Source organism: Pedobacter psychrodurus, assembly GCF_004331735.1.
GTDB lineage: Bacteria > Bacteroidota > Bacteroidia > Sphingobacteriales > Sphingobacteriaceae > Pedobacter > Pedobacter psychrodurus.
This window is the reverse complement of the sequence record NZ_SJSO01000020.1, coordinates 57,672-112,681: the sequence shown is the minus strand read 5'-3', so window position 1 is coordinate 112,681 and position 55,010 is coordinate 57,672. Positions and strand designations below refer to the sequence as shown.

General features: G+C 37.9%; 35 protein-coding genes (1 of these 35 only partly in view). 8 read left to right on the top strand and 27 right to left on the bottom strand.

Going from position 1 to position 55,010, the window contains the following annotated elements:
* Window positions 1-552 precede the first annotated feature (552 nt).
* The 7 genes from EZ456_RS19930 to EZ456_RS19900 form a co-directional block, all read right to left on the bottom strand.
* Window positions 553-1,803 carry a sulfate adenylyltransferase subunit 1 gene (locus EZ456_RS19930; RefSeq protein WP_131533192.1) on the bottom strand — a complete coding sequence of 417 codons (1,251 nt, stop codon included), beginning with the start codon at window positions 1,801-1,803 and terminating at the stop codon, window positions 553-555.
* 180 nt (window positions 1,804-1,983) lie between these two features.
* Complete coding sequence (gene cysD, locus EZ456_RS19925; RefSeq protein WP_131533190.1) at window positions 1,984-2,928, bottom strand: sulfate adenylyltransferase subunit CysD; 945 nt, start codon at window positions 2,926-2,928, stop codon at window positions 1,984-1,986.
* Between the two features lie 175 nt (window positions 2,929-3,103).
* Window positions 3,104-3,805 (bottom strand): phosphoadenylyl-sulfate reductase, encoded by a 702-nt coding sequence (locus EZ456_RS19920; RefSeq protein WP_131533188.1) that lies wholly within the window; start codon window positions 3,803-3,805, stop codon window positions 3,104-3,106.
* A 2-nt stretch (window positions 3,806-3,807) separates the two neighbouring features.
* Window positions 3,808-5,319: a TSUP family transporter gene (locus tag EZ456_RS19915; RefSeq protein ID WP_131533186.1), complete on the bottom strand. Its 1,512-nt coding sequence runs from the start codon at window positions 5,317-5,319 to the stop codon at window positions 3,808-3,810.
* Window positions 5,303-6,073, bottom strand: a complete 771-nt coding sequence (cobA, locus tag EZ456_RS19910) for a uroporphyrinogen-III C-methyltransferase (RefSeq protein WP_131533184.1) — start codon at window positions 6,071-6,073, stop codon at window positions 5,303-5,305. Before cobA ends, EZ456_RS19915 begins: the two co-directional genes overlap by 17 nt.
* Before the next feature lie 104 nt (window positions 6,074-6,177).
* The gene (locus EZ456_RS19905) at window positions 6,178-8,268 is read right to left on the bottom strand and encodes a HEPN domain-containing protein (RefSeq protein ID WP_131533182.1); all 2,091 of its coding nucleotides are present in this window, start codon (window positions 8,266-8,268) and stop codon (window positions 6,178-6,180) included.
* Between the two features lie 809 nt (window positions 8,269-9,077).
* On the bottom strand, window positions 9,078-9,524 hold the full coding sequence (locus EZ456_RS19900; protein ID WP_029275042.1) for an RrF2 family transcriptional regulator: 447 nt from the start codon (window positions 9,522-9,524) through the stop codon (window positions 9,078-9,080).
* 215 nt (window positions 9,525-9,739) lie between these two features.
* Here EZ456_RS19900 and EZ456_RS19895 point away from each other — a divergent pair, with 215 nt between their 5' ends.
* Window positions 9,740-10,960, top strand: coding sequence for a metallophosphoesterase (locus EZ456_RS19895; protein WP_131533180.1), 1,221 nt, complete (start codon window positions 9,740-9,742; stop codon window positions 10,958-10,960).
* Window positions 10,961-11,103: 143 nt separating this feature from the next.
* Here the strand turns inward: EZ456_RS19895 and EZ456_RS19890 are convergent, their stop codons facing one another.
* On the bottom strand, window positions 11,104-13,524 hold the full coding sequence (locus EZ456_RS19890; RefSeq protein WP_131533178.1) for a TonB-dependent receptor: 2,421 nt from the start codon (window positions 13,522-13,524) through the stop codon (window positions 11,104-11,106).
* Window positions 13,525-13,842: 318 nt separating this feature from the next.
* Here EZ456_RS19890 and EZ456_RS19885 point away from each other — a divergent pair, with 318 nt between their 5' ends.
* The 5 genes from EZ456_RS19885 (at window position 13,843) to EZ456_RS19865 (ending at window position 21,923) form a co-directional block, all read left to right on the top strand.
* Complete coding sequence (locus EZ456_RS19885) at window positions 13,843-15,384, top strand: pyridoxal phosphate-dependent decarboxylase family protein (RefSeq protein WP_131533176.1); 1,542 nt, start codon at window positions 13,843-13,845, stop codon at window positions 15,382-15,384.
* Window positions 15,329-17,788 (top strand): GNAT family N-acetyltransferase, encoded by a 2,460-nt coding sequence (locus EZ456_RS19880; RefSeq protein WP_131533174.1) that lies wholly within the window; start codon window positions 15,329-15,331, stop codon window positions 17,786-17,788. The genes EZ456_RS19885 and EZ456_RS19880 overlap by 56 nt, the downstream gene beginning before the upstream one ends.
* Window positions 17,789-19,129, top strand: coding sequence for a lysine N(6)-hydroxylase/L-ornithine N(5)-oxygenase family protein (locus tag EZ456_RS19875; protein ID WP_131533172.1), 1,341 nt, complete (start codon window positions 17,789-17,791; stop codon window positions 19,127-19,129).
* A gap of 130 nt (window positions 19,130-19,259) precedes the next feature.
* Window positions 19,260-21,071, top strand: coding sequence for an IucA/IucC family protein (locus EZ456_RS19870; RefSeq protein ID WP_131533170.1), 1,812 nt, complete (start codon window positions 19,260-19,262; stop codon window positions 21,069-21,071).
* 225 nt (window positions 21,072-21,296) lie between these two features.
* A complete protein-coding gene (locus EZ456_RS19865; RefSeq protein ID WP_131533168.1) occupies window positions 21,297-21,923 on the top strand; it encodes a M23 family metallopeptidase in 627 nt (208 codons plus the stop codon).
* 302 nt (window positions 21,924-22,225) lie between these two features.
* Here EZ456_RS19865 and EZ456_RS19860 read toward each other — a convergent pair whose 3' ends face one another.
* The 5 genes from EZ456_RS19860 to EZ456_RS19840 form a co-directional block, all read right to left on the bottom strand.
* Complete coding sequence (locus tag EZ456_RS19860; RefSeq protein WP_131533166.1) at window positions 22,226-22,618, bottom strand: hypothetical protein; 393 nt, start codon at window positions 22,616-22,618, stop codon at window positions 22,226-22,228.
* A 179-nt stretch (window positions 22,619-22,797) separates the two neighbouring features.
* Window positions 22,798-23,115 carry a hypothetical protein gene (locus EZ456_RS19855; RefSeq protein WP_131533164.1) on the bottom strand — a complete coding sequence of 106 codons (318 nt, stop codon included), beginning with the start codon at window positions 23,113-23,115 and terminating at the stop codon, window positions 22,798-22,800.
* A 34-nt stretch (window positions 23,116-23,149) separates the two neighbouring features.
* Window positions 23,150-24,658, bottom strand: coding sequence for a M60 family metallopeptidase (locus EZ456_RS19850; protein ID WP_131533162.1), 1,509 nt, complete (start codon window positions 24,656-24,658; stop codon window positions 23,150-23,152).
* A 29-nt stretch (window positions 24,659-24,687) separates the two neighbouring features.
* On the bottom strand, window positions 24,688-25,890 hold the full coding sequence (locus EZ456_RS19845; RefSeq protein ID WP_205945140.1) for a glycoside hydrolase family 27 protein: 1,203 nt from the start codon (window positions 25,888-25,890) through the stop codon (window positions 24,688-24,690).
* A 181-nt stretch (window positions 25,891-26,071) separates the two neighbouring features.
* Window positions 26,072-29,236, bottom strand: a complete 3,165-nt coding sequence (locus tag EZ456_RS19840) for a glycoside hydrolase family 2 TIM barrel-domain containing protein (protein ID WP_131533160.1) — start codon at window positions 29,234-29,236, stop codon at window positions 26,072-26,074.
* 455 nt (window positions 29,237-29,691) lie between these two features.
* On the opposite strand from EZ456_RS19840, the gene EZ456_RS19835 reads away from it, so the two are divergent.
* Together EZ456_RS19835 and EZ456_RS19830 are read left to right on the top strand one after the other, a co-directional pair.
* Window positions 29,692-31,935, top strand: a complete 2,244-nt coding sequence (locus tag EZ456_RS19835) for a peptidase domain-containing ABC transporter (protein ID WP_131533158.1) — start codon at window positions 29,692-29,694, stop codon at window positions 31,933-31,935.
* A gap of 20 nt (window positions 31,936-31,955) precedes the next feature.
* The gene (locus tag EZ456_RS19830; RefSeq protein WP_131533156.1) at window positions 31,956-33,275 is read left to right on the top strand and encodes an HlyD family secretion protein; all 1,320 of its coding nucleotides are present in this window, start codon (window positions 31,956-31,958) and stop codon (window positions 33,273-33,275) included.
* A 3-nt stretch (window positions 33,276-33,278) separates the two neighbouring features.
* On the opposite strand, the gene EZ456_RS19825 is transcribed toward EZ456_RS19830, so the two are convergent.
* The 14 genes from EZ456_RS19825 to EZ456_RS19760 form a co-directional block, all read right to left on the bottom strand.
* Entirely contained in the window at window positions 33,279-34,514 is a 1,236-nt protein-coding gene (locus EZ456_RS19825; protein WP_131533154.1) for a glycosyltransferase, read from the bottom strand.
* 5 nt (window positions 34,515-34,519) lie between these two features.
* Window positions 34,520-35,461, bottom strand: coding sequence for a hypothetical protein (locus tag EZ456_RS19820; RefSeq protein ID WP_131533153.1), 942 nt, complete (start codon window positions 35,459-35,461; stop codon window positions 34,520-34,522).
* Window positions 35,458-36,393, bottom strand: a complete 936-nt coding sequence (locus EZ456_RS19815; protein WP_131533152.1) for a hypothetical protein — start codon at window positions 36,391-36,393, stop codon at window positions 35,458-35,460. The genes EZ456_RS19820 and EZ456_RS19815 overlap by 4 nt, the downstream gene beginning before the upstream one ends.
* Before the next feature lie 171 nt (window positions 36,394-36,564).
* The gene (locus tag EZ456_RS19810; RefSeq protein ID WP_165501383.1) at window positions 36,565-38,244 is read right to left on the bottom strand and encodes an alkaline phosphatase family protein; all 1,680 of its coding nucleotides are present in this window, start codon (window positions 38,242-38,244) and stop codon (window positions 36,565-36,567) included.
* An 11-nt stretch (window positions 38,245-38,255) separates the two neighbouring features.
* Entirely contained in the window at window positions 38,256-40,214 is a 1,959-nt protein-coding gene (locus EZ456_RS19805) for a M60 family metallopeptidase (protein WP_131533149.1), read from the bottom strand.
* Window positions 40,215-40,231: 17 nt separating this feature from the next.
* The gene (locus EZ456_RS19800) at window positions 40,232-41,974 is read right to left on the bottom strand and encodes a DUF4983 domain-containing protein (protein ID WP_165501382.1); all 1,743 of its coding nucleotides are present in this window, start codon (window positions 41,972-41,974) and stop codon (window positions 40,232-40,234) included.
* Between the two features lie 26 nt (window positions 41,975-42,000).
* Window positions 42,001-43,674 carry a DUF5008 domain-containing protein gene (locus tag EZ456_RS19795; protein ID WP_131533145.1) on the bottom strand — a complete coding sequence of 558 codons (1,674 nt, stop codon included), beginning with the start codon at window positions 43,672-43,674 and terminating at the stop codon, window positions 42,001-42,003.
* Between the two features lie 30 nt (window positions 43,675-43,704).
* Window positions 43,705-44,448 carry a hypothetical protein gene (locus EZ456_RS19790; protein ID WP_131533143.1) on the bottom strand — a complete coding sequence of 248 codons (744 nt, stop codon included), beginning with the start codon at window positions 44,446-44,448 and terminating at the stop codon, window positions 43,705-43,707.
* Between the two features lie 73 nt (window positions 44,449-44,521).
* Window positions 44,522-46,063: a RagB/SusD family nutrient uptake outer membrane protein gene (locus tag EZ456_RS19785; protein ID WP_131533141.1), complete on the bottom strand. Its 1,542-nt coding sequence runs from the start codon at window positions 46,061-46,063 to the stop codon at window positions 44,522-44,524.
* Between the two features lie 12 nt (window positions 46,064-46,075).
* On the bottom strand, window positions 46,076-49,249 hold the full coding sequence (locus EZ456_RS19780) for a SusC/RagA family TonB-linked outer membrane protein (RefSeq protein ID WP_165501381.1): 3,174 nt from the start codon (window positions 49,247-49,249) through the stop codon (window positions 46,076-46,078).
* Window positions 49,250-49,284: 35 nt separating this feature from the next.
* Window positions 49,285-50,325 carry a DUF5007 domain-containing protein gene (locus EZ456_RS19775; RefSeq protein WP_225876578.1) on the bottom strand — a complete coding sequence of 347 codons (1,041 nt, stop codon included), beginning with the start codon at window positions 50,323-50,325 and terminating at the stop codon, window positions 49,285-49,287.
* 10 nt (window positions 50,326-50,335) lie between these two features.
* Window positions 50,336-51,010, bottom strand: a complete 675-nt coding sequence (locus EZ456_RS19770; protein ID WP_131533135.1) for a hypothetical protein — start codon at window positions 51,008-51,010, stop codon at window positions 50,336-50,338.
* A 13-nt stretch (window positions 51,011-51,023) separates the two neighbouring features.
* Complete coding sequence (locus EZ456_RS19765; RefSeq protein ID WP_131533133.1) at window positions 51,024-52,643, bottom strand: RagB/SusD family nutrient uptake outer membrane protein; 1,620 nt, start codon at window positions 52,641-52,643, stop codon at window positions 51,024-51,026.
* Window positions 52,644-52,646: 3 nt separating this feature from the next.
* Window positions 52,647-55,010 carry the 3' portion of a TonB-dependent receptor plug domain-containing protein gene (locus tag EZ456_RS19760; protein WP_131533131.1) on the bottom strand. 630 nt of this gene lie beyond the right edge of the window, so the window shows 2,364 of its 2,994 coding nt (coding positions 631-2,994); its start codon lies beyond the right edge, outside the window; the stop codon is at window positions 52,647-52,649.

The window sequence follows — 55,010 nt, the reverse complement described above, 5'->3', positions numbered from 1 at the left end:
AACTGAAATCTCATCTGCCTTTAGAGGCTCTGGTAAAGCCGACGACACAAACAAGTTCAGCCCACGCTTTTGACGTAGGCATTAAAACTCTATTCGTGTGCCGTCGATTTGAAATTTACCAGATTTCTAAAGGCAAGAATAAGCTAACGCTTCTATAATTTTTTAGCCAAAAATTTTGGCCAGCACAAATCTATAAAATTCTATTGATTATAAATTATTAAGGATTTCATTGTCAAAAAAAATGCACCCTATTAGGATGCATATAATTATTTTTAAAAATTAATTCCGCCAACAGGTTAAGATATAAAAATTTAAAGCGCCTATATTTAAAAAATTCATTAACGAAAAACGGGGCTACCATATCTGGTGCCCCGCTGAAATTGCTTTCCCTTTAGATTAAAAACCTAAAGTCTTCATTATTATATTTGGTTGTGGTTCTCTTGATTATATCCTCCATCACACATTAAGATTTTCAGGATCGTAGGATTTTAATATCAGTGAGTTGAAATGCAGCGTTCATCATTTTCCATCTCACATCTTATATCATCCTTTCTACTCTACTGCTGCCCTAAACATTAAAGCACCAACGGTTAAGTTTGTACGCGTATCAACCAAAATGGCTGAACCATTTGCCCGGTTATCATCGTATAAATCGAAGGCCAAAGCATCAGCGGTTTTAATAATCACACGGCCAATATCGTTCAATTTAAATTCTTCGGCAGCATGTTTTTCAAGTGTATTAATATCAACCTTGTGCAGAATTTCACTGATTTTACAGCGGGTGATTTTACTGTTGTGCTGAATATTGTACATAATAGAAGTATCTAATACGCGGCCATCCATCCAACAAAGGTCTGCTTCAATCAGCTTCGATTCTTGTGGCAATGCCGAAGCATTTACAATGGTATCACCACGGCTAATATCAACATCATCTTTTAAGTGGATAATAACCGACTGGCCAGCGTGCGCTGCATCAAGCGTTTGATCAAAAAATTCAATTTTCTCCACCGTAGAACTCGCGCCACTAGGCAATACTGTAACTTTATCATTTAAATTAAAAGTACCACTTAGTACCCTACCGGCATAACCGCGGTAATCATGCAACTCTGCTGTTTGTGGACGCACAACCCACTGCACAGGCATGCGGGCCAATTGCGATTTATCCAGGTTATCGGTATCAACTTTCTCTAAGAAATGTAACAAACTCTCTCCTTCGTACCAATCCATATGTTCAGAAGTCTGCACAATATTATCGCCTTTTAAAGCACTTACCGGAATATAAGTAACGTCTGCGAGTTTAAGCTGTTGGGCCAAAGTCTTATATTTCTCTATGATTGCGCTATAAACCGTTTCGCTATAATCAACCATATCCATTTTGTTGATACAAACCACTACATGTTTAATACCCAATAAAGAAACGATATACGAGTGACGGATGGTTTGTTCTACCACGCCGTTACGGGCATCGATTAAGATAATGGCCAGGTTGGCTGTAGAAGCACCTGTAACCATATTTCTTGTATATTGAATATGACCAGGGGTATCGGCAATAATAAATTTGCGTTTTTTGGTCTGAAAGTATTTATAAGCTACATCAATGGTGATGCCTTGCTCACGCTCTGCCCTTAAACCATCGGTTAGGATAGCTAAATCTATTGATCCGTCATCATTTTTGCGGTTGGAGCTTTGTAAAGCTTCTAATTGATCGGCTAAAATAGAATCTGTATCGTATAACAAACGCCCGATTAAGGTACTCTTACCATCATCTACACTGCCTGCTGTGAAAAATTTTAATATGTTCATTTTTTTTGATATGAGATAATAGATATGAGATATTAGACAGATGCAAGGTTCTCAAATCTTACATCCCAATGCTCAAATCGCTCTTAAAATTTTAATATGTTTATTTTTTTTGACTCGAGATAATAGATTTGAGATGTTAGACGGTTGCAAAGTTCTCACATCTCAATACTCAAATCTCTCTTAAAAATATCCTCCTTTTTTTCTGTCTTCCATTGCGGCTTCAGAAACTTTATCATCCAAACGGGCACCACGTTCTGAAATTTTAGAAGCGCTGATTTCAGAAATAATATCATCAATCAAAGTTGCATCAGATTCTACAGCAGCAGTACAAGACATATCGCCTACCGTACGGAAACGCACCTGTTTGCGCTCTACCACATCTTCATTATCCATATTTAAAAATGGAGAAGCTGCCATAAGTTGTCCGTTTCTGGTGATACAATCGCGTTCGTGCGAGAAATAAATACTTGGTAAATCTATTTTCTCTCTGCGGATATAATTCCAAACATCAAGTTCCGTCCAGTTACTGATCGGGAATACGCGGATATTTTCACCTTTGTGGATCTTACCGTTATAGATGTTCCAAAGTTCAGGGCGCTGACGTTTTGGATCCCACTGACCAAATTCATCACGAACAGAGAAAATACGTTCTTTTGCCCTTGCTTTTTCCTCATCTCTACGCGCACCGCCAATACAGGCATCAAACTGGTATTTTGCAATGGTATCGAGCAGGGTTACCGTCTGTAAAGCATTTCTACTGGCATTTTTACCAGTTTGCTCCACTACTTTACCCTGATCAATAGATTCTTGCACAGAACCTATGATTAATTTTTCACCAATTCTTTCTACCATTTGATCACGGTAAGTGATGGTTTCTTCAAAATTATGGCCTGTATCAATATGTACTAAAGGAAAAGGGAATTTCCCCGGACGGAAAGCTTTTTCTGCCAAACGAACTAAAGTAATCGAATCCTTTCCACCCGAAAACAACAAGGCTGGTTTTTCAAACTGACCTGCTACTTCACGTAAAATGTGAATGGCCTCGGCCTCTAGTTCATCTAAATAATCAAAATTATATGTACTCATTATAAAATGTTGTCTTTGTTGTTGTTGTTGTATTTCCATTATCGTCATTGCGAGGAGGCTTTTCAGCCGACGCGGCAATCTATTTTGCTTCTTGTAATGACATTTATTTTTAATCTATTTCTCAAAAAGATTGCTTTACCGATAAATCGGCATAGGCTGGCTCACACTTATCCGGCCTCGCATCCGATAGCTATCGGATGATGATTTGTACGCATCAAGAAGCTGTGTGCAATCCGCATTCTTTTTTGCTCTGGTCTTCCCACCACCATCTTCCGGCCCTAAAATCTTCGCCTGGCTGTACTGCTCTTGTACACGGGGCGCAACCAATGCTTGGGAAACCTTTATCGTGCAGTGTATTGTAAACAATGTTGTTTTCTTTAATGTATGCTTTCACATCATCTAAAGTCCATTCGAAAATAGGATGGAATTTAACCAATTGGTTTCCTTCGTCCCATTCTAAATCGTGCATATCTTCACGGTTGGCACTTTGATCAGCCCTGATTCCTGTTACCCAGATTTCATTACCCTTTAATGCTCTTTTTAAAGGTTCGATTTTACGGATGTAACAACATTCTTTTCTATTCTCTACCGATTCGTAAAAGCTGCTCGGGCCTTTGGTATTCACCATATCCTGCAACAATTCATTTTGAGGATAATAGGCGTGAATGGGTTTGTTATAAATTTCTAAGGTGCGGTTCCAAACGTAATAGGTTTCTGGAAACAAGCGTCCAGTTTCTAATGTAAAAACCTTGATCGGAATATTGTTGGAAAAAATTAAATGCGTAATCGCTTGATCCTCCCAACCAAAGCTGGTCGAGAATATAATGCGGTCGGCGTATTTATCTGCCAAAAATTTCAGTTTATCAATTGTACTTAAACCTGCCAGTTCTGCTTTTATCTCCTCTAGGTTCTTCATCACTAAATTAATTTTAAAATAAACATAATTACACTGCGCAAACTAACAATCATCACAATAATCCCCACGGCAACCATAATGGTTTTTGCCGAAATTTTGTTCGATACTTTTGCTGCGATTGGTGATGCGATTGCACTACCAATAATCAAGCCTAAAACAGCTTCCCAGTGTTTGCCACCTAACATGGTAAAAAATGTTAGTGAACTTAATGTGGCAATAAAAAAACGGCTGATTTTTACTGTTCCTAACGAAAACAATGGGTGCCTGCCGCCTGCAATTAAGCTCGATAATACAATCGAACCCCAGCCACCACCAAATGCAGCATCGATAAAACCGCCAACAAAGCCCAATAAGCCAATTTTTTTAATTTTTTGATCGGCTTTTTTCCTTTTAACGTTAAAGGCTTTCATTAAAATAATTCCACCTAAAAACAAGGTATAGACCGCCACGATAGGCTTAACATAAGCACTATAATGTTCTAATGAAGAAAGAATATAGGCGCCTAAAACTGCACCGATTATTGCTGGAAGAATTAAAATTTTGAATAACTTCCAGTTTACGTTACCCATACGGTAATGCATCCACCCCGCAATTCCATTACTCATTACCTCAGAAATGTGGATCGCCATACTTGCTGATGCCGGAGGCAAACCCATGGCTAGCGAGAATGATGCGGTGGTAACACCATACGACATTCCGATTGCACCATCAATTAGTGCGAATAAAAACCCTGCACCTAAAAACCAATAGAATAATGGATCAATATTGATCAAAAACGCTTGAAATTCTGGCTCGGTATTCCACAAAGAAAAACCAATCGCACCGATCAGTAAAACCGACGCTACCCAGATTAGCCACTTAATATTCCGCTCAGCAAAGCTTTTTTTAGGGTTAATTAAACTTTGTGTAACCTTATTTAGTTTTTTAACCTTTGCAGAAAAATCGCCGTTTAAAGTTTGACGCAAGGCACTCATATTCTGCAAAGTTTCATCCAACTCGGCTGGCAAACCTTCGTTTAAAATCTGCTTTAAACGTTTGGCTATGGTTGGCGATTTTCCATTTGTAGAAATCGCAATTTTTAAATCACCTTTTTGAACGATTGACCCCAGATAGAAATCGCACAGTTCTGGCTTATCAGCCACATTAATCAACAAGCCATGCTCGTGCGTAACCTTCCTGATCTCTTCATTTAAAATATTGTTATTGGTTGCGGCAAAAACGATATCAATATCGTTCAGATCATCTACATCAAAACTTTTTTGCTTAACTTTTATGAGCGGATAATTTGCGATAAGCGTATAAATTTCTGGCGATACGATCTCTGCAACTATGGTAATGGTAGCGCTATGGCTATTATTTACAATTGCTGTTAACTTCTCGAGCCCAATATTTCCTGCACCAATTAATAATGTACGCAGCTTGTTCAGCTTTACAAAAACCGGAAAAAGCTGGTTACCTTTTTCTTCTTCCGAAAAAGAATCTGCATTATTAGGTTGGTTAGGCAATACTTGCATATTGTTTAATTAATTTCTTAAATGATGGATGTAATGATACAACTTCTCCAAAAATTAATAAAGCAGGCGCTTTAATATTTTCTTGTTGCACCAAACCTTCTATGGTTTCAACCACACCTACTACTAATCTTTCATCTTCTGCCGATCCGTTCTGAACCACTGCAGTTGGTAAATGATGTTTGCCTGCGGCTTTAAAAATTTCAACAATTTTCGGTAATTTTTTAAGTCCCATGAGTACCACAACAGTTGCATTAGATTGTGCTGCCTGGTAAATATCTGCCGAAACTTCTCCAGAAGTTGTTGTTCCGGTGATTACCCAAAAACTTTCGCTCATGCCACGGTGTGTAACCGGAATCTGTTGTAAACCCGGAACCCCGATAGAACTCGAAATACCCGGGATAACACTTACCGGAATGCTGTAAGATGCCGCATAATCCAATTCTTCGTAACCTCTGCCAAAAACAAACGGATCGCCACCTTTTAAACGCACTACGTGTCCGTAATTTAAAGCATAATCAATCATTAATTTATTGATGGTATCCTGAGGGTAAGAATGCTCACCTGAACGTTTTCCTACATAAACTTTAATAGCTTCTGCTGGGGCATGCTCCAATAAAGCTTCATTGGTTAAGGCATCGTACAAAACCACATCAGCAGTTTGCAATGCTTTTACACCTTTTAGCGTTAATAAATCAGGATCTCCAGGACCAGCGCCTAAAAGTGTAATTCTTGATTCTATATTTTGATTAACCATGTTTCTTTTTAATTATTGAATTTTGAATGACTGGATGAAGAGTTGTTTGGCGCATGGCGTTTAGCGTCTGCAGTTCTCAAATCTCATATCTATAGTCTCAAATCTCATTTCGCTAATACAGCCCTTTTTTCCTTAATCTGATTTAAAAATTGATTTGCTTCTTCAAAATATTTCTGAGCAAACTCGGCTGTTGGTTCGTTTTTGTTAATCTGTAAAACCAGGTCAGAGAAATTGGTAGATAAATTAAATTCTCCTGTTTCTACATAGTGGTTATCAAATTCGCGGATCACACCTACCTGTGTGCTGCTGTTTACGCCTTTATCTAACAATAAAGATTTTGCAGCACTTACAAAAGTGCTGTAAGTATGATAAATGGCATCGGCATAAGCACCTTTATCTAGGTTTTGCTTTGCCCAACCAAATTTTTCATCAGCTTCTAACAATAAAGTAGCAACTAAATCGATCACTACACCAGCACACTCGCCTACACCAATTGCAGTCACAAACTCTTCTACGTGTCCCCAATCTACAAATTCTTCTGTTTTAAGATTGGTTAAATCAGCCAATGGTTTTAATAATTGATAAAAATGGTCTTTACCTTTTCTATCATAATATTGGTGAAAGTTCTCATCCTCCAGGTTATTGGCTTTAAAATCATTTAAAATAAAATGTAAAACACTTGTTGCCCTTTTAGAAGGTACTTTAATTACACGTTCTGCTACTCTACCTACACCGTTACCTACGGTACCACCGCCCAACATCACCTGAACGGCCGGGACAACTTTTCCTTCAGCTTTTACCGAACTTCCATGGAAACCAATCTCAGCCAAGCCGTGCTGACCGCAAGAGTTCATACATCCACTGATTTTGATCTTGATGTTTTTCTCGTAAATAAACTCAGGGAAATCGGTATAAATCACCTCTTCCAAAACTTCGGCCAGGGTCATTGAGTTGGAAATACCCAAATTACAGGTATCGGTACCAGGACAAGTGGTAATATCAGCCAAACTATCAAAGCCAGCTGTGGTAAAACCAATTTTATTTAAAGCCGAATATAATGAAGGCAATGCTTCCTTACGTACAAACTTTAACAGCAATCCCTGGTTTTGGGTAATCCTGATTTCATCGGCCACATATAACCTGATGGCATCAACAAATGCCCTTGCTTTATCTGTTTTTATATCCCCTACCTGAACTTTTACATAAACACCGTAAAACCCAGCTTGTTTCTGCTCAATTACGTTAGTGGCTAACCAGTGTTTGTAATGGGCTTCGTTTAATATTTCTACCGCAGGATATTCTTGTTCTAAAGGCAAAGTCGGCTGAGGTACTGTATTGATATCTATTTTAAAGGTTTTTACCTTGTTGGCAATACGCTCTTCGGCAACCAAACGCAAAACTTCTTCTAAGCCTAATTTCTGAACTAAATATTTTAAACGCGCTTTATTTCGGTTGGTGCGTTCGCCATAACGGTCGAATACGCGAAGAACAGATTCTGTAAACGGAATTAACTGATCTTCAGGTAAAAATTCGTGAACGGCATTGGCCAGAAAAGGCTGTGCACCTAAACCGCCTGCAAATAAAACTTTAAATCCACGTTCGCCATTTTCATTAATTTTAGGAATAAAACCTAAATCGTGAATGTAGCTAAAGGCCGTATCTCTATCGCTGGAAGAAAAGGAAATTTTAATCTTTCTTCCCATTTCCTGACAGATTGGGTTACGCAAAAAGTACGCAAATACTGCCTGTGCATAAGGCGAAACATCAAATGGCTCTTCAGCGTCGATTCCAGAGTTTGGAGAAGCCGTTACGTTACGCACGGTATTTCCACAAGCTTCGCGAAGCGTAATATCGTCCTGCTCCAATTTAGCCCAAAGCTCGGGAGTACGGTCTAAACTCACATAGTGAATCTGAATATCCTGACGGGTGGTTAAGTGTAAATTTCCACTTCCGTACTCGTCAGCAATATCGGCTATACGCAATAACTGCTTAAAAGTTACCTTACCAAAAGGCAATTTAATGCGCACCATTTGTACACCGGGCTGTCTTTGTCCGTAAACGCCGCGGGCTAAGCGGAGGCTCCTAAACTTTTCGTCGTGGATGGTTCCATCTCTAAAAGCTTTAATCTTATTCTCTAAATCGATGATGTCCTGCTCGACGATCGGATTTTCGAGTTCTGTTCTGAAACTTTGCATATGTGTTGTTAGCTTTATTCAAAAAATGCTTCCCTGTTACCGAGAAGCATTCAATATTTTATACATAAAATTATCTGTAGGCTCCTATTACTGCGTTTTACAACAACACATTATTAGCTTAGCGATTAACTTGTTAGGTATAAAATTGAAGTTCATACGCCAAATATATAAAGTATATAGGAATAGTCGTAATTTATTTTGAAAAATTTTACGATATTTTGTTAAACCTCACTGGTTTTCGAAACCTGTGAGGTTTGTAATAGAAATAAGTATAGTTGAAAACTGCCAACCGAAAACTGAAAAATTGCAAACTGAAAATTGCCAACTGATTTGGGCGTTCCCCTAATCCCGATGAATCGGGAAAGGGTCATACTTCGCAGGGCTGCGCTGCGCTCCGGTACCGATGAAGACCTGTGAAACAAGCAAGCATACCATAATTAAATAAAAACAGATGCTTAATCGGCACTGAACCCTTACAATCCCTAACGCGGAATTGCAAAAAGTAACCAGACTTCCGAAGTTGCCTACACTCTGCTCCTTTGAAACTTCGGAAGTCTTTGCCGATTAAACCTGATATAGCGGAAAGCCCACAGTGAAGCATGAGCGAGGACTTGCAGCGGTAGCAGGACTATTGTAACCGAAATGCACTGGACCCTGCTTTTCAAAAATAATATCTACCATCTAACTCAATTGAGCGCATCTAATTATTACCGTTAACTTAGTGCTACTGGTTTAGATAACTGGTTTTTATGCATAAAGGATGCTGAAACAAGTTCAGCATTACGGATTGAGCCTCGCGAAAATGAATATTATAAATTAACGATACCGATTTTCAGGTTATCCTCTCGCCCGATTACGTCAGCAATGCTGGTTTCGGTTAAAACCTTAAGCGTAGCATCTCTAACATCGATAAAGGCACTTCTTATTCCGCAGGTTTTCTCATCTACACACTCATCACATTTGTGGTAGAAATTTAAACTGGCACAGGGAACCATAGCAATGGGACCATCGGTTACACGCATTACATGTACCAATAAAATCTCTTCAGGTTTTTTGTTCAAGCTATAGCCACCACCAGCACCCTTTTTACTGTATAAAAAGCCGGCATTACGCAGATCGAGCAGAATTTGTTCTAAGAATTTTTTCGGGATATGCTCCTCCTCTGCAATCTTCGAAATTTGCATTGGTGGTTTATCTAAATTTTTACCAAGCGCAACAAGCGCTTTAATGGCATATTTTGTTTTTTTGGACAGCATATTCGCACAAAGCTAATAAAAGAAAGTAAATTATAAAATATGCAACAGGAAGTTGATTTTAATTCAACATACTATCATATTCATAAATATAACGCATAATAACGATAATCGCTTTAATCAAACGAGCGTAAAAATAATCAGTAACCGTAACAGTAAGTATTTATCAGCGTTTAAATTCTATTTTTACCACACATTCTGATCACAGATTTTTAACAATGAAAAGAAAACTCAATCTATTGCCGCTCATCATCGTTGCAATCATATTTTTTGCCCTCAATGCCTATGTTTTATCTGGCCTGGGCACCATCAATCAATCTACCTGGCTTAGTCCTATTTTCTGGGTCTTTATTGTAGGGCTAACTTTCTCTCTGCTATATGCTATTCAGCAAATGCGCATCCAGGGCATGAACCGGTTTTTCCAGATTATCAGCCATGCCTTTTTGATCATCTTTGTTGCAGAAATAGTCTTCGCATTTTTTCTACTTCTTGGCGATGTTTATAGGCTACTATTAGCTTTGGCGACTAATTTTCAGCCAGAAGGTTTTCACATTTTAGGCCGCAGCAATTACTGGGTAGATTTTGCCTTTGTAATGTTCTGTTTAACCATTGCCCTATTTGCGTACGGCATTACCCAAGGAAAATATGCTTACCGCGTAATTAAACATACTTTGTATTTTGATGATCTGCCTGTCAGTTTTGACGGTTTTACCTTAACCCAGATTTCTGATGTGCATGCCGGAAGTTTTACCAACCCTAAAGCGGTACAAAAAGGTATTGATATGATCAATGCGCAAAAAAGCGACCTATTTGTTTTTACCGGCGACCTAGTAAATAATGCTTCATCGGAAATTGCGCCCTACATTGGGCATTTTTCGCAGATTAAAGCCCCTTTCGGCCAATTTTCGGTTCTGGGCAATCACGATTACGGCGATTACATCAAATGGCCTACTGAAGTCGATAAAATCCAGAATTTAAACCAGTTAAAAGCCTACCATAAAGATCTTGGTTTTAAACTTTTGTTGGATGAACATCTAGAGTTGCATAAAAACGGAGAGAAAATTATATTGGCCGGAATAGAAAACTGGGGTGTTGGTTTTGGAGAGCGTGGCGATTTGAACAAAGCACTTCAAAATACATCGGTTAACGATTTCAAGATCCTTTTATCGCACGATCCCTCACATTGGGATGCACAGGTAAAAAATTATCCTTCAAAAATCCAACTTTCATTGGCTGGACATACACACGGCATGCAGTTTGGCATCGAAGCTTTTGGCATTAAATGGAGTCCGGTAAAATACCGTTATAAACATTGGGCGGGTATTAAAACCGAAAACGGGAGATATTTGAATGTAAACAGAGGCTTCGGTTTCCTGGGTTTTTCAGGCCGGATTGGTATCTGGCCGGAGATTACGGTAATTGAGTTGAAACGGAAATAAACAACAAATGCCTCCAATGAGGCATTTGTTGTTTATGCGATCGTCATCCCCGCGCAGGCGGGAATCTTAATGCAATCAACAAGTCTGGCTATAGCATTACGATTCCCAACCCGATAGCTATCGGGTTGGGAATGACGAGCCGTTTAGTAATTAAGTGTATAAGTCAAGTTATACGTACGGCCACGGCCTGCATAATAAAATGTTTCTGGCTTGGCCAAAGCCTGATACAACAATACCGAACGTTGGCTCCAGATGGTTTGGTAATTTTTGTTCAACAGGTTTTGTACCCCGAATGATAGGCTTCCAGTAAATACTTTTACTGAACCCAAGAGGTCAACAGTCGTATATCCTTTTAATTCTCTGCCAGTTCCAATATCATCTTTCGAATCGAATGAATGGAAAACCTGTGCTTTTAATCCGAATACTTTACCATTATAACCAAGATAGCCTGCAATTTTTGATGGACTGGCCACAGTTAAATCCTGTAAAGCCCAAGTACCATCGGTATTCTGTTTCTGTGTTTTGATATACAAACCGTTTGCTCCTGCCTCGAAACCATTTTTCAGGTTTAAAGATAATGAACCTTCAACACCGATATTTCTTACTTTTTCATCAAAAACTTCAATATTGAAAGTGCTATTGGTTTTCACGTTTTTATCAGATAAAGCGTAAAAACCCGCTACCTGTGCATTAAATACACCTGTGCGGTAGCGGTAACCCGCTTCGTACTGTTCTGTTTTAATACCTGTTAGAGGCGAACTGCCAACATTAATCGAATTACCCAAGTTCCAGTTGGTACCAGCTAAAGTGTAAGTTCCCTGTCCGTAATATTTAGCCGGATCGGCTAAGTTAAATCCCTGAGAGAAATTAAACCAAGCTTGCTGAGGTGCACTGATTTTAAATACCAAACCAGCATTTAATAAATTTACATCATAGTGGTTTTCGCCACCAGCAATGGCTGTAGCTGTTCTGCCAACACCATAAGCCAAAGGAACAGCTGCAGCAGTACCCACAAAATCGCCAACTTTAACAAACATGCGTTGTTGACGCACACCTCCAGATAAAGTTAAAAAATCGGCTACCTTAACCTGTGCCTGTAAAAACCCTGATAAACCGTTCACCCTAAAGTTAGGATAGCGGGCAATGGTAGCTATTGTAGTGTTGTTTAAACCGCCTGAAGTAAAGGCTTTTGTTCTGTCGAATAAGGCTTGCTGCGCATTAAAGTTCTCGTTATCGGCATCAATACCATAAGTAAGATTCAACCTGCTCCAATCTTTGTTCAATACCAGTTTTAAAGCACTGTAATTCGTATTTTGGATGGATGAACTACTGTAAAGTCTTTGCGGTATTGCCGCTTGCCCTGGGAATGGGTGAAAGCTGAACTGCTCGTTTCTGGCAGCAGCCTGTACATACAATGTTTGTCCGCCTAAAATATCACTGGCCTGGTAATTGGCATTGATATTGGCCCTGCTTGTTTTTGGGTCAACATCTGATGCATAACCGTTTCTCATTTCTAAAAGTGAAGGATTTGACAATAAGCCAGCATAATTTGTACCTAAAAACAGATCTTTATCTCCACGATAACCTGAATTATAATACTGCGCATTCACCGATAATTTTTGATATTCGGTTAATTTAAATTCTGTACTTCCGAAAAAATCGAATGATTGGTTATACTGAAGATCTGTTTGTGTGATATCAGTAAAAATCTGTTTCCCATCAGCCCCATACGCAGCATTGTTTTTTTGGAAAGCCATACCGATACGTCCGTTCCAATCTTTGCTACCACCAGAAATAGCCTGTGCTACACGTACATCGTGATCACTTTTTTCTTTTAAACCACTGCGTACACCAACCTGCGTAGTGAAACTTGGCTGGCTATCCTGTCCTTTTTTGGTAATAATATTGATGATACCACCTGTTGCTCCACCGCCATAAACTGCACTTGCGCCTGATAAAACCTCAATACGCTCGATGTTGAAAGGATCTATCGATTCGAACTGACGGCTTACCCCACGTGTACTGTTTAACGATACCCCATCAATCATCACTAATGCATCCCTACCGCGTTGGTTTTGGCCGTAATTGGTACGTCCCTCGGGGCCAGCATCCAAACTCGGGATCAATTGAGCCAAGGTTTGTTTAAAAGGTATACCTGCCCTGGCCTGTTCCTGGATTTTAGCGCCATCTACTACCCAAACTGTACCGGGTATCTCGCTGATTTTAGTCGGTTTACGGGATGAAACCACAACAACCTCTTGCATATTGGCCTTAGGGCTTAGGTTAATGGTTAAATTAACGGTCTGGTTTTTGGCCAAACTCACTTTTTGAATCACGGTGGTATAGCCCACATAACTTACCTGTAATTTGTAAGCACCCTCTGTTAGCTTCAGTTCAAAGCTACCATCAGCCCCTGTTGTAGCTGATGCAGTTTTGCCATCAACTTTAATATTTGCCCCAGCAAGTGGAGCGGTTTCTCCGATTACCTTTCCGGTAACTGTTTGTGCTTTACCTGTAAAGATAAATCCACAGATCAGGATTGCAATTAAGTATAGATTTTTCATTTACTATTATTTTTTTTGCGCAAAGCAATCATTTATTTAGATTAAATCCAAATAAAATAAATTAAATATTTATTGACAATTATCCTAAAACGTTTAAGAAACCGTACACAATAGACTTATTAACAACATGTTAAAAACATTTTAAATATTATTTTTAATCAATCTAAATAAAAATATACCTTAGCGGTTAGAATTATTGATAAAAACAGCTCGCTTTAGAACGCTCACCTAACCACATTATAAATGAAAAATATCAGCTTAAAAGACTTGATATTTTATTGCCTTTAAACCTTAACCTTTTGAAAAATTGAAAAACTAATGTTTACGTCAGACCTAGAAAAACATGAATTAATCGATTTCCTCACGGAAAGTCCGACGAAGGAAATCTTTCACCACGATAATGAAGAAGAGTACCTGCATGCTGTAGGTAAAGTTACCCAGGCGGTAAAAAAATTCTTGAACAACAACCAGCAGCCTTTTAGCGGCGTATCCCCTACCCATCTAAAACCGTTGTTCGATGCGATTGAATTTGAAAAAACGCATGATAACTACGATGCCTTGCTTAAAGAAGTGGAACAGCTTTATACCAGCCATGCAGTTGCCTTTCACCACCCTGCTTATATCGCCCATTTAAACTGTCCGATTGTGATTCCTGCCGTAGCTGCCGAGGTGATGATTTCGGCCATCAATTCATCGATTGATACCTGGGACCAAAGTGCAGGCGGCACGCTGATCGAACAAAAACTGATCGAATGGACCTGCGACCAGGTAGGTTACAGCAAAAAAGCCGACGGTATTTTTACGAGCGGTGGTACGCAGAGCAATTTAATGGGGCTTTTACTGGCCCGCGATCATTATTCAATTACGGCACTAAACCACAACATCAAAGTAAACGGTTTGCCACCCGAAGCCTCCTGTTTCAGGATTTTTGTTTCTGAAAAAGCACATTTTAGTATCCAAAAAAATGCTTCCCTTTTAGGTTTAGGAGAAAAATCGGTGATCAAGATCAAAACCGATCGCAGTTTTAGAATGAATACCGTTTTATTGGAAGACGCCATAAAAAGGGAAATTGCCCAAGGTCATATTCCCATCGCCATTGTAGGCACAGCAGGTACAACAGATTTTGGAAATGTTGATCCACTAAAGGAGCTTGCCTTTATCAGCAAAAAATACAATACCTGGTTCCACATCGATGCAGCATATGGCTGTGGTTTACTGCTAACCGATAAATACCGGAGTCTGTTAAACGGGATCGAACTGGCCCATTCGGTTACGGTTGATTACCATAAATCTTTTTTCCAACCGGTGAGCAGCAGTGGTTTCCTGGTGCGCGATAAAAACTATTTCAACCTGATTACGCACCATGCCGATTATTTAAATCCTAAAGATCATGACGAGGATGGCTTACCCAATCAGGTGAACAAATCGATCCAAACAACCCGACGGTTTGATGCTTTAAAACTCTGGTTTACGCTCAGAATGATGGGCAGGAACAAATTAGGAGGTTATTTTGATACCATTATCGAAACCGCAGCCAAAATTGCCGATCTGTTGCATTTCGATAGTGATTTTGAACTGATGAACGAATCAGATATCAGTGCGCTGGTTTTCCGTTACCGTCCAAAAAACCTGCGCTTAGATGTTTGTGCCATGAACCAATACATCAAAAAAGCCATGTTTAACGAAGGAAAGGCTTTAGTTGCAGGCACCAAGATCAATCAACAATTCTATCTCAAATTTACCCTACTTAACCCGCTTACTACCATCAGCGATATTGAAAACATTATTAAAATCATTAAAAAACATGGAAACGAATACGTTAGACTCAACCAAGCTTCAGCAGATTTCAGAAGAAACTAACTTTAATGCACTCCTAAACAGTTATTGTAGAGAATTTAACAACTGGAGTCGCTACGTAGGCATCCCTAAATACGACGAGTCTTTAGCAAACTATTTGGTTACCACTACCGATCGCCTGCATATCCGGTTCGATTTTACCGCTATTGGTTTCGAAGTATATGCGCCATTAAAATTTTATGCCGATAGTGGCAGGCATGTATTTAACTTTCCAATAATCGAACGTAATATTGCTACTGATGCCATTAGTCCGATCAGTATTTACAGGTTTATGGAATTGGCCATACAGTTTAGCGCTGAAGAGTTCCCAAATGTCGACGCCAATCTGGTAAAACAACGTTTGACCAACAGCGTTGAAAACCTTGAAGCCTTCCTATCTTTCTTTAAACAGAATGGCAGACCTGCAAATTTTGCTAAAATGAGCTTCATCGAAGCAGAACAATCATTATTTTTAGGGCACAATGCGCATCCCCTACCTAAAGGCAGATCGGGTTTTAACAGTAAAGAAGAACTTTTTAAATACTCACCAGAAACTCAAGGTAGTTTTCAGCTTGCCTATTTTTTGATCTCGGCAGATAATATTGTTGAGAAAAATGCAGAAGGTTTTGATATGACCGATCTTTTCAGAATTGAGCTTTTAGATAGTGGAAATGCTGAAACCATAGCATTGTTGGATCAACATCCTAACCATAAAGTGGTGCCTATGCACCCGTGGGAGGCCGAATATCTGCTTAGCCAAACTACGGTAAAAGCCATGCAGAAAGAAAGCCTACTGTTCTTTTTGGGCCATTTTGGAGAATTTTACACACCAACATCTTCGGTAAGAACGGTTTACAATGCATCGAGCGATTGGATGCTTAAATTTTCATTGCATGTAAAAATAACCAACTCACAAAGGGTTAACCTGGTTAGGGAACTTTACCGCGGCTATGATGTAAGTAAACTTTTAAAAACAGCATTCGGCAAAGCAGCCAAAGCCGAATATCCAGAGATTGAATTTATTACCGATCCTGCATTTATCACGGTAAACTATAAAGGCGAAACCATTGATGGCTTTAATATCAGCATTAGGCATAATCCTTTTAAAGGCGATGGTACTGAAAAAAATGTAACCTTATTGGCTGCACTTTGCCAGGATGGTTTACTCGGCCAAAAACCACGCATTGTAAATCTGATTGAAGAAGCAGCGATCAGCAAAAACAAAACGGTTTCGCATACCGCTGTAAACTGGTTTAAACAATACCTACACCTTTGCGTAGCTCCAATTGTTGGCCTTTACAATAATTTTGGAATGGCCTTTGAGTTCCATCAGCAAAATGTGATGGTAGAGCTTGATAAAGATTATTATCCTGCCAAATTTTATTTCAGGGATAACCAGGGTTATTTCTTTAGTGATGCCAAAGCTGAAGCACTTAAAGAAGCTTATCCGGGCATTGCTGCAGAAAGTGGATCGATTGTACCTAACGAATACATTATTCCTAAACTCACTTACTACCTTCTCATCAATAACATATTAGGTGTGGTAAATGCCATCGCGAGCAACAACCTAGCCGATGAGAAGATCTTGATTGATCTCGTTTACCTGGAATTTAAACAATTCGAGAACAGCGATACCACAGGTTTGGTAGATTACATTATTAACCGCCGCAGTTGGGAAGTTAAAGGCAACCTGTTGACTAATCTTTGCAATATTGATGAAGCCAGTGCTCCTATTAATAATCCGGCAATTTACCGTGAATTTCCAAATCCATTATCTAAATATTTCTTCTCCGAAAACCTGATCAAACCAGAAAGCAAAGCGGTGCTGTACAGCAGGTTTTTCCCTAAAGAAAATGTGACGATTAATATCCGTCCGTTTGATATCGACCGTGACCTTGAAATGGTTCACGATTGGTTTAACCAGGAACATGCTAAACCGATCTGGAAAATGGATGGTCCTATTAAAGGTCTGGAGCTGTTTTACAGGACTTTATTACCCAACGATTCATCACACAGTTTTATTGGTGAAATAAATGGCGAACCTACCTTTACCATTGAACCTTATTGGCCCATGCGCGATGGTGTAGGTGCCTGCTACGAGGCTTTAACTAGTGATTATGGCGCACATTTGCTGATCGCGCCAACAGATAAAGACAAAAAATTCAGTTTCGAAACCGGTCAGGCTTTGATGGATTTCATTTTTGAACAGCCCGAAGTAGGTAAATGTATCGGCGAGGCAGCTGTTGAAAGCCGTGCGATGCACATTTTTGTAACCAGACTGGGCTTCAAATTGGAGAAAGTAATCCAAATGCCTTATAAAATGGCCAACCTTACCTTTTGTCACCGCCAATGGTACTGGGAAAAATTCCCTGAGGCAAAGGCCTACGCTATGGCTAAATCATCAGAATTTGAAACGGAGGAAATTTAAATGCAGAATCAAAAAATATACGACATTGTAGGGATCGGCATAGGTCCGTTCAATCTGGGTTTAGCTGCACTATGTGCCCCCATCAGTAGCTTATCAACTTTATTTTTAGATCAGGCGAACGAATTTAACTGGCATCCTGGTATGATGCTGAGCGATGCTACTTTGCAGGTTCCGTTTATGGCAGACTTGGTTACCATGGCCGATCCAACCAGCGCTTACAGCTTTTTAAACTACCTTAAACAGACAGATCGCCTATATAAATTCTACATCAGAGAAGATTTTTTTGTGCTGCGTAAAGAGTACAATGCTTATTGTAAATGGGCGATTAATCATCTGCAAAACTGCCTGTTTGGACAGAAAGTAACCAGCATAAATTATATCGACAACATTTATCAGGTAGAAAAAGTTGATCAGGTAACCGGAGCCAAAGAAATCATTTTTACTAAAAAAATCGTGCTCGGAACAGGCACCACACCTAAAGTACCCAACTTTATCACCCCTGCTGTGCATAAAAACACTATACACTCTTCAGCGTATTTAAAGTTCAAATCAACGCTGTTAAAGCAAAAAACCGTAACCATTATTGGCTCAGGTCAAAGTGCTGCCGAAATTTTCTACGATCTTTTGCCCGAAACTGAAAATGGGTTAAAACTGAAATGGTTTACACGGCCAGACCGCTTTTTCCCGATGGAGTATTCGAAATTAACATTGGAGCTGACCTCGCCAGAATATGTAGACCATTTTTACAATCTGAGCGATGCTAAACGCAAACAACTGTTAGGCAAACAAAACTCGTTGTTTAAAGGCATAAATTTCGAATTGATTAACCAGATTTTCGACAAACTGTACGAATTGAGTGTTGATGGAGAAAAAGTCAATGCAGAATTGATGCCCAATTGCCAGTTGAATAACCTAACCGTAAATAGTGATGGAAAATATCAGCTCGATTTTCACCATACTGAAAGCGAGAAAGATTTTGTCGTTGAAACAGATTTTGTTGTATTGGCAACCGGTTACAAATATAACGAGCCAGGTTTCTTATCGGAAATTAACGACCGCATCACACGCAATGCCGACGGACTTTTTCAGGTACACCGCAACTACGCCATCGATGTAAACGGAAACGAAATCTTTGTTCAAAATGCCGAATTGCATACCCACGGTTTTGTAACACCCGATCTGGGCATGGGTGCTTATCGCAATGCATCCATTATCAATGCCATTTTGGGTTTCGAAATCTACAAGGTTGAAAAACGGATTGCCTTTCAGCAGTTTAGCATAGTTGACGAAGTACAGGAAAATGAATTATCTAACGCAGTGCTGCAATTATCTGAAGATTAAATTAATTCAAGTCTGTCACGTTGAGCTTGTCGAAACGCTTATAAAGCATTTAATCTGGTCCTTCGACAGGCTCAGGATGACAGCTCTATACTTACAATCCCCCTGATAATAAACAAAAAAGTTAAACACCATGAATTACAACAATTTCAATCATATAAAACCTTTAAAAAAAGAAGTTTGGGATAAGGTAAACCTAAACTATATCGCCAAATCAATCGTAGAACTGATGCACGAAAAATTAGCGGAGCCCACGTTAATAAATACAGACGAACAAGGTACCTCTTATTTCCGCCTCGCTACCGATTCTGATGATATCTATTATACTTTTTCAGGTCAGCAGCGTGCTTTAGATTACCTGCATATCGATAAACAAAGCATTAAAAAATTTGTAAACGGTGAAAGTGTAGCCATTAATAATGCGCCTGCATTTTATACCGAACTACAGCAAACTTTCGACATTAAGCCATTTACTTTGGCACATTTTGTTGAAGAAACATTAAATACGCTATACGCCGATGCTTATATTCATGAAAAAGGTAGATTAACAGCTGATGAATTGGCTAATTCGGATTACCAAACCATCGAACACCAGATGGATGGGCATCCCTGGGCAACCATTAACAAGGGCCGCATAGGTTTTAACCACAGCGATCAAGGCAAATATGCGCCAGAAGCTGCTCAAAAAACCCAACTGGCTTGGCTAGCAGTACATAAAACAAGAGCAGCATTTAAAAGCATCGAAAGCATTTCTCCATTTTCCTTTTATAATGAAGAATTGAGTTTAAAACAGGTTCACGATTTTAACCAGGTATTGATCCAACAGCAGCTGAAACCTGAAGATTATTTCTTCATTCCTGTTCACGAATGGCAATGGAACAATAAAATCGTATTACAGCTTGCGCACGATATTGCCCATAATTTAATCGTACCTGTTGGTTTAGGAAATGATGAATACATGTGCCAAAACAGCATCCGTACTTTCTTTAACGTAAGCGAGCCTAAAAAGCATTATGTAAAAACAGCCATTTCGATCTTAAATACCTCAATTTTTAGGGGATTATCTCCGAAAAAACTGGCTATTGCACCAAAAGTAACCCAGTGGGCAAAAGACATGCTTCAGGGTGATGAGTACTTAAAACAGACCCGCGTGGTGCTTTTGGGCGAAGTGGCTACAGTAGCCTATACACATCCACAATACAGTGAGATTCCGGGTTCACCATATCAATATCAGGAATTTTTAGGAGCAATCTGGCGTGAAAGTGCTGAAAATTACCTTTTAGAAGGCGAAAACATCATGACTATGGCGAGCTTGCTTTATGTAGATGACAATGGCAAAAGTATGGTACAGGCTTTGATCGAAAAATCGGGATTGGATGCTGAAACCTGGTTAAACGCTTATTTATCTGCTTACTTAAAACCGGTATTGAGGATTTTTTACAAACATGCCTTTTTCTTTAGTCCGCATGGCGAAAACACCATCTTGGTAATGAAAAATGGCATACCAGAACGCATTATCATTAAAGATTTTGTGGAAGAAATTGTATTAACAGAAGAATCAAAAGCGAAATTACCAAATGATCTGGTAGATGTTTTAAGGGAGATTAATGATGAGTTGGCTCCTTTATTTATCCTCTCAGGGATATTTGATGCCGTTTTCAGATACCTCGGCAATATTTTTCACAGTTATGTTGGATTGGATGAAAAGCAATTCTGGCGCCAGGTGGCAGATGTAATTCTAGAATTTCAAAAAGAAAACCCAGAGCTTGCTCCTAAATTCGAGAAATTTGACCTGTTTGTACCCGAATTTATCAGGGTGTGTATTAACCGTGTAAGGTTGCTAACCCATGGTTATAGCGAAAGCACCGATGTTCCGGTTCCGGAATTGATTGGAACGTTGATTAATCCAGCGGCAGAAGCGCTGAAGGAAGATGTAATGGTGTAGTTTTTAAAATAATATCAATTAAGGATCGTCATTTCGAGCGGAGTGCAACGCAGTCGAGAAATCTAAAAGATAGATCTCTCCATTCCGCTGCGCTTCAGTCGAGATGACGATCTTTCTATGAGATTATATCTTCGTCGTTCCTCCTAGCAATGACGAATTTATTTTAAACTATAAAAATAGTTTATATCAATAAAATCATTATCTTGCTTTATAATTACTATAAAGATGAGAATACTATTATTGATCTTTTTATCAGCACTTTTATTTGAAACCCCAACGATTGAAAAAGATCGCGATCGCTGGAAGCCTTACTACACCGATACTGCTCCTGCAAAAATAGCCGATAATTGGTTCCTTCCTTTTGATGTGGCCAACCGTAAAAAAATTAACAACATTAAAATCATTAGCATTTTTGGCGATCACCGGGATAGTTATGTTAAAGGACATATCCATACGGCTATTGATATTAACCCTGCGCAACCTAAGGCAAAACTGGTTAATGTTTATGCCATGGCCAATGGAATAGTTTGTTCGGTACATTTGGGCGACAACCAGCGTACGGTTGTGGTAAAACATAAATTACCAAGCGGTTTAACGATGTTTACTACTTACAAACACTTAAAAGAAGTTTATGTAAGTAATGGTCAAAATGTAGATCAGAATACTAAATTAGCGAGATTATTTACCCCGCAGGAAAGTAAAAAATACGGTGGCGATTATCATCATCTTCATTTAGAAATCCGGAAAAAATTTGATGATTATGGCTGCGCAAGCTGGTTAACTTTTAATAATACACAACTAAATGAACGGTTTTATAACCCTCAGGCATTTATAAAAGATTATATCAAATAACTGTAAAATTAAAAAAGGGCATTTCCGAATACACTGAGGAACTGTTTAAATTTTATTAAAAACAAGATCGTCATTCTGAACTTGCTTCAGAATCTGTTTAGAAAGGAGGCTGTATCATAAATTGTAATTCACTTCGAATTTGTCACGTTGAGCCTCCCGATGAAAATCGGGACAAGTAGTCGAAACGCATGTAAGAAATTTAAAATGGGTCCTTCGACAAGCTCTCCGCAGGAGTCCTTTGGACAGGATGACAATTCTATATTTATGATACACACTCGAGGGAGTAAATTATTTAGATAAAATTAATAAGTAAATTTAGGTTTCCCGTTATCGCAGATTACCCCTTTTGGCTGTATGACCAATGCACAATCGGAAAATACACCGTATTTTTTATTATAATCGGCTTGTAGTTTGGTAAATTGATCAACCTTTTTCAGGAAACTGCTTTCATCTATTTTTACGGAGTAAGCAATATAGCTAGTGGCACCACCGCAAGCTTTAGAACCTATTGCTGTAAATTTCCATTCTCCCGCATTTTCGCAGGTAAACTGCTGTGCGGTTTTTTCAATGTCTTTATAAAGCATTTCTAATTCTGCCTGATCGACATTTTGCATAGGTTCGTTCCGATCAGTGCAAGCCCACATCAAACTCATGATCAATGCAATTGAAGTTAAAATAAATAGCGTCCGTTTCATTGTTTGTTTAATTTAACCTAAAACGGGTGTTGAGATAAAAACGCTACATCCTTTAAGAACTAAGAGGCTTGTTGGCAACATGCTTAACAAACCTCATAGGTCAGGAAAATTTAATCTTTAAACGAGACCTATAAGGTTTCTTGGCAATATGCTTATCAAACCTCATAGGTCAGGAAAATTTAAAACTTAATCTTTAACGTGCAATTTTCTCTGGTTCCATCATTGGTCAGTTCATCAGGAAGGGTAATTCTTAAACCTTTAGTATTCTGTTTCCATTTTATGGTAAACACTTCATCCTCCATAAACAACTCTTTCACTTTTAAAATGGCAGTTGATAGCGATTTAATGATAAGTTCTCCATGATTAAATTCTAAAAGCTCGATATTGATTTCATCTGCTTCGCCAGAATAAAAAATAATCGGGTTAACCTCATAAATACGGAGTTGATTGCCGCTTTGCTCGCTTGTGTTTAAAGCAATTTTTCTACTTACAGCCATTACAATTTGATTTGAGTTATTAAAATGGTTATGGCTAGTTTACCGGAGGAAAATTATAAGGTTTCCAAGCACGAAGTCCGCTCAGTTCTTTTTGTGTTTCTTCACTTATTCCAACGCCCCAGGTATTAAAAAATGGAGCTAAGTTTCTTTTTACCACATTAGAATACGTTTTCACCCACAAATCGCGTTTTTGCTGATCATTTAACCTGCCTATACTTGGTCCGATTTTTTGGTATTCTTTAAAAAATGCCTTAAAGCTTTCCCATCCAAAACCTTCCTGCATTTGGCGGAACATGATCAAGCCTAAAAAAGCATCGCTTTTCCATTTTTCATAACTTGCTCCTTCAGCAAAATATTTTTTCATCATCTTTTGCGTATTTGCACTTGATACGCCAGTATGCGAATCGTCTCGTCCGCCCATTAACCTATCGAACATATAGATCGAAAAGAAGTTATTGCTCACTTCGGTTGTGCCACCAAAAACCCAGTTTAGGTTTTGCATGTTATGGCCAATTTCGTGGAAAAAGCCCCAATTTGCGCCTCCCTTGCTTGGTTTCATCAATAGTTCAGGGTTGGCCATAATTTCGTTCGAAAGCATTTTTCTCGATGGTGAATGATGAATCATAATGGGATAACCACTGTGCATGTATCCCCCACCAATATGCTCGTCTGGCACCATCCGTTGAGCCCTGTAAAATGGTGCTGGCATATTGGCCAGATCCAATTCTCCAAGCACAACTAAATCCCATAGTTTTAATACTTCTTCAGGATTTTTAATGGTTTGTAATACACTATCAGGCAAAGTTAAAATCACATTTTCTGTAGCCATTTCTCCCCAGGGCGCTTTATTATTTTTTAATTGGTTTTCCCAATCGCTTTGTGTGCTTTTTCCCAATACAAAAAGCGGCGCAGCAACGGCATGGCTAATTTTGAAGTCAATTTTTCTACTTTCTGCCTTAGGTTTTATATTGATGTAAATCAGCCCACCAAATGGCGACGCCAATCTATTTTTTCCAATTACCAATTGCTGTTTCTTGGTTATAATGGGCATCCTGCGCCAATCTTCTTTACCCGCTACCCAATAGTTTAATCGGTCGCTATGTGCACCGATCTGAACTTCAAGCTCACTTACATTGGTGTTTTTGGGTACATCAATCTCAATATACTCGCCTGCTTTTGCATATAAACCCGTACTGTACATGGTAGCATTATCATAACCAGAATAACCCAGAGTAGACACAATTGACACTAAACTATCGGCCATTTTTTTATGTTCGATGCTTACTGTTTTATTTACAAACTGAAAGCCAGCTTTTACTGCGCCTGGAAAAACATTAGCAGATGGTTGTGCTTTGATATTTTTATAATCGGTACTTTTTAACGTCTCATCGCTCCATTTGGCAATGGCTTTTCTAAATGCGGTGTCGCTTTTAGAAAGGGTCTGCTGTGGTGTAATGACAATTGTTGCCGGGTCTTTAGTTCCATCTTGAGCAAAGGTGCTTAAGCCAGTTGCTACTAATGCAAGGGATAATAGTGATTTCATTCTGTGTTTGCTTGGTTGTTATTGAGGTGTTATACTTTCTTTAAGCGGAAAACCTTGGTTTCGTGAGCAGTTACCTCACCATTCCATTTATTATTTTTGCCAACTATTTTATGTTGCCATAAATCTTTGATCTCGTATTTATCAGTCAGGCCTAATTCGACAAAATTTATTTTTGCATTTTGAGCAGCTGTCGATTTATTTAAAATCGCTATGGCGAAATCTCCGTTGGCTAAAGGGCGAACAAAAACATCCCATATATCCGTTCTGATTTTTCTTTCGGCTTGTTTACCCAAAGCATCTTGGTTTAATGCAATTACTTCTTCATTTGTAAAAATAGTTTTTGCTTCATTATCCATCTTACGGATATCGCAACTCGCATATAATGGTGAATTAAGCATACTGTACAAACTCATCTGACTTTGATATTCAGCTTGAGTACAGCCTTTGCCATTAAAAGCTGATGAAGGACCTTTTGTTCCATGTAAACCTGCCACCAGCATATCTCCATCGTTCCATTTACCCGGGCCAGAAAAGCTAGCCAAGCCTGCGGTTTTGTCAACAACGTTATAGATACCTACTCCACCTTTACCTTCTACATCATTCCATTTATCTCTGATATCGTAAGTGGTACGCCAGCTTTGTCCGCCAACCTGCGCGCCCCAGTTCCAAGGTTCGCGTGGCCCCCATTCGCAAATCCCAAGCACAATATCTCTACCCGATTTACGTAAGGCCTGGGCTATTTTGCCATAACGGGCTTTAGCAGTTTCAACATCTTCGGGTGCATTACAATAATCATATTTCAGATAATCGATTCCCCACGAGGCAAATGTTTTGGCATCCTGATCTTCGAAATTTAAACTTGCGGTATAACCGCCACAGGTTAAAGGAGCAGCATCAGAATAGATACCTAATTTCATTCCTTTGCTATGCAGATAATCGGCCAAGGCTTTAATACCTGAAGGAAATTTCTTTGGGTCGGCGATGATTTTGTTTTTATTATCGCGGCCACCTTGCCAACAGTCATCTAAAAAAATATACTGATAGCCTGCTTTCACCATTCCACTGGTAACCATTGCATCGGCCATCTCTTTTATATCTTTCTCGTTCGGATTTTCTGACATGATGTTCCAGCTCATCCAGCCCATTGGTGGCGTTGCAGCTAATTTTGCCTCTTGCGCAAAGCTGATTTGAGCAAATAACAATAGGGTAAAACAGATTTTGATAAATTTCATATTTTCTTTTAATAGAGCGTTCTTCATTTGATTAAAAAAGAGCGGTCGTCATTCCCACGCAGGCGGGAATCTTAATGCAACATATAAACCTAGCTAAAGCATTAAGATTATCTTCGATGAGCACTGCGTGGTTCCCAATCAACCCGATAGCTATCGGGTTGGGAATGACGAACTATCTATGTTATTTAATCGGTTTGATATAATAGCTGTACTGGTAATCTTTAAACGGGATCTGGTATTGGATTAATGGCATAGAACCCCAGCTGTCTATCCCTTGAACACCTAACTGTTGCATATCCATGTGCACATAAATCTGATTGCGTTTTACCAGTTCGCCAGAGTGATATTGTTTTTTCTCGGCCTCTGGATCTAAATCTTCTACCGAGTATGGCAATGCATTAAAGTTCAACAACTGATCGGCAAATTCGAAACGTAAACCCTTGCCAGCTTTATTGGTAAAAGTTACCCAGCGTACATCGGTTTTATTACCACTTTCCTGTGGGCGTGCATAAGAAAAATACTGATCAGAAACCGTAGATTTATAAGTACCAATTAATGAGGCCGTTTTTCTATCTACATAATTTTCACCCGGACCACGGCCATACCATTGAATATTGCTGTAATCATTTTTCAATTGCAGATCGTTACCGATGCGCATTAAACTTTTGTAATTCCCTGTTACTGCTTTAAATTGATTGTTTACTTTAATTGTTCCGTCGGCCAATACATTAAATTCTTGTGTGGTTTCTGCATCACCTTTAAGCAATGATGATTTGACGGTTAAGGTAAAGCCATCAGCAGTTGAATTTACAGTTGATTTAATATTGCTTGCACTATTATCCTGATACACATTGCGCCACATGCGCAATTTAGTGTTTAGGCCTGCACCGATATCGTTATCGGTTGGTGCACGGTAAAATCCAGGTTGAGGTCCTGAAGCCAATAGCTCCTGCCCTTTAGAAACATAACTTGTTAACATTCCTTTAGTTAAATCGAAAGTGATCGTAAAATCGCTTCCTTTAACAACAGCTTTTTCTGCTGTCTGCTCAACTTTTAAAGTTTTCTTGTTGCTGGCATAAGCATTTGCTTTTGGTGTACCTGCTAAGGCAATCTGCTCGTAAGCAATCTCATAACCCTTTTCTAAAAATGGTTCAGGTGTTTTTAAGCGATAATGCACATTTAAGAAATATTCTTTGCCTACTGCATAATTCGTTTTAAATGGTAAGGTTAATAGCTGTGTTTGGCGTGCATTAATATTAAGATTGCTTACCACACCACTCTGAATCACTTTTCCATCCTCTACCAATTCCCAGTTTAATTGTACATTGCTAATATCTTTAATGAAATAGCTGTTATTCACATTAATCTGGTTGGTGCCATTAAAAGTCGTTTTGATATATTGATGTACTTTTTTTAATTCCACCGCCATTGGCGTCATGCCGCGGTATGCGGTAACTACACCCTTTACGCAAAAATCGTTATCACTAAAGTTTTCGTCAACGGGGCCACTTAGCGGGAAATCGCCTCCATAAGCCATAATGCGTTTACCGTTTTTAACGGTATCGATTGCTTGATCTATCCATTCCCAAACGAAACCACCCTGCAGTTTAGGGTTGTTCTCGATGGCATCCCAATATTCTTTAAAATTACCCAAACTGTTACCCATAATGTGGGCATACTCGCTCATAATAAACGGGCGGGTTTCTTTATCCTGTTTCGAATAACGTGGCAGATAATTTGGCGAAGGATATTGCGGAACAATCATGTCGGTATTGAAGTCGCTCTCAGCCCTTTCGTATTGTACCGGACGGAAATCTTTTCCTTTAAGCCATTGGTAAGCTTCGTAAAAGTTAACACCGTTACCGGCTTCGTTACCTAACGACCAAGTAATTACAGATGCATGGTTTTTATCTCTTTCGTACATCCTTGTAATACGCTCAAGGTGTGGAACACGCCATTGTTTATCATTGGCAAATGAGGTTTCTAGGCTGTAATAACGGCCGTGGGATTCAATATTGGCTTCGTCTATCACATACAAACCATATTCATCGCAAAGTTCCATCCAATAAGGATCGGGCGGATAATGAGAATGACGAACTGCATTTACATTCAGTTTTTTCATCATTTCCATATCTTTTTCCATATCGGCATGGGTTAAAGTATGGCCTTGTGTGGCATTATGCTCGTGCCTGTTTACACCTTTTAAAAATACACGTTTGCCATTTACCAATAAATCGCTGCCTTTAATTTCTACCGATCGGAAACCCACGCGTTGTGGAATTACTTCGATTATTTTATTGTTTTTATCTTTTAAAGTGATGTAAAGCGTATATAAATAAGGAATTTCTGCCGACCAGTTTTTCACATTACTGATCTGTGTTTTAAAAGAAAGATCAGTTTTATAATTGCCCAACACTTTTTGGATTGTGGTAGCATCTTTCCAAACATGAGTTCCTTTAGCATCAACTAAATCAAGCGCTACATAAAAACTATCCGGGCGGCTGTGGTTGGTACGTTGATCGATTTTATAATTTTCTACCGCTAAATCTACATTTAGCAATCCGTTGGTATAAGTGGCATCCAAATTTCCAATCACTTTGAAATCGCGGATATCTAACTTTGGTGTAGAATATAAATAAACCTCACGCTCTATCCCCGATATGCGCCACATATCCTGGCATTCTAAATAACTTCCATCGCTCCACCTGTAAACCTGTAGTGCAATGGTATTTTCACCTGGTTTAACATATTTGGTAATATCGAATTCTGCAGCCAGTTTACTATCTTCACTATAACCAACTTTTTTCCCGTTAACCCAAATATAAAAGGCAGATTTAACAGCACCTAAGCTGATAAACACTTGCCTACCGCTCCAGTTAGCCGGAATATTGATTTTTTTACGGTAAGAACCCACTGGATTATTATCTGCAGGAATATCGAATGGCGGGTTCATTTTTGCCCCTGTTAGCTGTCGGCCGGCAAATTCATATGGTTGGTTTACGTAAATTGGGGTACCATAACCATTTACTTCCCAATTGGCAGGTACTTTAAAATTATCCCAGGCTTTATCATCAAAATCTACTTTATAAAAATCTGTAGGTCTTTTACGTGGATCTTTTACCCAGTTAAATTTCCAGGCACCATTTAATGATAAAAAATATTCTGATTTTTCTTTAGCTCTTTTAGTTGCTAAATCTTGGTTTTCGAAAGCAAAAGCCGATGCCCGCATAGGCAATCGGTTTACTGAAACCACTTCTGGGGTTTGCAGTTCTGAGGGCAGATCTTGTGCACTGATTTGCCCGGCAATAAATAATGATGTAAATAAAAGGGTTAACTTTCTCTTCATGCTGTGTGTATAATTTTGGTTTGTTGATCCAAATTACTGATGATTAACTGATAATAATGAAAATGTTTTAGCGCAAACGTTTGAGTTTTAAATATGTTACTGAGAAGTTAAATTTACTAGGATAGATTTCACAATCTGACGCCTAAAACTATCGTATTGTAACCTTTACTATAGAACTGCCTCAAAGAAGGAAAAAACCTGTTCTATTAAACACAGTGACACTTTATATTTCTCAAAGCAGGGTAAATAGCAGTGTAAATTATATTTTATTGAAATACTTATACCACGCGATTTTTAGAATGCTATACAAATGTGAGGAATTAAAAATGACAACATGAAAGCAGTGGGCTTTTTAAACAAGAATAGTCAAACGTTTGCGCTAAAATAGAAGAACAGTTAGTTAGGCTGAATATTTTTTTATGGGTATGTTAGTATGCTAATTATACATCTACTTAATGCCAATCTCTAGATTTCCGCTGGACAGACAAATGGACATGATGGACTGTGGTCCTGCATGTTTGAAAATGATTGCCAAATACTATGGTAAATTTTATTCTTTGCAATACATGCGGGATAAATGCGGAATTACCAAAGAAGGAGTATCATTTTTAGACCTAAGCCATGCCAGTGAAGCCATTGGACTTCGGACCCTTTCGTTAAAATGTACAGTTGAAGATTTATTGCATAAAATACCTTTGCCAGCGATTGTTCATTGGGATAACAGCCATTTTGTTGTTGTTTATAAAACGAAAGCAAAGAAAGGTTTAGATTTAAGTCGAGGCACCATCTATGTTGCCGACCCAGCCAAAGGTTATGTAAGCTACAAATCTAACGAATTTGCTTCAAAAACAATAAAAAAAGGCTATGGCGAAGTACAGGAAAAGCTTGTTTTAATGGCTATTGAGCCGCAGGCTGATTTCTATGAAAGGCAGGCAAATGAAAAAATAGACCGACGCAAGACTTTTTATAATTTCTTAAATTATTTCAGACCCTACAAAAAAAGTTTTATCAATCTATTCGTGGTAATGCTATTGGTAACCATTTTGCAGGGCTTTTTACCATTCATCAGTAAGGCTGTAATAGATGTTGGTATACAAACACACGATCTTAACTTTATCAATGTAGTTCTTATTGCAAACATTGCTATTTATTTAAGCATACTGCTTAGTAATATGGCAAGAGACTGGATCCTGCTTCACGTTACCTCAAGGGTAAATATTGCGTTGATTTCTGATTATCTAATCAAATTAATGGTGTTGCCCATTACGTTTTTTGAGAACAAATTGACTGGTGATATTTTACAAAGGGCCCAGGACCACGAACGTATAAGGAGTTTTATTATGAACAACTCTCTGAATATGGTTTTCTCAACCCTTACATTCATCGTATTTGGCGTTATTCTGCTCATCTATAACACAGTCATTTTCTGGATCTTCCTGATCGGTAGCATCATATATGTTGTCTGGGTTATGGCCTTTTTAAAGCTAAGAAAAAAGTTAGACTGGGAGTATTTCGAACTCGTAAGTAAAAACCAAAGTTATTGGGTGGAGACTATCGCTAGTATACAAGATATCAAAATCAATAATTATGAAAAACCGAAGAGATGGAAATGGGAAGATATCCAGGCGAGGTTGTACCAGGTTAATTTAAGGGTTTTAAGCGTTACCAATACTCAAAATTTAGGTGCCCAGTTTATAGATAATTTAAAAAATCTGTTTATTACTTTTTTCTGTGCTAAAGCCGTAATTAGTGGCGAAATGACATTTGGGGTGATGATCTCAACACAGTTCATCATCGGGATGTTAAATGCACCTGTGGTACAGTTTATCCAATTCATTATTTCATTTCAGTTTGCCCAGATTTCTTTTTTGCGTTTAAATGAAATCCATCAGCTTGAAGATGAAACGGAAAATGTTGGAACAAACCCAATTGACCTGCCACAGGACAAAAGCCTGGTTATTAATAACCTGGGCTTTCAATACACGCCCACCTCTAATCCTGTATTAAGAGGCGTACGACTGATTATACCAGAAGGTAAAGTAACAGCTATTGTTGGAGATAGTGGAAGTGGAAAATCGACATTATTGAAATTGTTGCTGCGCTTATACAAACCCAGTTATGGTGATATTAAAATTGGCAACATGAATGTCAATAATATTAGTCTTAAACAATGGCGGGATAAATGTGGAGCGGTAATGCAGGATGGAAAAATTTTTAATGATACTATTTTAAATAATGTAGTGCTAGATGACGAGAAAATAGATTACGAAAGACTTAAAAAGGCATTGGATACTGCAAATATTGCTTCTGAAATTGAGGCCTTGCCTCTGGGATATCAAACCATGATGGGTGAACAAGGACGGGGATTAAGCGGAGGGCAAAAGCAGCGGGTTTTGATTGCAAGAGCCTTATATAAAAATCCCGATTATTTATTTTTTGATGAGGCAACCAACAGTTTAGATACGCTAAATGAAAAGAAAATTGTCGATGCCCTAGATCAGGTTTTCAAAGAAAAAACAGTTATTGTTATTGCACACCGATTGAGCACCATACGCAAAGCTGATCAGATTGTGGTAATGCAAGGAGGAACTATCGTAGAGATGGGTAATCACCAATCATTAATGACCCAAAAAGGGAAATATTTCCAATTGGTTCAATCGCAACTAGAGGCTGCTGAAACTGTAGAGCCTTTAAATTAACTATATCTTATACAATTAAAATGCAAAAGGATTCTGAAATCTACCACCATAAACAGCGTACAGAGCAGGTACAACATATCATAGAAAGAATGCCCACTAAGTTTGGTTTTTGGGTAAGTATAATTGTAGGCTTTATTTTTACCTTGATGTTTGTTTTTGGTTGGCTTGTTCGCTACCCGGATGTTGTTCCTGGGCAAATTGTGATCAATTCAAATATCTCACCTATTAAGCTAGTCGCAAATGGCAGTGGAAAATTAAAGCTTAATGGAATTAAATCAATGGATGTGGTTAAAGAAGGACAAATTATTGCTTATATAGAAAACCCAACAAATCCAGCCATTGTTTTCTATATAGATAGTATGCTTAAAAACATTAATCCGTCCAAGGAATCTATTCTTACACTTAAAAATCGGTTACCGAGTACTTTATCATTAGGTGAGTTAAATAGCAAGTATTATGCTTTTGTAAGCAGCCTGCAAGAATACACCAATTATAAATATGATAAGCTATTTGATAAACAAGGGCAGAATTTGGCAAATCTACTGGTAGAACAGGAAAAAGCAATGGAGAGTGCCAAAACCAGAGTCGAAATGGCTAACAAATCATTAACCTATGCCCATAAGTTTTATCAAAGAGACTCTACTCTTTTTAAGAACAAGGTAATCAGTGAAGCTGAACTAGATAAAACGGAGATGAGTTACATCGCTAACAAAGATGCATTACAGGCGGCTATTAATAACCTCGTGCAAACCAAACAAAGTAGCCAGCAAACCGAAGGAAAAATACAAGAATTAGATATTCAAAAACCTGAAAAAAACAGTGAGTTAAATATTAAACTCATTTCTGCTTATAACGACCTAGTTGATAATATTAAAAGCTGGGAACAACGTTACGTTTTTAGGGCGCCATTTGGAGGGAAAGTACAGTTTTTAAAATTTTATAATGAAAATCAATTCTTACAAAGTGGCGAACAAGTATTCACCATTATACCCAATAATGAAGAACCCCTTGGCCAGGTTGTTTTACCTGCAAATGGATCAGGAAAGGTTAAGATTGGCCAGGAAGTAATCGTAAAACTGGATAATTATCCTTACATGGAGTATGGGAGCATAAAAGGTCACGTTACCTCTATTTCCCTTACCACCAACACCGAGAAAACAGAAAAAGGAGATATGGAAACCTACCTGGCTTTAGTAAAGTTTGACGATGGACTTAAAACCAATTATGGGAAAAAGCTCGACTTTAAAGCCGAAGCTAAGGGCAGTGCTGAGATTATAACCAATGATCGGAAATTGATTCAAAGATTATTTGATAACCTCAAATATGTGGTGAACAAGTAAAAACTAGCTTAAGTAAAGTTGAATGGTTTTTTCTGCCATGTGTCTAGCAGTAAAATGCGCTTCAAATAAAGTCTTGCCATTTTTACTCAGTCTATTTCTCAATTCTGGGTTTTTGTAAAGGTTTAACATTTGAGTGGCAAGATTTTTTTCGTCAACTCTGCCTAAAGTATCTGTTTCCGCTTTAATAACATTTATTTTATCCTTAAAAGGTTTTTCAAAGGCTGGGATATCAGAAACTATCATTGGTATATTATAACTTAACATTTCAAGGACTGTAAAGCTACTTTGTTCTGTCATAGACGGGATTAAGCCAACATCTGCAATAGCACAGTAACGCTTAACATTTTCTTTATCTGCATAACCTGTAAATGAAATTTTAGCACAAAATTGAGCGCTAATTTCAAGGTAATGCTCCATATTTCCTTTACCTACAATTAATAGCCTTGCATTTGGCATAGACTTAACTGCTTTAGAAAATGATTTGATTAGTGTATCTACACCTTTTTGCTCTGTTAATCTTCCCAAATAGAGAAATATAAAGTCGTTATTGTTAAATCCTAATCGCAATTTAATTATTTCTCTGCTTAAGCCTTTACTTTGATTATCTATGATTAAACCATTAGGTATAACATGCACTTGATTCTGATCAGAAAGACCATAATATTTCTGCACAAACCGTTTGGATTCATCGGTTAAACTAATGATATGGTCGGACTGTTGACAAAGTTTTTTTTCTAAAACAATAGATCGAAAAAAAGCATTCTTTTTGTTATTAACATCCTCACTTTTCCAGTCTTTTATAAATTCATTAAGGTTGTTTTGATAAAATACGCGCCACAAAGAAACGTGGTTTGTATAAACTACCTTAAATTCATATTCAGTTGCGAGATCGGCTAAGGCCAATTGTAAAACTGTATTTAAATGGAAAACTGTTTTAACTTTTTCATCAAAAAAATTAGACAATAAACAAATCACTGCTCTGGCCATAAGTGGCTTTAAGCCTATTTCAGACTGACCTTGCTTAACGTTGGTATCATTTAACACAATTTGTATATCCGTTCGCTTAGCGTTAATTTTTTTGGAAGAAAAGCCTGCTTGCTTATTAAAGCTTAAGCGCACATAATAAAGCTTACAAGATGAATCTAGTTCATCAAGTGCTCCTAACAAATTGTTTGTATAGCTTCCTACACCATGCCCAAAAGCCTCAGATGGTGTTTCAAAATAAAATATGTTTGGCAAAATATTTAATTTAAAAGGGAATAATAGGCCCTCTTTTGTGAGGTACCTTCTTGCATTGCCATTAGAATATCAAATCCCAAATCTAATTTACTATTGAAGTCAAGTGTATTGAGCTCCTTTTCTATCGCATTTGGAATATTTTTTTGATGTACTGAGATTTTTAATTCTTTTTCCAAATTTTTCTTCGCTATTGTTTCAGATAATAAAAAACCATCCTTGAAAGAAGTTCGGTTCTTATCCATGAAATCTCTTAAATATCCATTGCTAACAAAGTTCAAATGATCATCAAAAAGAAAAAGCATTTTCCTTAGTGTTGTTGCACTTCTCAAGTCATCTTCAAATTTATTAGCCAAAAGTTCTAAGCCTAAATCCATACTATCTTTATAAAGGATTTCGCTGCTTTCAAAACATAGTAGTTTCAATAAAACTGCATTTCTAAGCACTTCATCAAAGGGCAAAACATTATCAAATAATTTTTCTTTTGACAGAATCTTCTTGGTCTTTTTTAAAACAGGAACCAATAATTTGTTTTCTTTTGCCCGCTGTTCGAGATAAATTAATATTAAAACCAATTGGTCTTGCCTCAGTTCTTTATTATTAGCGATTAAAAGGCCTATTTCATCCGCTTTTTCGTAAATTTTGGAAATGGCAAGATTAAAATAACCCAGTTGATTAAATTTTGTTAAAAAAAGGCTAATCAATGGCACACTCCAGTTAGACTGTTCTACTTTAGCCTTATTTACAGAAAATATTAACTCTTCAACAAATGAAAAAGCAAGATGATTATAATATTCGTTTTCACTTATGGCTGCATATTCGAAAAGGTAAAATATCTCTTTTATAAAATTTTTTGGATTAGCAAGCTTAGTGCCTAGCTGATAACAGCTATTTGTTAACAGGTTATTATTTAAATAACCTGTTAACAAATAAAAATTGCTTTCTATCATGGAATACGATGTAACATCTTCATAAGATAATCATATCCAAGTACCCCTAATTGGTCTTTTAAATGAAGATAAAAATCTTTTAAGGCAAAAGCTCCTCCTCCGGGGCCACTTATGTTAAGTACGGTTATTGGCTGACTTGAATTAGCATAGGCTGCATAATCAAATGGCACGCCGTGATTCATAGGGTTATCCGTCCAAGCTTTTTGGGCCGCGTATAGTTTTGAACCATTTAAATGGTTCATTAAGCCGGACATATCATTTGAACTTGCTCTATTAGCATTATCCCGTGCAATCTGTGCATTAATTGCTTGTTGTTCATACCCAGCAGCTGTCATCCCTACATAATCTGCATCATAATGAGTTGCAGTTGAATTAATTTGGGAATAATCATAATATGCGCCTGTTAAATCATCATAATTTAAATATTTCTGTAACTGACTTTGAAAAATGGTATATCCACTATATTCACCCATATCATTATCAGAAACCGTTATATCAGGCAAGCTCTCATATTCATATCCACCTCCAACTTGCATACTTCGAAAAAGATTAGCGGAGAAGGTATATCCTGTTACATTATCGTAATAAAATTTGTCTGTTGAAGAAGCGTTTATGTCAAAATCCAATCCCACATAAAGTAATGTAAATCTATTTGGTCCATACGCATTAGATCCCCAATCAGATTCATTTACACTTATTGTAATAGGTGTACCATAACCATCATCAACTACGTACGAAAAGCTCCCACCTAAATTAAATGGATCTGTATCACTAAATGGGCTGTTTATGTATCCGGCATATGACATGTCCAAGTCGTAAATATTTCCATCATATGCTGAGATAAGGTTAACCCCTCCTAAAGTTTCTTTTTCTTCTGTCCGGGATAACACTTCAAAGTTATCCGACAGATCTTGTAATGTTTTAATTTTCATAAGTTTACGTATCTTTTAGATTTAATTAAAAATAACATTTCTCTAATATGATTGCAATTGAAATCAAAAAAATGTTAGTGTTTTTTGAATTTATTTGTGATAAAAAGTATCCAAGCAAAAAAAACCTTTACCGCCAAAAGGCGGAAAGGGTTTTACTAACTAAACTAACTACTATTTTAAAAATTCTAATTCGAACTGATTTAGGAATGGATTACCATCTATACCGTAATCGTTCAAAATTTTAATGTTCATCCAATAAAGAGAAAGTGCTGTAGCATCTCCTAAAGTTGATACGAACGATTTTGCTCCCTGTACATAGGTGGGATCTGGCGTGGTTCCAGCTGGCACATCAATACCTAGGGGAGTCCATTTATATTGGCCACCCAAAAACATATTGTATCCTCCTGGCGCTTTATTTCCTAAAATGCCTTCTGCCCCCTCATCAATAGCCCAAAAACCTATTAAATTTGAATAGTTTGGATGTTTAGTAATATCTTTTAAACTAACATTATTTGCAATCGTTGTTGCATCTAACGCGGTATTAAAAATAGAAAGGTTGGCTGCATAGTAATCAGACTCGCCACCAAAAGCACCAACTTTTAAAGGTTCGGTAGTATTAATGCTTTTCGAAGCACTAACATTATACGAATTTTTAAACACACCATCTACATAAGCCGAAACCGTTCTTGTGGTTGAGTTTACATACTTAACCGTCATGGTTAAAGTATGCCAGCCATTTGCCAAAACTCCCACCATCTGTAATTGCTGTTTTCCGCCACCACCGTTGCCACTGCCACCAAATTCTAAATTCCATGTTGTACCTTCCTGCATCCAAAACCATCCTGTCATGGTATTGCTGTTAAGTAATGTACTTTTGCCCAAAAACTGTGGATAATTGTTGCTGGTATTAAACTTAGTTTGCATCTGAACTGTAAAATCTTTATTATCAGCCATATTATATAATCCATTATCATTTGGAACTATGGCTGTAATAGCGCTGGTTTTAAAGTTAATAGTAGTAAAGCCCGTTTTTTTAAGTTCTAATTGGCTTAATAAAGGATGATAAGCCAACATAAAACCACTAGTTGGAGAAGCACTACTACCACCATGGTTACTGGTTAAAATAACAAGCCAATCTTCATTAGCGTAGGTTTTTCTGGCTTTCAAAGCTGCTAAAATATCTCCTATATAGCCATCTGTTTTATTTACCGAGGTTTTATAAGTTTCATTAGACGCTGTATAACCTCCGCTTATTCCTGCTGCCTCTACATCCCTGAAATTAACTATCAATGCCCCTAAATTAGTTTGAGCATTTAGCAAGGCTATTGTGCTATCCTTAACAGCAATATCCGAACTTACAACAGGTGCGAGATCTGTATTACTTAAATATTTACGCAGGTTAGCCCATGGTGTTACCACACCTGTTTTAACGGTTTTAAACTGGGTAATGTAATCTAACACATTCCGGTAAGAAGTAATCGAAGTATGCCCAGTTCCGGTACGATCCTGTACGCGTTCAAAATTATCATCTAATATCTGGTGTTTTGCAAAACCAGTACCTGTTAGTAAACTTACCCATCCCCCTGCGTCAGAAACACCTTTTATAGTAGTAAAAGAGTATTTACCATTCTTTTGCATGGCTGTAAAATTGGCTGGAGCAATAGCTTGTAATTCTGTCCCACCTAAACCATCAACTCCAATAATGAGCACTTTTCTTTGTTTTACATTACTTCTTTTCAAATCTTCATAAACCGCATCCGGATTATTATATTTTTTACACCCCGTATAGCCTAATACGCCAATCGCGCAAAAACCAAGAAGTACATTGTATATTTTGTTGTTAATTTTCATAATAAATGTCATTAAGGTTTAATTAGATTACATTCGGATAAGTTCGCATACGTAGCATTGACCCCACTTTTAATCACCACCTTTATAAACTTTGTACTTACGTTACCAGTTGGGAAATTAAAATTGTAAACTGTGGTGTTCTGTGGTAAAGTGGTAGTACCTACACTTACATAGTTTATATTATCGGTACTGCTAAATATCTCTACATCTTTTACGTAACCAGCACTATTATTTTGCCTTTGCGCAAAGGTTACTCCTTTTATTGCAATAGGAATTGGAGACCCTGTACCCAATACAATATTTATGGGATAACCTACAGTGTTGGTTGGTATTGCTGTACCATAGTTAGAATGCCAAAAAGATGATGCATTAACGATACCATCAACCAATGCTGCCGGGGTTCCATCACCAGATTGGCTTGAACTTATTGATACTAATGTAGTGGTGTAAGTAATTGGACCGGTACCTCCGGTTTTAGTTAACGGGTTGTACGTCCATAAAGCAGTTGTTAAGGCAGGGTATTTTGCACCAACTTTTGCTACTACAGCATCGCTAATAGAAATACCCCAGGCACCAAAAAACGGAGATAGATCTATTTTTGTATAGTCAGAAAGCTTTTCGTACACAAAATTGTGCTTTGTAATATCGCTCGAATTTAATCTATCTGCATGGCGGGCTTGTGAATATAGATAAGTCATTGCACCATAACCATATTTTTCAAAAATCTGAACAAAAGGTGTCATTTTCATAAACGGCGCTTCATCTACCGCGTTCATGGCCGCATCAGTATCGAAATTTTTTGCTCCGCTACCGCTGGCATAAGTAATGGCTTTAGGGAAACCACTAGAAACTGCCGGGTGCAGAATATTATAATTTGCACCAATTCTATTAGCTACTTTAAAGCTGAACAAGTTATTAGTCGTTTCGCCTAAGGTGCTCCAGCTCCATACGTTACCCTGCTGACAGTTATGCCCAAATTCGTGGTAAGTACCCCATTGGCCAGAACTGGTTGTAATTGAATTTAAGCTGGTAAAGCTGGCAAACCAGTAAGAATCGTTTAAACCCACAAAAGGAAAACCATTATGGCCATAACCATTAGTTAACTGGATATCTAATATACCGCGCCATTGACTTTGTGGACTACGGTCTCTAATATCCGGAGCATTGTCTGATAAACCCATCCATGCATTATAGTCCAAATCGAAAACATCGTTCCACTTGCTAAATACCGCTGTAGGATTGGTAAATGGTTCGCTTGAATTAAAAGTAGCAAGAACCTTATCTCTCGGAATCGTAAAAATAACTCGTTTAGCTCTTAATTCTAACCAAGGCACTTGTGAAGCTTTTACTTTAGCAACCCAATCAGCATCAGCAGTTTGCCCCAAAATAAAATCAGGCGATACTACAGCACCTGTAATGGTAAAAGTAATGGGATTAGCATATGCAAAAGAAGCCAATATATATATATGCCCACCATACAGGTTGCGTATATAATTAACCCCTGCAACCAATAGTTTCCTATTATAAATTACAGGATCGCGAAGCAATGGTGATTTACCTGCAAGGTTATCGGTATGTGCGCCAATCTGTACAGTGAGCCCTTCTACTCCTGCAGGAACTACTAATTTAATAAGTTCGCCCGGAGCAGCATAATAACCTGTACTGTATTGCGGTGAAGGTGCAACAGAGATTCTTAAATTTTGTGCAGTTTGATCGGTAAAGTTAAGATCCAACGTAAACTGAGCATCTTTAACCCTTGGCTCTGATTGATCTACCAAGCCAGGGAATACCCTGGCCTTAGCGTACATAGACTTATCTATTACTTTCATATTAGTATCAATAGCTCCTTGTGCCACATTCTGTGAATCATCAGGATAGCCATCTGGTACCTCGTAACCATACTTTTTACAGGCTGTAAATGCCATTAAAAGAGATAGGCCAAATATTTTAGTTAACTGATTAATTTTCATTTTATCAATTTTTAAAGTTAATTAGTTGGTAATACTATTGTTGGGGTAAACAAATTACCCATTAAGCCCCATTGTTGTGGTACAGCTATATTTAACCAGTTGTAAATTAATACGGGAATATCAATGCCATTTGGTACATTTTTAAAAGCCAGATCGGTAATATTACCCCCTACAACCGGCGAAACTTCAAGAAAATACCCCCAGCTTGCACTCCCGGTTACAGCAAAGTCTTTTTTCGCCGCTGAAAGATCTTTTAATACCAGGCCAGTGCCTTCGTTTGAAGGCCACCATCCCAATAGTTTATCAGGGTTAGGCGCTGTAAATGAAATCTCCTTTTTCATGTTGGTGATAAGATCTGCATCGGTCATGGCGATATTATAAATAGCCATGTCCCTAAACCATAAATCAGTACCATCTGTTGCAACTGTTGCTTTTCCGGCACCCATGTGCAGCGCAGCAGGGTTGGTTAAATTTTTACCTGTAATATCTACGCTGGTAATTTTTTTGCCATCCTGAAATAAAGAGACATAACGTACAGCTCCTTCATTAAATAACTTAAAAGCAAGTGTATGCCATTTACCATCTCTAATTGCGGTACCAGCCGAAATGGTATAACCACCTGCAAAGCTTAAGTAATAAGAATCGCCCCAGGTCATTAAATCCCATCCCGTACTGTTTAAACCTTCTCTGGCACTATAGTTACTCATGTTACCACAAAAATGAGCGTAATTACTTTGGTTACTTGCAGTACTCCTTATTTTTAACACGAAAGTATAATCACCTGTTGTTCCAAAATCACCAATATTGGCATCAGAAAGTACAGCTACGCCATTGTTTGCTGTAGTTGAAGTTAGGCGAATTGCCGAACCGGTAAATGGATAAGAACTTGGATCTGGTTGATTTACCAATGTTTTTGAAAATCTTGGGTTATAAAATGCGACATAGGTATTTCTTGAAGGATCGTTGTAAATATTAGAACCTGCACTGCCACCAGATACGCCACCACCTTTATTAGAAGCGACTACGATTAACCAGTTTTCACCTGAATAACCTTTTCTGGCTTTTAGTGCTGTTAAAATTTCGCCAATATATCCATCAATAGTCTGAATAGCAGTTGCATAAGCAGGTGTACTTGCGGTATAGCCATTGGCTGCACCTGCAATATCAGCGCTATGAAATTGTGCAACCACCATGGTTGGATTATTTGTGTTTAGCTCTGCTACTACTCCAGCCTTTACAGCTGCATCATCAGATACGTTTTGTTTTATTGTTGCATCACCAGCCAGTTTATCGTTAAAAAGGGGAGTTGATGCAATTGATACAGTTCTTGATGTACTTAGTGAGCTTTTAATACGTGTAAAAATTGTAGGCGTAGTTGCCAAATTTAGTCCAGCAAAATCCTCAGATGTTACATTACTTTTGGTATAATCGTAACCCGTAAACATATTTGTCCATCCGGCGGCGTTAGTAATAACATTTCGCTTATCATCAGCAAGTCCGTCAAAAGTATACAACGCTTTAGCATTGATAGTTGCAATATTAGCCGGTGCAAGTGTCTTAATTGCTGCTCCCGTTATACCATCTACAACAATGTAAAGCACCTTTTTGCCTGCCCCTAGCCCTGCAGTATCATTTTTAAAAGTTTGTGGCAATGTATTTTCAAAATCCTTATTACATCCGGTAGTTGTAAGGATAAGCCCGAATACCGAAGCTAAGCCAAAGCATTTAAGGGCAAAAGTTAATGTAAATCCTTTTTTCATATTCATTATGTCTGAAACTATATTGATCAATTAGAAAAAGTTAGGCGCAATAAGTTGCGTGGTAAAAAGGTGTTGAAACGCAAAATATCTCCTACCAAAATTACTTGCGAGCCAGTGCTGATTGAAGTTTCGAGCATATCGTAAACTGTACCCTGAAAACCTCCTGTATTGTTATAGCCAACAGCCAATTGTCCATTGCTTTCTAATACCATAAATCCTTGCCGTAAATAATCCCCGTATTTGTTAAAAGAACCGCAAACAATTATTTTCCCGTTATTAAGCTGCCCAACAAAAGTAGCTATGCCACCCGTTATTGGCAGCGGATTAAACGTAGCAACGTTAGAACCATTTGCATTTAGTAAATTAACACCAGCAGATGCCTTTCCGTTAAAGCTGGTAAATGTACCTGCGATTACAATTTTATCGGTATTAGCGTTGTATCTGATCGAGTAAATATCGCCATTTGCCGCTCCCCCTACACTAAAGCTGTTATCTACACTGCCATCTAAGTTTAACCTAACAATTCTATTGGCCTGCACTGCATTAAATGTGGTAAAAGTACCCACCAGGATCAATTTTCCATCAGCCTGCATCATTGCGTCTAAAATTACACCGTTTGCACCTATGGCACTCTGGCGTGTAGATTTGTTATAATGAAAGGTCGAATCCATCGTACCATCCATGTTTACCCTTACCATTTGGCGCATCCTGGTTAAATCGTAAACCTTTTCATCGTAACTAGAATTTGGCAGAAAGATTCGTTTATAATTATTAAAACCACCAACAAGGTAAACCTGTTCGCCAAAAACAAAGGTTTTTCTAACTGCACCATCTACACCTGCATTAAATGCACTGACAGTATCACCATTTTTATAAACTTCCTGAGGCTTTGGATTAATAACATTGGTAAGCACTAAACTATCCAATGACCCATTGGTATTTAATCTTGCCACATTATTTAACGTTTGACGGTTCGGACGTGTAGAATTAAAAGCGGTAAAACTACCACCAATAATAAATTTACCAGCCTGGCTACCTGTTGCAATTCTTGTAATCGAATTGATGTATTTGCCAGCACCACCAGCTGCTTTACCAAAAGCGACGCCACTTGTGGTATAGGCTCCATCTCCGGTTATTTGAGCAATACCTCCTATTGGTACTTTTTCTGTACCTTTTAATTCAAAATTATTAAAAGCTCCGCCTACAAAGTAGTTACCGTTGGGCAAGCCCTCTATATCATACACAGTACTCATACCCGTACTATTTGTTGCGCCATTAATTACCTTCCATGTAGGATCTACACTTACTTTACCACCCACTTTAACTAATGGGCCAAAAAAGCTTTGTCCTTGTGAGGTAATCCACATACTACCTGTACTGGCAGTAATCGGAACCTTAAAGGTTAAGGTAGTATCGTTAGTAGATCCTGTAACCACTTCGGCTTCAACTTCATTTACGTATACTTTAAAATCGTTGATATACTTATTCAATCCTTTTACCTTTACGCTTAACACCTCGCCCGCATTTACCACATCTGGTTCGATAGTTTTGGTAACGAAAGTGATATCCAAAGGTTTTTTACCTCCGGCGTAAGGATCTTCTGTTAGGCCATTCTGTTTTTTGCAGGAAACAAAAGTTGCTGTCAGGCATATTGCCAAGAACAAATGCGCCTTAAATTTATATTTTATGTTATTTAACATTTTTATTCAATTTACGAGTGAAATATTAAACTATGGCGTTGCTGGATCTATACCTGCCGATATAGCCTGTTCGATAAATGTGTATGTATTAAATCCGAAATTGTGCTTACTCTTAGTTAATACATGTAAAACACCGTTTGTAGGCTGTATATCAGAAGTTGCTACCGGAATATTAATCAGTGATACCTGTGGGTTCGATAAATCAGGAATATAAGCCAGGTATAACTGGCGATAGCCTGCGTAAGAAACTCTTGATATTTCTGCTCCCGAAGAATTGTATACTACAGCATCGTTAAAAATTACACCAATATTCATAATCCTATTCCCATAAGAGGCATAACCTTGACCTGGATAAGCCAGATAAGATAACGTATCGCGCTGTGGATAATCTTTCAAACGGCTCGCACCTTTAAAGATATACTGAGAAAGTATATTCTTCCATACCAAAGGCTTGATTTGTGAAAGTTTAGATACCGTATCCTTACCCTGTACCCTTAAATATTCGTTTAATTGTTTAATAGATTTATAAATAGAGCCACTTGGCGGCGCAAAGAATGTAATATTTTCTTTGCTAACCACATCAGCCATACCTGCTAATTTAATAACCGTTAAAGTAGAATCGAAAAATGGCTTTTTTTCTTCCATATATTGGAGTATGTTTCCATTATATTTTGCGTCATGAACCCCAGTTTCTTGATAGTATTTCTTACAACTGGCTAATGCCAATAGCATACAGATTAGGGAAAATAATAGCGTCTTATTTTTATTTTTCATTGTCTTATATTTTAAAAGCTAATGAAGCTACCAGCACGTGTAAATTTGTTTACTGATAGTTGCATCATACCTATTAATTCCAAAAATTATTACCAATTAAATATGGGTTTGCACTACGCTCATCGGCGCTAATGGTTAAAGGCCAGGTCCACGCACCTGCATTTAGGTTAGCAACTGAAATAGGTGATTTAGTAAAATCAGAATTTACAACCCGCTTTGTTCTTACCAGATCAAAAAAGAACTGTCCCTCGCCAATCAGTTCCCTGCATCGTTCTCTATAAATTTCGTCTTTCAAGTCTTGTCCGCCTAAAACGATTGGAGGTGCCGCCGCAGCCTCTCTTACCCTGTTAGTAAAATCTCTTGCTCCACCTTCATCGCCAAGTTCGGCAAGTGCTTCAGCAGTTAATAAATAACAATCAGGCAATCTAAAAATGATAGCACTATCGTCGCTCGTAACTGATATTGCAGAACCAGATCCCGTTGTATAAATGTTTGCAAATTTTTTAAACTGGAAAGTACCTGTTCCTGAATCATAGTTTTCGAACCAGTTGGTTAACCTGGCATCAGGAATTCCCGCAGGGTAAAGCTTACTGATATAATCTTTATTATAAGCCATAGAACTTGCCGTTTTAGTTACTGTACCACGATAAGGATAATGTGAGAAATAGTAAGAAAAACCTGCTGGTAAAGAAAAGCCTTCGCCGTAGTTAAAATCTTGTAATATGCCGAATAAATTTTCTGTACTCCGTCCTTTAAAAATTTTCAACGTATTTTCTGGCGTAATTGGCAAAAGCTTATAATTGGTATACGTATCCAATTCTGTTGCCAATGTTTTTACGGCTTCGTAATATTTTGTTTTATCCGCACTGTCCCATGCAGCTGCCCACATATTTAAATGCATTAACAAGGCAACCGCTGTTGCTTTGGTTGGTCTAAAACCATTTGATGAAACATCGTTATAAGTGGCAGGCAAATCAGCTTTAGCGGCTGTCATATCTGCAATGCACTTTTTCATTACCTCTACCTGAGGGGTTCTTGCCAATGGCGTACTATGATAAGCTTCTGTATAATAAACTGCATCACCAAATAACTTGCAGATAAACATATAACTCAGATTACGTAAAAATACTGCTTCTGCTTTATATCTCCTTCTGTCTGCATCCTGCAAGCTAGAAGATGGCACCTTATCGATTTCGAAATACATGATGTTTGATGCAGCGATTACATCGTACCACTCTTTCCAGCTCATAATTTTTTTCATCAAATTGTCGTAACGATTACCTCTGGAAACAATAAACTTCATATTGTTTCCAATTAAGGCGTTAAAGGTATTGGCCCCATCACCATCTATACTCAATACATTTATACTATTACCCCGAATTTCTAATGCAGGGAAAAATGCACGATCATCACCATTAAAAAATTGTGGTGTACCTGCTACTTTTGATCGTAAGCGGGCATAAATGCCATTAGTAAATCCTTCTACCTCTTCACGGGTTTTCCAAAAATTATTGCCTGACTGAGCTTCAATCGGTGTTACATTGAGAAACTTTTTACACCCTGCGGTAGTAAAAACCAATGCGGCAAACAGGATTATATATTTAATATTTTTCATTTTCTTACAATTTTAAAACTCAATGTTTAAACCTAAAGTAAACTGTCTTGGAGATGGGTAACCTCCCGAATCATCTCTACCTAAACTGGTTACATTTTCAGGATTAGGACCCGTATAGCGTGTAATAAAGCCAAGGTTGGCAGCAGTAGCGTTGATACTTACCCTATTCATACCGAATTTACTGGTAAAGCTCTTATTAAAGATATAATATACTTTTATGGAGTTAAGTTTAAAGTACGAACCATCTTCCTGAAATGCTGTTTGATTAAGTCTGTATGGATCGATAATTCCTGCACGTACAAAATCCAAGGGGTTTCCATAAGTGGCTATATCACCCGGTGAACGCCAGTAGTTAAGTTCACCTAAAGGTACCAAGCTACCCGATTTAAGGGGATTATTGTATGCCGGAGAACTGAAGTTCTGGAACTGTTTAGCTAATGGGTTATTAATAATATCACGCACTAAGGTAAAAGAGGTATTAACCTCTACGCTCCAGTTCTTCCATTGAAGGTACGAATAAAATCCACCTGTAACCTGTGGTTGCGAGTTACCAGCAATTACCCTATCGTTACCATCTAGTACATAGTTACCATCTAAATCGGTAAAAACAGGGTCTCCTGCCCTAAAGTAATTTAACCGGCCGGTGCCCCCTACGCGGTATGGTAAGCCAGTGTTTGGATCAACAGGTACCTGCGCATTAGTAGAATATACACCTTTAGTATTATATAGATAATTAGAAAGTGAATTGGTACCTAAACGGTAATAAATATCCTGTCCTAAATCTCTATCATAATAAATTAAATCCCTTAAACCATCAGGCAATTGAGCCAAAACCTCTCTGTTTATGGCAAAGTTTCCAGAAATTGTCCATTTAAAAGGGCTGCTCGGATTTAACGGACGGGCAGTTGCCTGAAATTCCCAACCGTAATTTACGTTACTAATCTCATTTGAAGCAATGGTTGAGAATGAATTGGTGCCTGAAATATTTTTATACCTGAAAATATTATCGTTTTGTTTATAGTAGGTATCAAAATTTAATGAAAAACGGTTTTGAAATAAGCTAAAATCAACACCGGCATTATAGGTAGTAGCTTTAGTTGGCTGCAAATCTAAATTAGGCAGCCTTTCAAGATCTAAAAGTATAGAATTGGTGTTGTTATAACGTGGGCCTCCTGCATATTTACCATAGGCATCGAAAATACCTCCTACAGGCTGAATATTGGAACCATAACTTAAACGAATATCAGCATAATCAACCCACTTAACGTTTTCCATAAACTTCTCTTTGTTAAAGTTCCATTTTAAGGCTATTGATGGGTTGGCTATATAACGGGCATTTTCTCCGTTAGCAGAGTTTGCATCTAAACGATAGTTAAGGTCTAAAACATATTTTTGTCTATAGTTATAAGAAAATGCACCGGCAAAGGCTACACTTCTATCATCCCTATAATCAATAGTTCCACCCAATGAGGTTAGATAATCAGTCATGTTGGTTAAAGGTCCTCTTAACTGATCATTTACTCCTTTTTGGTTCAAAATCGCATCAGCCTTAAAAAAGCTCGAATTGATCTCGGTAAATGCAAATAAATTGAATGTGTGAGAATCTTCTCCGGCTGCATCTTTTAGTCCATAAACATAAGAAAACTGGTTACGGTTATATAATTTGGTAGCACGATCGTTATAAGTATAATATTGCGATTGGTTACCATTTAACGCCGCTGGAGAAAAATTATCTTTTGTATTAGAGTTATTGGTATAATTTAAGAAAGTTGCAATTCTGAAATTTCTAAAAACTTCGTATTCGGCATTAATGGTTGCAAAAGTTTGCAAGGATTTATTATCGTTATCTGTTTCGAGCTGTGCCAAAACACCACTTTGCGATGAATACAACGATGGTGATGGCAGCAATGTTGATGCCGTACCTGTAGTTGCTAAACCACTATTTAATAAACCATTGCCACTCCCCGTTTGTACCTTTTGGATAGAGTTTTGTAACTGTCCAACCAATTTAAACTTCGGAGTTGGGTTATACTGCATATTCATATTCAAATTATATCTTGAATATCCTGTATTCTCTTGTATACCGGTCTCATCAAAAGCACCTAAGCCAACTTTATAGTTGAAAGCCACATCCCCACCTGATATATTCACATTGTGGCTTTGGTTAAATGTATTTCTGTAAAAAAAAGATTGCCAATCGGTAGAATTATTAAAGTATGCGTTTAAACTATCGGCCAGAATTGGTGAGGAGTTAATTAAATCTACTGCATGGTTATAAGTACTATCATTCTGCAAAATCTGCGAAATACGTAACAACCTCTCGCCCTTACCACCTATTACAGTACGCAATTGAGGTACCATTGAGAAAAATGAAGCACCGGTATAACGAACCACTGGCACTTTTGAGTTACCTCGTTTGGTGGTAACCAAAATTACACCATAAGCACCTCTCGATCCGTACAATGCAGTAGCTGCAGCATCTTTTAAGGTCGTAATATCTTCTATATCTTCTGGTGGTATCTGAGAAATCGGCGATACACCTGGCCCTGCTTGCTGGAAACCATAAGAATAATTGGTATTATCATCAACAGGTACCCCATCAATTACAAATAATGGCGAAGTAGGTGTTAAGAAACTAGAACTTCCTGAACCTGAAACATTGATATTCGAAATACCACGTAAGGTAATAGAGCCTCTGAAACCTGGTGCACCTGTACTATTCTGAATGTTCAAACCAGCAACTTTACCTTGTAAAAGTGACATTACATCACTTGCCGGCTGACCCTGGATATCTTTACCTGAAATAGTTACTGTAGAACCTGTTGTTAGGGTCCTTGTCTTAGTCTGATATCCCGCGGTAACAGTTACTTCTTTAAGTGTAGTATTATCGCCCTGTAAGGTTAAATTAATCACCGTACGGTTATTTACCTTTATAACTTGTGTTATATAACTTAAATATTTAAAGGTAATTTCTGCATTTGAAGCTACGGTTACCCTATAGCGTCCATCTCCATCTGTTTGGGCCAAAACCTTACCCCCGCTTAAAATGCTTACGCCGGGCATGGTTTCTTTCTTTTTTGATTCGCCATCATAAACTGTACCTGTAACTGCAATTTGCTGTTGTGCCCAGGCCAGATTGTGCAAACCAAAAATCAATAAAATTACTATGCTGTAAAAATACTTCATTGGAAATATATTTTGTTTTGATTTAGTTATTTTCATCAGTCGTTATCAAATTTTGGTTTATCATTCTTAAACTGGAAGATAATTTCCCAATCGCCCTCTTCATAAATCTTAAAATTTAATGCGACATAACAGTGTAGCAGTACGGCACCAAAGGCCTGCCTGTCGAACCTGAATACTACCCTTGCAGCACCGCCATCTGTTGTAGTATATTTGGTAGGATACGCCGTTAAGGGAATTGGATACGCGATATCGAATTTTACTTTATTGGCATCTTTTACCATATTAAAACCATGTACAAGATTCCCCCAATCGGTTAGTGCAAATTTATTTGGATCGATGGTTTGTGCCAGCGTATCCACAAATTTGAAACTAATACTATGGCCCGAATAACCTGGCAAACCTTTTGGGAGTTTATTGAAGGTAACCCGTACATCGCTTGATGATAAAAACTGATTGGTTTTAACACCAGTGATGAATACACCTGAAGGACTCACAGAAGTAGAAGTTCCTTGACCGGTTATCGGATCAAGAGGTGACGGTTCATATGGACGCTCGCGAAGCGGCGTAAGACGCATATTCTGAAAATATTTTCTACCACCTGTATTCGACATTTCAACATCGAAAACATAACCAGAATCTGGTTGGGCTTTAATCATGTTGGAATTGGCTTCTGCCCACATTAAAAATTCGCCAGAATGCGGACGAACCTCGAAAAGCGGATGGTTCTCAATTACACGCTTGGCTTCAATTTCTGCAAGTGATTTCTCTGTTCCATCATAAGCAGTTTTCCATACTTTTACTGGATAAAGTTTGGTTAACTCCGGAGCAGGCTCTCCACCAAAAGTACGCATATTCACAATTTTAAAATCCAAAGGCCTGCTAGAGTTGCCATAGGTAAAATTGTTGGTAAATAAAGTATTTCGGCCTAAAGTAGGCTGATAAAGGTATTGGGTGTACTGGCTATCACTGGCTATAGATAATCTATTATCAGGTAAATTTTTCTTACACGATATCAGTAGAAACATCAGGCTTGATAGCATGATACCCATACTAAGGATGTATTTATTCGTTTTCATCTTCATAAGGCTATTGATCTAATCTGGCTGTAAATTCATCAAATCCGAAATTGTGTAACGGACTCAAAATATTAATAGTAGCATTATCAGCTTTGATATTAACGGCATTGGTTTTTGTTGTTATCCAAGCCAGTTTAATAGTCGAACCGTACATATCACTGTATTCGAGTGTTGTAGCACCCCCACCTACATACCCTGAAGCATTTGATTTTACTGCTTTAATATGCATAGGGTAGTTAATACCTATTGTATTTAATGCAATGCCATCAACACTATTGATATAGGCGTTGGTAGTTCGGTCTCCCCTAATAATATACTTGCAAAGCATATACAACAGTTGATCCGGATCAGCGGTGCTTAAATAAATTGGCGCTTTCCCCGCTGCCTTTCTGGCTTGATTTAAATATTTTACCGATGCCGCAAAATTTTCGTTTACAGGTGCAAACAGCGTTACCTTTTGGTTGGTTAAAGAATCCTTTACAAACGGAAAACGATCCAATACCAGTAAAAGTGAATCAAAAGTATTAGGCTTCGATTTTAAATAATCCATAGCCGAGCCTTTAAACGTTTGTACCGTATTGGTATAATCGTAATAAGTCGAATCGCTTTTCTTGCAAGCACTTAAATAAATGCCCATTACCACTAACACTAATAATAAGCTACTCTTATATAATTTCTTTTTCATGATCTTCTTATAGTTATTGCCAATATGGATTTTGAGTAACCGATGAATTAGCGTTGATTACATCAGGCGATACAGGCCAGTAAATGCCGCCAGCATCTTCGAACTGTCTAAAGGTGAGCGGCGTACCATTTTTCTTAATAAATGTGCCATTAGATTTTTTAATCCTGTTATATCTCACTATATCATACCATCTCCAACCCTCACCCATCAACTCTCTTCTCCGTTCTTGAAAAATGGCATCTATTAAATCCTTACCCGATGCCGGATCATATACAATAGGTCCTCTTAAATTTGCAGCTCTGTTTAAGGCATTAATAGCTTCGGTACGTTGCCCAAGTACGGCACATGCCTCTGCCCTGAGTAAAGTAATTTCTTCTAAGCGGCTAAACACCATCGAAGAACTATAGAATGTAAAATTACCCTGAGTTTCTGCCTGAGTACCCACTACTTTAATTTTACTAAAGATTGGTTGTTCGGATGCGAAGTTTGTAAAGTAGTTGGTTCTGTAATATCCAGAATTACCTATCATACCAAATCTTAAATCCTGCGGATCAGTAAATATTTTCAAAATACTATCCTTAGGTACAAACATTTCTGGTGTTTCTTTCGGGATAAATGGAGCAGCCAAAGTAAGCTGTTCGATATGTCCGTTAGCTGTAGATAAACCATTACCTGCCTCAAAAGGGAAACCCACCATTAAAGTAGCACGTTTAAAGGCAAACGGGCTATAGTAGTTAACGTTGTTGGTAAGGGCATCCATATCGATGTAATCTAAAGGATTAGCACCATCTACGAAATATTGGGTTGATTGATTATCGAGTACAAACTTTGAATAATTTGCAGCATCCAGGTAATTACCCTGCCATGCAGCAATATGCGCTAAAATAATATAGGCTGATAATCTGGTAAATATAATACCATTCCATGTTGGCCAGTTTCCGCCATAATACAAACCAGGTAATATTGGATCTGTACCACCATACCTAAAAGGAACTACCTGCGCTGCAGCCAATACCTCAGAAGTTGCAAATTGCAATACTTTCTCTTTATTTGTTCTAGGTAATTTCACAAAATCCCCATCGTGAGAAGAGGTTAGCAAAGGTACATCACCCCAAATTCTTACCATATAAAAATAGGCAAAGCCTCTTAGCATTTTTGCCTGGGCCACATCTACGTTATTGTTTATCTGCGTATAGCGTGGATCTTTACCTACTATTTCTTTGGAACGCTCGATAAATATACTCGCTGCATTAATAGCTGCATAAAACCTACGCCAGTTGGTAATCCGTTTAATTACAGGATATTGCGCATTTAACTGCCCCGAAACAATAGATTTTAAATCTGCCCTGTTGGTTATCGCGAAATCCCCTTGGCGCAAATCGCCCATCAACCAATGTGTATTATCAGAAACTGTAGCAGAACGCAATAAGCCGTATACAGAAAGTAAATTCGCCCTTGCATCTTCTAAAGTTTTCCAGTTGCTTTCTTCTGTAGCTAATCTTACTGATTGTGTATCATCAATCTTCTTACAGGAGAAATTGCCAACACAAATTAAGCTTAAGACTAAAGCAAGCGTAATTTTATGGCAGATACTAATTTTATAATTAGAATATTTCATATTAATAATGGTCATATTTTATAATTCCAGTTTGAAGCCAATAACAAATGTTCTTGGGATAGTGATATTTGCACCATCGTAAATACCATTATAATTGATCAGTTCCGGATCAACACCCGAAAAGTCGGTTAGCGTAAATACATTTAATGCAGTTGCATATAAATATGCTCTTCTCAATTTTCCACCTGCCTTTTTAAAGAAACCTGCTTTACTAAAATCGTAACCAAGGGTAATTGATCTTAATTTCACATAAGAAGCGCTTTCTAAAAACAGATCCTGATCGGTACGATAGGCATCTACAGGACTCCAAGGATTATATATTGGATAGTTTTTCTGGTTATCAAAAGATTGCCAAGACGACACTTCTTTAACCGAATTGATATCGTTACCAGCCTCACGGTTAACAAAACCATAACGTGTTGCCTCGTATTGATTAATGGCTTTCTGACCCGCAGCAAAAATAAAATTTAAGTTTAAATCAAATCCTTTATATGCTAGAGTATTGTTCCATCCGCCTACAAACTGCGGTAATCTGTCACCAGTTAATACTTTGTCTTTACTATCAATCTTGTTGTCGCCATTGTAATCAACCCATCTCGGATCGCCAGCTTTCATAGGGATACCATTAAAGGTTCTACCTGCAGGCACTTCTCCATCGGTATTGTAAATACCTTCGTTTGTATACAACCAATAGCTACCAACAGATTTACCTACCTGAAGTTTATTATCATTCTGATAAATTAATTCATTTAAGCCTTGTGGTAAAGCTGATAGTTTATTTTTATTGTAGCTCAGGTTTAAGCCAGTACTCCAATTTAAGCCATTTTGACTTTCTATAACCGATCCGTTTACTAAAAGCTCAATACCTTTATTATTGATATCCATTCCCGATTTGTACTCGGTAGAATATCCGGTTTCTACAGCTACTGGTAAACCAACAACATTATTTTTATCATTACGGTTATATACAGTAATAGCAGTATTTAAACGGCTGTTTAAAAAAGAGGCGTCTAAAGTTACACTAGTTCTATCAGCAAAAGGTAGGCTAATATTATAACCAATAAAACCACTATTATAAGGGCGGTTAATACCTAGCAAACCACCATAGCCAGGTATTGTTGGCTCTTCTTCCCATCCGTTTTCCGAACGGTACTGTGGACCGGCAGCAAAGCGGTCATCCTGGAAAATCCTTAAAGTTCTACCCCACGAAGCACTTAAGTGTAAAGCATCTATCCCTTTATTATTTTTTAAGAACTGCTCTTTAAGGTTGAAGTTAGCGTTAAAAGCAGGTGTTGTTACCCAACGGCTATCTGGTTGACCGTTTGAAGTACCATCCCTTCTAATCAAAGCACTTAGTGTTAATAAATTTTTATACGCATATTTAGCTGAACCATAAAACGACATTAAATTATTGCGTTCTTTATCAATATACCTGAAAACATAAAAATCATTCTTAGCCAGCACATTTAAATAATCCGGATTATCAACGCCGCCAATGGTTTGTCTTGCATCAACAAAAGATAGCTTTACATAGTCATTTGGCCCATTATATGCTCTGGCATAATTATATTTATAGGTATCTCCCTGTAAGCTCTGTCCGAGTTCGAAATCAATTGTATTCTTTTTGTTGATCTCATATTTATAGCTAATACTATTGTTTAGCGAAACCCGCTGACTATAACCAAAGTAATTAGATATATAGCTTACACCTGCCAATAAGGAAGATGGAATAAAATAATCACGAATACCTTCATTATAATTGAACAGACCTGTGCTTGTAATGACAAACTTGTTCACTTTCGCGGTTAACGATAAGCTTCCGTTTAACACTGTTGACCGATTATTATCTACATTTCGGTCATTTTCAGTTAAGTAGGAGGCATAAGAATCAGCATTTGGAGAAAGTGGACTGCTCAAATCGGGGATATAACGCGTTTCGGCAAAGCGATCGCGTAAACTTTTGTTCCTTGTACGATCTAAACGGGCAGTATTAACTGTACTTGATACAGTAAGCCATTTAAAAGGTGCCATGTTTATGCCAAAGAATAGATTATACCTGTTAATATCGGTATTATCTGCATTTCCGGCATTTTTGGTACCTGAACCAAAAAATCTAAAATTCGCTCTTTCCGATCCTCCTGTAATACCCAAATCAGCAGAAAAAGTTGGGGTATTTTGATAGTATAAATCCGTCCAGTTTGATGGCCCAAAATAAGCCACATTTGTAGAATCCCTTAAATAAGAAGCTGGGCTACCCGTTGGATTATATTTTTTATAAAACTGGCTTCTAAAGTTGTTTTCATAAACGCCGTTAATGGTATTTGCCTGTGGAGCAGTTACATAACCAAAATAAGAGTTTAAACTAATATCTCTTAGTCCTCC

Excerpts from the sequence above, each read along its gene's own strand:
- EZ456_RS19930 (WP_131533192.1), bottom strand. The coding sequence starts at position 1,803 with ATGAACATATTAAAATTTTTCACAGCAGGCAGTGTAGATGATGGTAAG.
- cysD (WP_131533190.1), bottom strand. The coding sequence starts at position 2,928 with ATGGAAATACAACAACAACAACAAAGACAACATTTTATAATGAGTACA.
- EZ456_RS19920 (WP_131533188.1), bottom strand. The coding sequence starts at position 3,805 with ATGAAGAACCTAGAGGAGATAAAAGCAGAACTGGCAGGTTTAAGTACA.
- EZ456_RS19915 (WP_131533186.1), bottom strand. The coding sequence starts at position 5,319 with ATGCAAGTATTGCCTAACCAACCTAATAATGCAGATTCTTTTTCGGAA.
- cobA (WP_131533184.1), bottom strand. The coding sequence starts at position 6,073 with ATGGTTAATCAAAATATAGAATCAAGAATTACACTTTTAGGCGCTGGT.
- EZ456_RS19905 (WP_131533182.1), bottom strand. The coding sequence starts at position 8,268 with ATGCAAAGTTTCAGAACAGAACTCGAAAATCCGATCGTCGAGCAGGAC.
- EZ456_RS19900 (WP_029275042.1), bottom strand. The coding sequence starts at position 9,524 with ATGCTGTCCAAAAAAACAAAATATGCCATTAAAGCGCTTGTTGCGCTT.
- EZ456_RS19895 (WP_131533180.1), top strand. The coding sequence starts at position 9,740 with ATGAAAAGAAAACTCAATCTATTGCCGCTCATCATCGTTGCAATCATA.
- EZ456_RS19890 (WP_131533178.1), bottom strand. The coding sequence starts at position 13,524 with ATGAAAAATCTATACTTAATTGCAATCCTGATCTGTGGATTTATCTTT.
- EZ456_RS19885 (WP_131533176.1), top strand. The coding sequence starts at position 13,843 with ATGTTTACGTCAGACCTAGAAAAACATGAATTAATCGATTTCCTCACG.
- EZ456_RS19880 (WP_131533174.1), top strand. The coding sequence starts at position 15,329 with ATGGAAACGAATACGTTAGACTCAACCAAGCTTCAGCAGATTTCAGAA.
- EZ456_RS19875 (WP_131533172.1), top strand. The coding sequence starts at position 17,789 with ATGCAGAATCAAAAAATATACGACATTGTAGGGATCGGCATAGGTCCG.
- EZ456_RS19870 (WP_131533170.1), top strand. The coding sequence starts at position 19,260 with ATGAATTACAACAATTTCAATCATATAAAACCTTTAAAAAAAGAAGTT.
- EZ456_RS19865 (WP_131533168.1), top strand. The coding sequence starts at position 21,297 with ATGAGAATACTATTATTGATCTTTTTATCAGCACTTTTATTTGAAACC.
- EZ456_RS19860 (WP_131533166.1), bottom strand. The coding sequence starts at position 22,618 with ATGAAACGGACGCTATTTATTTTAACTTCAATTGCATTGATCATGAGT.
- EZ456_RS19855 (WP_131533164.1), bottom strand. The coding sequence starts at position 23,115 with ATGGCTGTAAGTAGAAAAATTGCTTTAAACACAAGCGAGCAAAGCGGC.
- EZ456_RS19850 (WP_131533162.1), bottom strand. The coding sequence starts at position 24,658 with ATGAAATCACTATTATCCCTTGCATTAGTAGCAACTGGCTTAAGCACC.
- EZ456_RS19845 (WP_205945140.1), bottom strand. The coding sequence starts at position 25,890 with ATGAAATTTATCAAAATCTGTTTTACCCTATTGTTATTTGCTCAAATC.
- EZ456_RS19840 (WP_131533160.1), bottom strand. The coding sequence starts at position 29,236 with ATGAAGAGAAAGTTAACCCTTTTATTTACATCATTATTTATTGCCGGG.
- EZ456_RS19835 (WP_131533158.1), top strand. The coding sequence starts at position 29,692 with ATGCCAATCTCTAGATTTCCGCTGGACAGACAAATGGACATGATGGAC.
- EZ456_RS19830 (WP_131533156.1), top strand. The coding sequence starts at position 31,956 with ATGCAAAAGGATTCTGAAATCTACCACCATAAACAGCGTACAGAGCAG.
- EZ456_RS19820 (WP_131533153.1), bottom strand. The coding sequence starts at position 35,461 with ATGATAGAAAGCAATTTTTATTTGTTAACAGGTTATTTAAATAATAAC.
- EZ456_RS19815 (WP_131533152.1), bottom strand. The coding sequence starts at position 36,393 with ATGAAAATTAAAACATTACAAGATCTGTCGGATAACTTTGAAGTGTTA.
- EZ456_RS19810 (WP_165501383.1), bottom strand. The coding sequence starts at position 38,244 with ATGAAAATTAACAACAAAATATACAATGTACTTCTTGGTTTTTGCGCG.
- EZ456_RS19805 (WP_131533149.1), bottom strand. The coding sequence starts at position 40,214 with ATGAAAATTAATCAGTTAACTAAAATATTTGGCCTATCTCTTTTAATG.
- EZ456_RS19800 (WP_165501382.1), bottom strand. The coding sequence starts at position 41,974 with ATGAAAAAAGGATTTACATTAACTTTTGCCCTTAAATGCTTTGGCTTA.
- EZ456_RS19795 (WP_131533145.1), bottom strand. The coding sequence starts at position 43,674 with ATGTTAAATAACATAAAATATAAATTTAAGGCGCATTTGTTCTTGGCA.
- EZ456_RS19790 (WP_131533143.1), bottom strand. The coding sequence starts at position 44,448 with ATGAAAAATAAAAATAAGACGCTATTATTTTCCCTAATCTGTATGCTA.
- EZ456_RS19785 (WP_131533141.1), bottom strand. The coding sequence starts at position 46,063 with ATGAAAAATATTAAATATATAATCCTGTTTGCCGCATTGGTTTTTACT.
- EZ456_RS19780 (WP_165501381.1), bottom strand. The coding sequence starts at position 49,249 with ATGAAGTATTTTTACAGCATAGTAATTTTATTGATTTTTGGTTTGCAC.
- EZ456_RS19775 (WP_225876578.1), bottom strand. The coding sequence starts at position 50,325 with ATGAAAACGAATAAATACATCCTTAGTATGGGTATCATGCTATCAAGC.
- EZ456_RS19770 (WP_131533135.1), bottom strand. The coding sequence starts at position 51,010 with ATGAAAAAGAAATTATATAAGAGTAGCTTATTATTAGTGTTAGTGGTA.
- EZ456_RS19765 (WP_131533133.1), bottom strand. The coding sequence starts at position 52,643 with ATGACCATTATTAATATGAAATATTCTAATTATAAAATTAGTATCTGC.